The sequence below is a fragment of the Streptosporangium sp. NPDC001559 genome, from assembly GCF_042893955.1.
Classification (GTDB): Bacteria; Actinomycetota; Actinomycetes; order Streptosporangiales; family Streptosporangiaceae; genus Streptosporangium.
Window position 1 is genome coordinate 282,195 of record NZ_JBIAVG010000008.1, and the last position, 55,595, is coordinate 337,789.

Consider the following 55,595-nt stretch of genomic DNA (forward strand, 5'->3'; position numbering starts at 1 on the left):
GCGTAGACGTTGAGCACCGAGTTCTGGCCCGCGATGCCGCCCCCGTTGGTCATCACGTAGATCTGCGTGAAGATCTTGAAGTCCCAGATGATCGACTGGATGACGACGATCGTGATCAGCGGCCGCAGCATCGGCACGATGATCCGCCAGAAGGACTGCCAGACCGAGGCTCCGTCGAGCGAGGCCGCTTCGAGCACCGAGCCGGGGATGGCCTGGATGCCCGCGTAGAGGGTCACCATGACGAAGGGGAAGGAGTGCCAGACCACGGTGACGCCGACGACGCCGAAGGTGACCCACCGGTCGTAGAACCAGTTGAAGCCCTCGATGCCGAGGACCTGGTTGACCAGCCCCAGGTCGGCGTCGAACAGGAACATCCAGACGGTCGAGCCGGTCATCGCGGGCGCCGCCCACGCGGCCATCGCGGCCAGCGAGAGCAGCAGGCGGGGCACCCTGCCCGCCCTGGTGAGCACCACGGCCAGCGCCGCGCCGACCGCGAGCGTCGAGACCACCAGCGCCGCGGCGAACACCAGCGTCTGCCCGAGCACCGACCAGAAACGGCCGTCCGCGGCGAGGAGGGCGTAGTTGCCCAGCCCCACGAACCGGGTCGGCTGCCCACCGCTGACCTGGGCCTGCCGGTAGTCGAAGACCGACAGCAGGCCGAGCATGTAGAGCGGGTAGCCGAACAGCGGCACCAGCACCGCGGCGGACGGCAGCAGGTAGAGCCAAGGCCGCAGGCGGCCACCCCCGCGGGCCCGGAGTCCCGGGCCCGCGGGTGCCTTCGGCGTCTTGGACGCCCCCGGTGCCACGGTCGCGGTGGTCGCCGAGGTCATGACCGGCCGAAGGCGGTCTTCACCGCCGCGGCGGCCTCGTCGGTCGCCTGCTCGACGGTGGCCTGCTTGGTGGCGATCTTCTGGAGCATGGTCGGGATGACCTTCTGGTTGTCGATCTTCACCCAGGCCGGGTCGATCGGCACGAAGCGGGTGCCCGCGGCGACGGTGTCGAGGAACGGCTTGAGGAAGGAGTCCTTGGCCGCCAGCTCGTCACGCGCCGAGGTCAGGGTCGGCAGGTTGCCCATGGCCTCGTACATCTTGGTCTGGTAGGCCTTGCCGCCGAGCAACTGCAGGAACTTCACCGCCAGCGTGCGGTGCTGACTGTTCTTCATGACGCCGAGGTTGTTGCCGCCGGAGAAGGCCGGGGCGAGGGTGCCCGCCTTCGAACCGGGCAGCGGGATCACGGCATACTTGCCCGCCGCGGCGCCCGCGTCGACCGCCGCGCGGTTGAAGTTGCCGAGGATGCCCATGGCCGCCTTGCCGCTGGCGAACAGCTCGACGGTCTTGCCGCCGGTCAGGCTCGCACAGGCCTGCGGCGGGCAGACGTCGTCGCTGAGCAGGTCGGTGTAGGCCTTGACGCCCGCGCGGGACTCGGGGCCGGCGAGGTTCTCGATGTCGCCGCCGGCGTCCCAGACGAACGGCATGGCGCCGAAGGTGTACTCGCCGCCGACGGCGATGCCGTACAGGTCCGGCTTCTTCTTGCGGATCTCCCGGGCGGTCTCGGTCAGCTCGCCCAGGGTCGCCGGGGGCTTGAGGCCGAGCTCCTCGAAGACGTCGGTGCGGTAGTAGAGGGCGCGGATGCCGATGTACCACGGCAGCCCGTAGACCTTGCCGTCCACGGTCGCGGACTTCAGCAGGTCCGCGCCGACGTCCTTGCCCTCGGACCAGGCGGACAGGTCGGGGCCCAGGTCGGAGAAGCCGCCGGCGGCGGCGTACTCGGCCAGGTCGGTGTTGCCGTACTCGGCGACGTCGGGCGCGCTCGCCGGGTCGTTGAAGGCGCCCTTGAACTTCTCGTGTCTGGCGGGGGTCGTCGGGATGTAGGCGACCTCGACCTTCACACCCGCGTTGGCGGCGGTGAACTCCTTGATCGCCTCACCGACGACCTTCTCCTTGGGGGCGCGGTTGGGCTCGTCGAACAGCCACACCCGCAGGGTCCCGGACTTCTCGTCACCCCCGCTCGCGGCCGGGGCGGTCGACGGCGCGCACGCGGCCAGGGCCAGCAGGGCCACACCCGCGGCGGCCCAGTTCAGGATCTTCACAGGTCTCTCCTCCCGTTGGCGGCAGACCCTAAGAAGGGGGCGCCTGTCATCGGAAGAGGGGAATGTCCTTTGTTCTGCATTGCAGAACCTTGTGTCGCAAACTGGAAAGAAGACTTCCAATTCCCATAGTTTGTGGTTCGTGCCCGACTCAGCCTGATGACCACACGTGAGGGCGTGATGAACGAACCTGCGCCGGAACGCAACCAGTCAGCCTCGCTGCGGCGAGCCCTGGCGGTGCTGGAACACGTCCGTGACCACGCGGGGGCGGGCCAGGGACTCTCACTCACCCGGCTCGCCGAGGCCACCGGCCTGTCCAAGAGCACGGTGCTCCGGCTGACCCTCCCGCTCATCGAGACCAGGCTGCTCGACCGGGACCGCAAGACCGGCGCCTACCGGCTCGGGCACGGCTCGCTCCACCTGGGGCAGGCCTACCTGTCCACGCTCGACCTGCGGACCGTCGCCGCCGAGGAGTCGCACCGGCTGATGACCGAGGTCAAGGAGACCGTCCACCTCGTGGTCTACGACCCTCCCGAGGTGGTCTACATCGACAAGGTCGAGAACGAGGCCACCGTGCGGATGGCCTCACGGATCGGCAGCAGGGCGCCCGTCTACCGCACCGCCGTCGGCAAGGCCATCCTCGCCTGGCAGCAGGACGAGGACGTCGAACGGGTCGTGGCCGCCGGGATGCCGCGGATGACCCGCCACACCATCGTGGACGCCGACCGCCTGCGCACCGAACTCGGCCGCATCCGGCAGCGGGGCTACGCCGTCGACGACCGCGAGAACGAGCCCGAGGTGCGCTGCGTCGCGGCGCCGATCTTCAACCACGCCGACAGCGTGACCTCGGCCATCTCCATCTCCGGGCTCACCTCACGGATCACCGCCGTCCGGGTCCGCGATCTGGGACCGTTGGTCGCGGAGACGGCGCTGCGCATCTCCAGGAAGCTGGGATCCACCCGCTGACCGTTCACAGACCGGGCCCGGCGTCGGGGGGGACGCCGGGCCCGTGGAGGCAGGGGACCGCCTCCACCCGCATGTCCGACGAGACCAAAAGGACCAACCTTTGATGATCGACCTGGTGACGCTCGGGGAGAGCATGGCGCTGTTCACCGCACGCCGTACCGGGCTGCTCCGGCACGCCCGCGACTTCGGCCTCGGTGTGGGTGGCGCCGAGTCGAACCTGGCGATCGGCGTCAGCCGCATGGGCCGCCGCGCGGCCTGGTTCGGCCGGGTGGGAGCCGACGAGTTCGGGGAGCTGCTGCGCTCGACACTGGCCGGCGAGGGAGTGGACGTCCGGGGGATGACCGTCGACCCCGAGGCGCCGACGGGTCTGATGGTCAAGAGCAAGCGGACCGCCGAGCTGGTCGACGTGCGCTACTACCGCTCGGGCAGCGCCGGCTCCCGGCTCCGCCCGGACGACCTCGACCTGCCGACGTTGCGCTCCGCCCGGGTGCTGCACGTCACCGGCATCACCCTCGCGATCTCCGCCTCCGCCGCCGAGACCGTGCGCGCCGCGGTCTCCGAGGCCCGCGCCGCCGGGGTGACGGTCTCGCTCGACGTCAACTACCGCCGCGCCCTGTGGAGCCCCACCGAGGCCTCGGCCGCCCTGCGGGACGTCGTGGCCTCCACCGACGTCCTGTTCGCCACCGAGGCCGAGGGCGGCCTCCTCGCCGAGGGTGACGACCCGGTCCGCCTCGCCAAGTCCCTGTCCGCCCTCGGCCCCCGCCACGTGCTCGTCAAACGCGGCCCGCTCGGCGCCGTCGAACTGTCCGACGGGGTGCTGCGGCACGCCGAGCCGTACCGGGTGACCGAGCTCGACCCGGTCGGGGCGGGCGACGCCTTCGCCGCGGCCTGGCTCGCCGAGACCATGGAGGAGGCCGACCCGGAGCGGCGCCTGGCCACCGCCTGCGCGGCCGGGGCGTTCGCGGTCACCTCGGAGGGCGACTGGGAGAGTCTCCCCCGCCGCCGCGACCTCGCCCTGCTCTCTCCCTCTGACGCCGTCAGCCGCTGACCGTCCGAGGCGCCCGCCCCCTGACCCGCCGACGGTTCCGTGGGACGCTTGGCACGCGAACAAGATCCGATCTGGAGGACGTGAATGAGCGGCATCAGAGACGACTTCCTGTCCGCGGCGCGTTCCGCCGCCGCCCTGCTGCGTGACCCCGCGGTCACCGCGGCGTGGGACGAGCCGAGCGCGCTGCCGGAGTTCGGCGTCGGCGCCCTGGCCGGGCACATGGTCAACCAGATCCTGCTCGTCCCCCGGCTCCTTGAGGACCCCGTGCCCGAGGAGCCGGTCGTCTCCCTCGTCGATCACTACGGCCGCTCCCTGTGGGTGGACGCGGGCCTCGACGACGAGGTCAACGTCACCATCCGCCTGGGCGGTGAGCAGATCGCGGCCGAGGGCCCGCGGGCGCTGGCGGAGCACGTCGACTCGGTCGTCGAGGAGCTGGCCGTACGACTGCCCTCCGCCCCGGAGCGACCGGTGCGCTTCCCGTGGTGGGGGCCGTGGTCGCTGACGTTCGACGACGCGCTGGTCACCAGGACGGTCGAACTGGTCGTCCACTCCGACGACCTGGCGGTCAGCGTGGGCGTCCCGACGCCGTCGCTGCCGGAGAGCGTCGTGGACAGGGTGATCGTCCTGCTGTCCACGGTGGCCGCGCGACGGCACGGCCCGACCGCCGTCCTGCGCGCCCTCAGCCGCGCCGAACGCGCCCCGTCGAACATCACCGCCTTCTGACCCGCCTCCCGGGCCGTCCTGTCCAGGAGGGGCTTTCCAGGCTCTTCCCGGTGCCTTCTCAGGCCGCCTTCCCGGGCGTCTCCTGGCGCCTTCCTGGCGCGTCGTCCAGGTGACCGCCGACGTCTCCCCGGATGCCTTCCTGGCTCTTCCCGGACGCCTGTCCGGGAGCCTCCCAGGTGCCCTGTCCGGGCGCCGTCCCGGGTGCCCTCACCGGTGCCCGGGACGGCGCCGGTCACCGGGACGCGGGGAGCCTGCCGAGGGCACGGGCGAGGACGGTGGCGGTCTCGGCGACGACCTTCTCCTCGTACGGCGCCCCGGAGGCACGCCGGGTGGTGTAGACGGCCATGACCAGGGGCGCGGCCGACCCGGAGGGCCGGACGACGGCGATGTCGTCAGCGGCGCCGTAGGCGGAGCCGGAGCCGGTCTTGTCCCCGACGACCCAGCCCTTGGGCAGCCCGGCGCGGATGCGCGCCCCGCCGGTCCTGTTCGCCCGCAGCCAGCCCTCCAGCCTCGCCCTGTCCTCGGCGACGAGCGCGTCCCCGAGGACGACCGCCCGCAGGTCACCCGCCACGGCCGCCGGAGTGGTGGTGTCCCTTCTCTCGCCGGGACTCCAGTCGTTGAGCTCGCTCTCCCAGCGGTCCAGGCGGGAGACCGGGTCTCCCAGCGCGCGGAGATATCCCGTCAGCCCGGCGGGGCCGCCGATCTGCCTCAGCAGCAGGTTGCCCGCCGTGTTGTCGCTGCGGGTGACGGCCGCCTCGCACAGCCCGGCGACGGTCAGCCCGTCCTTCACGTGCTTCTCGGTGACCGGGGAGTTCGGCTTCAGGTCACCGCGCCGCCAGTGAACGACGCGCTCCATCAGCCCGGGACTCGTGGTGCGGGCCTTGTGCAGTACGGCCGCCGCCGCCAGCGCCTTGAAGGTGGACAGCAACGGGAAACGTTCGCCGGCCCGGTAGGCGATCGTCCTTCCGGTGCCCGTGTCGAGGGCGTAGGCGCCGATACGGCCTCCGAAGGACCTCTCCAGCGCGCGCAGTCTCCGATGGGCGTCGGCCTCGGCGGGCGGGCGTGCCACCGAGACGCGCGCCACGTGCCCGCCGGCGGCGGTGCCCTGGCCGTACGCGGTGCCGAGGCCGTACCCGGTGACCTGGGCCTGCGCGGTGCTCAGGCCGTACGGGAGGGTGCCGGCCAGGAACGCGAGCACGGGGGCGGTCGTCCTCAGGGCCGCGGTGAGGCGGCTGGAGCGGTTGCGCATTCCTCATTCTCACCCCCGCCCGGCGCCGGGGCCCGGCACGGGGCGGAGCCCCCCAGGTGACGACGGCGTGTCGCCCCCTGCGTCGCTCCCGGGCGAAGGACATGCCGTTCCGGGTCACCCCTCCGCGCGCCGCACGGCCTCCGCGGCGTTGATCAGACCGATGTGGCTGAAGGCCTGGGGGAAGTTGCCGATGGGCTCCCCGGTCACCGAGTCGACCTCCTCGGCGAGCAGGCCGACGTCGTTGGCGTACGACGCCGCGGTCTCGAACGTCCGCCTGGCCGGGCCGCTCCGGCCCGCCATGGCCTGGGCGTGGGCCAGCCAGAACGTGCACAGCAGGAACGTCCCCTCGTCCCCGGGCAGTCCGTCGGCCGCCTGGTAGCGGCGCACCAGACCGTGCCCGTCGGTCAGCCGGGTGGCGACGGCGTCGACGGTCGCGCACACCCTGGGGTCGTCGCCGGGCAGGAAGCCGACCATGGGCAGCATGAGCGCGGCGGCGTCCAGGTCCCGTGAGCCGAAGGCCTGGGTGAAGGCCCCCACCTCCGGGTTCCAGCCGTGCGTCAGGATCTCCTCGCGGATGCGCTCCCCGGTCTCCTTCCAGGCGGCGACGCGTTCGTCCGCCCCCAGGAGCGGGGCCAGGGACACGGCCCTGTCCATGGCGACCCAGCACATCAGCTTGGAGTGCAGGTAGTGCCGCTCGGGGCCGCGCACCTCCCACAGCCCCTGGTCGGGTTCCTGCCAGCGGCGGGCCGCCGTCTCCGCGACGCCGACGAGGAAGGCGCGGGTCAGCGGGTCGGGCCGGCGCGCGTTCCGGTGGAGCAGACCGGCCGCGTCGAGCAGTTCGCCGTAGACGTCGATCTGGCGCTGCCGCCAGGCGTCGTTGCCGACCCGCACCGGGGCGCTGCCGCGCCAGCCGGTCAGGTGGGGCAACGACCGTTCGCTCAGGTCGCGTTCGCCGCCGACGCCGTACATGATCTGCAGATCGGCGCCCTGGTCCAGCTGGGTGGCCGAGGCGCGGGCGAGGAAGGTGAAGAACTCCGCCTCCTCGACGTCGCACGTCGCGGTCGCGAGCGCCTGAAGGGTGAAGCTGGTGTCACGGACCCAGGTGTAGCGGTAGTCCCAGTTGCGCTCCCCACCGATGCTCTCCGGCAGGGAGGTGGTCGCCGCGGCGACGATGGCGCCGGTCGGGGCGAAGGTCAGGGCGCGCAGCACCCGCCCGCTCCGGTCGACCTCCCGCTCCCACGGCCCCCGGTAGCCCAGGTGCGTGTCCGACCAGGAGCGCCATCCGGCGACGGTGTCCGCGATACGGCGGTGGATCCGCTCCTGGCTCCTGCGCGGCGGGTCCGGCGCCCAGCCCGAACTGGCCTGCAACGCCATGCCCAGGCGCTCACCCGCCTCAAGCGTCACGGTGCCGTGCGCGGTCGAGCCGCTCACCCGCAACGGCACCGGGAGCGACAGCGTCAGGACGTTGGCGCCGCCCCGCGCGACCAGGCCGCCGGGCACGGACTCCATCAACGGCTGGACGAGCCCGAACTCGGGGCGGGGCGCGTACTCCACCTCAAGCGTCATCCGTCCCTCGACGCACGTCGCCTCGCGCAGCAGCAGGCCCGGCGACCCGGTGCCCAGCGCGTGCCCGCGCTCCCCCTGGCCGAGGGCGAGCGCGTCGCGCAGGACCACGGTCCCGTCCCGGCCGCGGAAGGTGGTCTCAAGCACCAGGCTGTGGTCCAGGTATCCGCGCTCGACCCCGACGGGGCAGGCGGGCCGTACGGACCAGTGTCCCGCGTCCTCGTCGAGGAGCCTGGCGAAGAGGGCCGGGCTGTCGAAACGGGGCAGGCACAGCCAGTCGATCGAGCCGTCCGAGGTGACGAGGGCCGCCGAACGGCAGTCGGACAGCATGGCGTGATCGCTGATCGGTCGTGTGCTCAAGGACGTGCACCTCGCCAACCGCCGGTGAGGATCATGGGTCACGCATCCCGGGCCCGGCACACCCCATTTGCCGCAAGCTCCCCTTTTTCTGGATATACCCCCAGGTGGAGAGGTCAAGCCGTACCGGCGGCCGGCAGGCCCCGTACGAACCGAGCCGGGTGCCCTGTCCGCTTCAGGACAGGAGGATGTCTGATTTACGACAACACACCTGGCGGTTCCCCTGCATCGTTGGCAGAGCCGAGGCCCCGCAGGAGGCTCCACAGGAGGTTCGCCATGGAGAAGTACGGCGCGCTGCTCACCGTCGACGCCGAGAAGTTCAGCAGGAACCGGGACGTCGACCTTCCCCACCTCCACATGGAGATCCGCCGCGCCCTCGCCTCCGCCTGTACGGCCTGCGGTCTGGCCGAGATCTGGGGGTCCGCCCGGTTCAAGGAGAGCACCGGGGACGGAATCCTCGCCGTCCTGCCCGGTGAGGCCCTTCCCGCGCTCGTCGATCCCTTCCCCGCCCGGCTTCAGGAGGCCCTGGCCGCCGCCGCGCCGGAGCTGCGGGCCAGAGGGCTGAGGTTACGGCTGCGCGCCGCCCTGCACGCGGGCCTCGTGGACGACGAACGGGAGGAGGCCCCCGGCGTCGCGGCCGCCACCGTCACCGTCTGCCGCCTCTGCGACAGCGAACCCCTCCGGGACGCCATCAAGGGGAGCGACCCCGACGTCACCTTCGCCGCGTTCCTGCTGTCGGACCGGGTCTTCCGCGACTACGTCGCCGGAGGCCGTACGGCGTTGCGAGAGAGCCAGTTCACGGAGGTCCGGGTCCGGATGGACGACAAGCAGTTCTCCGAGACCGCCTATCTGCGCGTTCCCGTACCGTCCGCCGTCGCCACACCGCTCCCCGAGACCGGTGCTCCCGCCCGGAGCGACGGAATCTCGGTCAACGGGGTGACGATCAACGGGCGGGGATCAAGAAACGCCTTCGGCAACACGGTGAACGGCGACTTCAGGATGGGCTGAACATGACCACGATCGAGGACGTCACGATCACCGGAGACGGCTCCCAGAACGTCTTCGGGAACACCGTCGCGCGGGACCTCATCCTCAACCAGCTCACCATCGTGCGCGGCCGTCCCGCGATGGTGCTGTCCGAGGACGAGGTCGCCGAACGGGTCAGGGCCTACATCCCCGCCTTCAACCACGGCCGGATCGTCGAGATCCTCGCGGCGGACCACGTCATCGCGCTGGCGGGCCCGGAGGGGGCGGGCGTGGTCACCACGGCCATCGCGGCGCTGCGGCGACTTGACCCGGCCCTGCGCATCCGGTTCTTCTCCACCGGGGAGGACGACGTCGAGGAGGCCGCCGCGGCGTCCACGCCCTGCGGATACCTGATCCGCGCCCGCGACGAGGAACCCTCGCGGCTGCGGTCCTTCCTGGCCGCGGTGCGCGCGTCGAACGGGTTCGCCGTCGTCGTCGGCACGGCGGCCGAACATCGGCACCTCACCGAGTTCCTGACCTCGGTCACCGTCGAACCGCCGCCCGCCAACGCCGTCTACCGCAGCCACCTCGCCCGCCGGGGCCTGTTCGACTCCCCCTGGCAGGACTGGTCCGGGGGAACCCGGCTGCTGTGGGGAGCCTCCCCCGGCGACGCCGCCCGGCTGGCCAAGATCGTTTATGAGGTGAGCCGCAGGGGCGGCGACGAGCACGAGGTCGAACGCGCCTACCTCGGCTGGGCCGAGGAGCTGCGCAAGTGGTTCGGCTCCCACCCCGGCCTGCTGGACCAGACCCTGATGATCGCCGCGGCGACGATCACCCCCGCCGACGAGACCCAGGTGTACGGCGCCGCCTCGTCCCTGGCCAGGCACCTGGAGATCACCCTGGCGGGAGGCGGCCTCGCCTGGACCCCGACCACCGGCCTGAGCGAACTGCTCGACGCCGAACGCGACGAGGACCAGATCGTCTTCCGCCGGTACGGCTACGCCGAGTCGCTCCTGCCCCACGTCTTCGCCGAGTACCCCCTGGCCAGGATGGAACTGCTCTCCTGGCTGGCCAAACTGCCGACCGACACCGTCCTCGCCCTCGAAAGAACGCTCGGCCACCGGCTCGTCAGGACGTTCGCCGACCTCGCGGCCAGATACAACAAGTACGAGAAGATCACCCAGATGGCGCGGGCCTGGGCCACCGGATCGGCCACCGACCTGGCCTACATCGCGCTCACCCAGACCTGCCTGCACCCCCTCGTCGGCGGCCGGGTGCGGACCAAGCTCTACGAGTGGTCACGGGAACGTCAGGCGCCCCAGAGCCTGAAACTCACCGTCGTGCAGGTCTGCGAGATCCTCGGCCAGACCCACCTGTCGATCGCCATGACCCGGCTCAAGCACCTGGCGACCCACGGCGACGAGCGGGTCAGGCTTGAGGTCCTCGACGTGGCCCGCGCCCTGGCCGACCTCGACCCGGCGGCGGTCTTCTCGACGGCGCTGAAGTGGGCCGCGAGCACGGCCCAGGGATCCGGCGCGGACATGATCGGCAGGCTCGACGTCGCCATGCGTCTCCTGCTCGACCTGCTCCCCTCCTTCGGAGGCCCCGAACTCCGTCAGGTCCTGGAGACCGTCGACCACCTGGTCACGAACGGCACCCCCCAGCTCCGCTCCCGCCTGCTGGGCTGGGCCAGGGAACTGGCCGCCGGCTACCCGGTCCACGTCCTCATCCTGGCGCTGTCCCTCACCAGGAACGACATCCCCTCCGTCCGGCAGCGGACGACCTTCGGCACCGATCTCTTCCTGACCCTGACCGTCTCCCTGGACTTCGAGGAGCACTCGTCGGTGCTGGAGATGTCCGGTCCCGTCGACCCGACGTCCTGCACCCTCGCCTGGCGTGCCGCCTTCGCCTCCACCCGGGAGTTCCCCCACTTCGGTGAGGCCCTGCGTGTCTGGCTGGATACCGCGGCCGCCCGCGAGGACCTGCGTACCGCGCTGGTCTCCGCCCTCACCGACGCCGCCCACCCCAGCCCGGCCTCCCGTCAGCTCCTGACGGACGTGGTCCGTTCCTGGGCCGCCGCGGGACCCGGCCGCCGTACGGTCAGGGAGGCGATCCTCACCCGCGTCCTGTTACCCGAGTGGCGACGCTGGCTCCTGCTCGCCTGGGTACGACTACGCCCCACGATCCTCTGACCGTCCTGTGCGGGTTGTCCCGCTGAGACCGTTTCACCGGGACGCCCTGTTCGTCAGGACCATTTCACCGGTGCTGCGCCGCCGGACCTTTTGTCGGGGGCGGCTGCCACACTGCGGGGATGGCGACATGGCAGCAGTTCGAGCGTGAGGCCGGTGAGCTGGCCTCGGTGGTGAGGGCCCGGTTCGAGGCGAGCAAGAGTCACGTCCTCGCGACCCTGCGCAGGGACGGCTCCCCCAGGGTGAGCGGCAGCGAGGTCGACTTCCAGGGGCCCGACCTGTCGTTCGGCTCGATGCTCGGCGCGGTCAAGGCCCTGGACCTGCGACGCGACGGCCGGTGCGCGATCCACGCCCACCCGCACGACGACGGCGACGCCAAAATCGCCGGGGTCGCGATCGAGATCACCGACCCCGGCGAGAAGCTCGCCTACACCACGGGCGACGAGCCTCCCGGCGACTTCCACGCTTTCCGCCTCGACCTCCACGAGGCCGTCCTCACCTCGGTCGAAGGCGACGAGATCGTCATCCGCCTCTGGCGCCCCGGCCAACCGGTACGAACCATCCGCCGCGGATGACCGAAAGGCGGCCAGGGCCTGTTTTATGGATCTTCACCACGGCGAGGATCCGCAGAGCAAGCCCAGTGGGGATCGGAGTGGTCTCGGCCTTCATCATTGGTGCAGGGCCGCCGCGTCATCAGGTGCTGAGAGAGCTCCAGCCGGTGATGCAGTCCTTTGCCCAGGCGGTGAGGCGTTCTGGAAAGCCTTCGGCGGGGAACGTGCCGTCCTGGGCAACGTCGTGGATGGTGACGCTGAAGGCTGTGGGCGGCGGGATGAGGGTGACCGGTGCGCCGAAGGCGGCTTCAGAGGGTTGGGCGTCGCGGTGGCTGTTGGCGCGGCGGGTGTGCTCGGTGAGCCGGGTGACGGCGGTGAGCCCTCCGTCGAGGTAGGTGTGCAGGATCGTCCAGGGACGGGTTGGAGCGGCCCCGAGCAGGCGGCTGGGATGTTGGAGCAGGAAACAGGACACCGTGACACCGTGCAGAGAGCCCCAGGGTGGGAGCCGAGAGTGGTCGAGTGCGAGCACGATCTCGAAGAGTTCCTGACACGGGTGAGGCCGAGTGGGTGCTCCGCATTCGGGGCAGCGGGTCACGGGTACCTCCTGTTCTCACCGGGTGAGCGTAGGTGTTCGGCGCACCTCTTGCCGGTCCTGGCCGAGGTCTGATCGATGAACGGCCGCCGACATCGGGCACATTGTTTGACTCTTGCGAACCCGTCGTCCAGGACCACCAGCTTCGCCAAAGTGAAAGCGGCTTGCGCCGGCACGCTTGAGGACTCGTAGCGCAGCCGCCAGCAGCCCTTTTCCGGGACCAGGACCGCGGACCCTTGGGCCAGGTGTTCGTTGAGAACCTCGGTCACGGCGTGCTCATCGGGGAGCAGGGCTACCAGTTCGCCAAGCGACGAGACGGCCAGCGCCCGCTCAGCGTTGATCAGGACGTGGCTCCAGGCTTCACATCGTCTGGCAGACATGCCCCTCCTGTATGACGAAGTCATCGATGTCAAGCAATGCGCTGCGAGGCTAGGGGCTCCCCTCGCCGGAAGGTCAAGCGAGCCGTCGGCGAGCAGAGGCTCTCAGCCGACCTCGGGGATGTCGAGCAGGAGTCCATGTCCAGACGAGAGCGGCCATAGGGCTGACGTGCGCCCCGAACAGGGGCTGAGACATGAACGGGATCAGCGATGAGCGGTCATTCGCATGGAGCTGATGTGGGGGACCAACCACCCTGTGAAACGACACCGGCACGCCCACGATCGGAATCGTGAACGTGCCGGTGATCTCGCTGTGCGCCGCCAGGGACTCGAACCCCGGACCCGCTGATTAAGAGTCAGCTGCTCTAACCAACTGAGCTAGCGGCGCTTGAAGCCCTTGAAGGATAGCGCACTTCGGCCACAGGCCCGTAATCCGGCGGGAGTCAGTTCATCCCGCGCGACAAGCGGGAAGTGCCGTTCGCGCTCTCACGGCTGACGGGGTGAAGCGTCAGTTCATCCTGCGCAGGACGCGGGCCGCGGTCCTGGCGAGCACCTCGACCTGATCCGCGTCGAGTTCCATGCGCGGCCCGGCCAGGATCCAGCGGGCGACCAGGCGCGGCTTGAGCAGGGTGAGCCCCTCGGCGCTGACCGTCCGCCTGAGTTCGCCGCCGTGTACGGCCAGCAGCGGCTCGATCGTCACGGGGATGTTCGCCTCGCGGGAGAGCACCTCGGCCAGGGAGTCGGCGGCCTTGACGAGCGCCTTGGCGACCGATGTGCCGTACTTCTCGCCGAGGAACAGCCGCTCGCCGTACTTGGCGATCTCGGTGTCCGGGGACCAAGCCTCGTTGTCGACCACCCAGACGCCGCCGGGGCCGATGACCAGGTGGTCGATCGAGGCCTCTCCCGGTACGGCGCGGCCGTCGAGGACGCGGTAGCCGCGCCTGCGGAGGCTGCGGCGCAGCCGCCTTCCCGTGATGGTCTCGCCTCGGCGCCTGCCCCGCCAGACCGCGGTCGCCTCGTAGGAGCGCCAGGCCCAGAACAGGTCGCCCGCGCCGACCAGCAGTCCGCACACGAGCCCGAAGAGGACGGGAGAGGGAATGGCGAACCGGTAGGCGATGACCAGCCCCGCGGCCAGCCCCGCGGCGGCCTTGAGCCCGCGCATTTTCCAGCGCTGGTCCGCCTCCTTGCGCCAGAACTGCTCGTACATGACCTGGGGGGACAACCCGTGGACCGGGTCATCGCTCGTCACGTAGATCGATCCGCCGGGCACAGCGAACTCCCGAGAGTCGAACGGTCAGGAAGACACGTGGATCTGCGGCGTTGAAGATCCTTGGTCATCAAATACCCGGCGGGGGGTTGGGGGCACCCCGGACCGTCCAAAGGTGATGGAACTAACACAAGCCGGATAGCTTCGGACCCCGCCAGGGGGAGGGCCGGGTCACGCCGTCTTCGCGGCGACGGGTGCGGAGGTCTCCGCGACCTTCCTGGTGACCAGCCGTCCGATCAGCGCGGAGAACCGGCGCGGGCGGTCGGGCACGATGTGGGCCATGAAGAAGTTTCCCACCCCCGGCACGACGTAGCCCCGGTCGCGGTCGAGCGCGCGCAGCGCGCTGCGGACCACCCGGTCCGGCGTCATCATCCGCGCTCCGATCGCCGCGGCCCTGGTGCCGATCACGTCGAAGAACGCGGTCTCGACCGGGCCCGGGGTGACGGCGAGCACCTTGACCCCCCGGCCCCTGTACTCGCTCCACAGCGCCAGGCTGAAGTTGAGCACGAACGACTTGGACGCGCCGTAGGTCGCGAAGTAGGGCGCGACGTGGAAGCCCGCGGTCGATCCCACGTTGACGACGGCGCCGCCACCGCGGGCGACCATGCCGGGGACGAACGCGTGGGTCAGGCCGACCAGGGACACGACGTTGACCATGAGTTCCTCGTGCTCGCGCTCGGCCGGGATCTCCTCGAAGCGGCCCGCGGTGCCGAAGCCCGCGTTGTTGACCAGCAGGTCGACGGTCATCCCCCTGGCGGCGACCTCCTCGGCGACCCGCGAGGAGGCGTCGGGTGCCGCGAGGTCCTGGACGACGACCTCGGCCCGCACGCCGTGCGCCCCGCGCAGTTCCCCGGCCAGGCTCTCCAGCTTCTCCGCCGAGCGGGCGACGAGCACGAGGTCGTGGCCGCGCGCGGCGAGCTGACGGGCGAACTCGGCGCCGATCCCTGAGGAGGCGCCGGTCACGAGAGCGGTGCTGTTCATCACGAAACTCCCTCGATTTGGTTTCCTGGATCATCAAGGTAGCAGCTATGGAGTTATCCGCAACATCAATGTTGCAGATAACTTTCGAAATGGTTCGTTGCTGTAGCCTCTGAGCATGGCAACGACAGGTCGACGGCTACGGGCGGACGCGGAGCGCAGCATCAGGACGATCCTGGAGGCGGCCGAGCGGCTGCTCAGCGAGAACCCCGGTGCCACCATGGAACAGATCGCCGAGGCCGCCGGAGTCGCCAGGACCACCGTCCACCGGCGCTTCTCCAGCCGCGAGGCCCTCGTCGAGACCATGGCGACCTCCGCCTGGCAGGAGATCAGCGACGCCGTCGACGCGGCCAGGCCGTACACCGCGCCGCCGCTGGTCGCCATGCACCAGGCGACCGCCAACGTGGTCCAGATCAAGTCCGGCTGGCGCTTCGCCCTCGGCGCCCTGCCCCCGCCCGGTGAGGAGGCCACCCGCATCCACAACGAGGTGATGGCCAAGTGCGACGCGGTGTTCGCGCGCGCGCTCGAAGCCGGGCTGCTGCGCCCCGGCACCGACCCGCTCTGGGCCCGGCAGGTCTACCTCGCGCTGATCAGCGAGGCGGTGCACTGCTCCCCTGCCGACGTGCGGGCTCAGGCCCCCGACGGCCCCGACGACCCCGACGCCCTCGCCGCCCTGATCATCGACACCCTCCTGTACGGACTGGCTCCCCGCAGGCCCGGTCCACCCGTCGCCCAGGACACGCAGGAAGTGGACCTTCCCGCAGGTCACGACCGGTCATAAGGTCGTCTCATGACCGCGACCATGCCGTCCCCCGTGACCCTCGAAGGTGAAGCCGTACGGCTCGAACCGCTGAGCGAGGCCCACGTCCCCGACCTGTTCCTCGCCGGAGGAGGCGACGACGAGGTCTGGCGCTGGCTCCCGGCCATCACCCCGCGCACCGAGCCGGAACTGGCCACGATCGTGACGCAGCTCATCCACGACCGGCGCCACGTGCCGTTCGCGGTGATCCTCAAGGCGACCGGCCGCGCGGTCGGCTGGACCTCCTACATCGACACCCAGGGCTTCGACGAGAGCATCGAGATCGGCTGGACCTGGTACGGCAGGGCCGTGTGGCGCTCCGAGGTGAACACCGCCTGCAAGGTCCTGCTGCTCGACCACGCCTTCGGAGAGCTCGGCCTGAACCGCGTCCAGCTCAAGACCGACATCCTCAACCTCCGTTCACAGGCGGCGATCCGCAGGCTCGGCGGCGTCCAGGAGGGGGTTCTGCGCCGCCATCGCCGCAGGCCCGACGGCTCCTGGCGTGACACCGCCTACTTCAGCATCCTGGACGACGAGTGGCCCGCGCACCGCAGCAGGTTGTGTTCCCTCGCGACGCCTGGCGGCGTCGCGAGGGCTTGAGCGCCCCAAGCCGAAACCCCTCACACACGGCACCGGTAAGGCACACGCCGATCCTGGTGCGGGTACCCTCACCCGCCCTCGCCGGGCAGCATTCCCCGTAGCAGTTCGGCGAGGCCGAGGCGGAGGTCGTCGAGGGTCGGATCGCTTCCCGCTCCGGCGACGGCGTCGAACATCACGCCCTCCCCGAACGCGACGACCTGGCGGCCGTGCCGTACGGGGTCGGGGGATCCGGCGGCGGCGAGGACCGCGACGGCCGGGGCTCGGAAGCGGCTGCCCGCCCGGTCGTAGACCTCACGCAACTCGGGACGCCGGGTGGCCTCAAGGGCGAGTTCGTATCGGGCGATCGTCCTGTGGCGGCCCGCGGTGAGCTGCTCCCACAGTGTCCTGGCGGCCAGCTCGACGAGCGCCTCGGGCGAGCCGGGACCGGCGTCGTCGAGGAGGGCGGCGAAGGTGACGGCCTCCAGCTCGGTGAGCCGTTCCAGGGTCAGTTCGAGCAGCGCGAGGCGGGTGCGGGCGAGGTTGGAGGTCGACCCCGGAGGCAGCCCCGCCTCCTCGTCGACCGCCCGGTGGGTCAGGCCCCGCATCCCGCGTTCGGCCAGCAGGGCGATGGCGGTCTCCGCGATCAGCTCGGCGCGTTGGGACTTCACCGTCCAATACTACGGTTGTAGTTGCCCCCGGAAGAGGAGTAACCTTCACTACGCCTGTAGTGACTACACCTGTAGTGAAGGAGTGCGACATGGCGCGCGCTGTGGTGATCGGAGCGGGGATCGGCGGCCTGACGGCGGCGGCGGCGCTCCAGCGGCAGGGCTGGGACGTGACGGTGTTCGAGCGCGCGCCCGCCCTCGAACCGGTCGGCTCCGGGCTCGCGGTCGCGGCGAACGCCCTGCGCGCGCTGGACACGATCGGCGTCGGCGACACGGTCCGCGACCTGTCGGCGGTCAGGGGCGAGCTGGGCCTGCGGCGCCCCGACGGGAGCTGGCTGGCGCGCACGACCGAGGAGGAGACCTCGGCGCGCTACGGCGACTCCGTGGTACTGCTGCGCCGCGCGGACCTCGTCGGCGCGCTGCACGCCGCCCTCGCCCCCGGCACCGTACGGCTGGGCACCACGGTCCTGGCGGCCGATCCCGGCGGCGAGGTGCGCACCGAGGCGGAGACCCTGCGCGCGGACCTGGTGGTCGCCGCGGACGGCGTCTCCTCCCCCGTCAGGGCCACGCTGTTCTCCGGCCACCCGGCACCGCGCTACGCCGGGGTCACCAGCTGGCGGGTGCTGGTGCCGGGCGGCGGGACCGGCCAGGCCTCGGAGACCTGGGGCGCGGGCAGAGTCTTCGGGGTGATGCCGCTGGCGGGCGGGCTGACCTACTGCTACGCGACCGACACGGTCCCCGCCGGCACCGGCGGCGGCGACCAGCGCGCCGAGTTGCTGCGCCTGTTCGGCCGCTGGCACTCCCCGATCCCCGAGCTGCTCGCCGCCGCCGAGCCCGGGGACGTGCTCAGGAACGACGTGTACCACCTGACGGCCCCGCTGCCCGCGATGCACCGGGGCAGGATCGCGCTGATCGGCGACGCCGCCCACCCGATGACCCCCAACCTCGGCCAGGGGGCCTGCCAGGCGATCGAGGACGCCGTCGTGCTGGCCCATGTCGTGGGCACGGACGGGGATCTGGCCGCCTACACCTCGGCGAGGCTGGCACGGACCGCGCGGATCACCGCCAGGTCCGCCTCGATCTGCCGGGCCACCCGGCTGCGCGGGCCGCTGGCCGTACGGCTGCGCGACACCGCGACGACGCTCACCTGGCGGTTCGCCTCCGGGCGGATGACCACCGCAATGGACGACGTCCTCGGCTGGCGGCCCCCGCACGACCAGGGCTAGGAGGAGACCGTCGCGGGTTCGCGCACGGCCGTACGGCTTCCGCCGTGGTCGGGGGAGAGCCGTCCCAGGGTGACGGTCCCCCAGATGAGCACCGCGGCGGCCAGCAGGGCGGGGATCACGTTGGCCACCCCGGTCGGCATGGGCTCCTTCAGCAGGATGGCCCCGGCGAGGATCGAGGTGATCGGGTCGACGACCTGGACCGCGGCGTAGGCGATGCCGAAGTAGCCCACCTCGTAGGACTTCTGCAGCAGCACCACGGCGCAGACGAGCAGCACCGGGATCGCCACGGTGAACCAGGTCAGCAACCTGCTCAGATCACCTTCGAGACCGCCGCCGACCACCCGCACGAAGGTGGAGACGCTGGCGGTGACCGCCCCCGCCCCGACCGAGAGCAGCAGCGCCTTGAGCGATCCGTTGGCCTTGCGCGCGGCCAGGTGGGTGACCAGCACGATCAGCCCGACGCAGGCGAGGAAGCCGAACGCCTGGCCGTTGGTCATGTGGGGCGTCCCGGCGTGCGCGGGGACCAGCAGCATCAGGCCGAGCAGTCCGACGGCGACCGCGATCGACCCGAGGATCTCCTGCCTGCGCGGGCGCCTGCCGTGCAGCACCGCCGCCAGCGGCACCGCGAAGACCAGCGTCGCCACGCTGATCGGCTGCACCACGACCAGCGGCGCGAGGCTCAACGCGACCGCGTGCAGGCACGCGCCGGTGAAACCGATCACTCCGCCGAGCCACCAGCGGGGCCGTTTCATCAGCTTCAGCGAGGCCCCTTCCGAGACCGCCTCGAACTGCTGGAGCGCCGCCCCGAGGGCGTAGCCGAGCGCGCCGATCAGAGCGATCGACATACCGACCCAGGTCATCGCCACCCACCGGAAGCGACCAGACATGAGTAAAGAAGCGATTCTCGGGTCATCCCGCAAGCTTAAAGCGCACCAAGGGCGGGTAAGGAGTCTCTCTCGTGCGACAAGAGCGATTTTGGCCACAAAAAGCCGCTCTAGTCAGCTTTTCTGCGGATTTTTTCGGCATGTCACCGTCTGCCCCTGCGGTGTGACCCCCACCTCGCCCGCTCCCCGGTACGGCGCCCGCCCCGGCCCCTCCCCCGCGAAGACTCCGGAGCGGACCGCCCCACCGGGTCTACTGCTGGGGCGGGCAGACGCAGAACAGGTGGCCCTCCGGGTCGGCCAGGACGACCCAGTGCCCTCCCGGCTGGAAGTCCGGCCTGGTCGCCCCGAGCTCCAGGTAGTCCTTGACGGCCTGTTCCACGTCGGGAACCCGTACGTCCAGATGGAACTGCTTGTCCGGGCCCGGCCAGGCGGCGGGCGTGCGGTCGGGGTTGCGCTGGAAGTAGATGGTCATCGTGCCGTCGCCGACGGCGGCGTAGTCATCCTCGGAGTACTGGACCTCGTAACCGAAGACCGCCGCGTAGAACTCCGCGAGCTTCCTGGGCTCCGCGCAGTCGATGTTCACGGCGATGAACTGAGCGATCGTTGTCATGCGACCCATCGTCACGCCCATACCTGTCAGCTCATGTCAGGATTGTGAAATCCTTTCCCGAACGCGCCGTTCCGCCCGCGGGCTACACGAAGATCCGTTCGGTCGGTACGGTGAGGCTCGTTGTGAACCTCGTTGGAACGTGAACCCGGGGACGGGCGTTGGAGGAGACGTGGCCTCGATAACTCAGCGCATCAGACGGCTCCTCGAACGTCCCGGGTCGATCGACCTGGCCCCCTTCGAGCGGATCGTCGCCGCGGCGGGAAAAAGGGAGGATCGGGTTCGCGAACTCGACGAACTGCCCGAGCCCTCGCTCGACGACCTGACCGAGTTCTGCGCCATCGTCCGGGAGGCCGCGCGGCGGACCCTGGGGCTGCGGCCCTACGACGTGCAGCTGGTCGGCATGCTCGCCATGCTCTCCGGCAACGTCGCCGAGATGGCCACCGGCGAGGGCAAGACCCTGTCGGGGGCGATGGCCGCCGCCGGATACGCCCTGCAGGGCAAACGCGTCCACGTGATCTCGGTAAACGACTACCTGGCCCAGCGCGACGCCGAGTGGATGGGCCCGCTGTACGAGACGCTGGGCGTCTCGGTCGGCTGGATCGGCCAGACCTCGACGCACGAGGAGCGCAGGGACGCCTACGCCAAGGACGTGACCTACGGACCGGTCAGTGAGATCGGCTTCGACGTGCTGCGCGACCGCACCCGCGTCGACGCGGCCGACCTGGTCATGCCCGAACCCGAGGTCGCGCTGGTCGACGAGGCCGACTCGGTGCTGGTCGACGAGGCCAGGGTGCCGCTGGTGCTCGCCGGGGCGACCGACCCGGGCAACACGGTCCCGGAGATGGCCGCGCTGGTCCGCCAGCTCGTCAGGGGCTACCACTACGAGCTCGACGACCAGGCGCGCAACGTGCACCTGACGAGCAAGGGCATCGACACCGTCGAGCAGGCGCTCGGGATCGACCTCTACGACACCCCGGCCACGCTGACCGAGGTCAACCTCGCCCTGCACGCGCACGCCCTGCTGGCCAAGGACGTCGACTACATCATCCGCGACGGCAAGGTGCACCTGATCAACCCGTCCCGGGGCCGGGTCGCGCTGCTGCAGCGCTGGCCGGACGGCCTGCAGGCGGCGGTCGAGGCCAAGGAGGCGCTGTCGCCCTCGGCGACCGGTGAGATCCTCGACTCGATCACCGTGCAGGGCCTGATCACCCGCTATCCGCAGCGGTGCGGCATGACCGGGACCGCGGTCGCGGTCGGCGACCAGCTCCGCGAGTTCTACGACCTCAAGGTCGCCGTGGTCCCCCCCAACCGGCCCTGCGTGCGGACCGACGCCCCCGACCGGCTCTTCGAGTACCGGATGGACAAGGACCGCGCCCTGGTCGAGGAGATCGTCGAGGTGCACGCGACCGGGCGGCCGATCCTGATCGGCACCCTGGACGTCGCCGAGTCCGAGCGTCTCTCACTGACCCTGAGCGGCCGTGGCCTGGAGTGCGTGGTCCTCAACGCGAAGAACGACGCCGAGGAGGCCTCGATCATCGCGAAGGCCGGTGAGCTCGGCTCCATCACGGTCTCCACCCAGATGGCCGGGCGCGGCACCGACATCCGCCTCGGTGAGGGAGTCGAGGAGCTCGGCGGGCTGTACGTCATCGGTTCCGGGCGGCAGACCAGCAGCCGCCTGGACGACCAGCTCCGCGGCCGGGCCGGGCGTCAGGGCGACCCCGGCGGCTCGGTCTTCTTCGTCAGCGGCGAGGACGACCTGATCACCCACTACGTGGCCGACGAGTACGCCAGGGGCGTGCCCGACCACGGTCTCGTCGGCCACGCCCAGCGGGTCGCCGAGGGGGTGGACATGGAGATCCACCGCAACACCTGGCGCTACACCCGGCTGCTCGAACAGCACCGGGGCCAGGTGCTCGAACTCCGCGGCAAGGTCCTGCACGGCGATTCCGCGAGCCAGGCGCTGGCCTCCGCCGCCGCCGAGCGGTGGTCCTCCCTTGAGGAGACGGTCGGGGAGGAGGTGCTGAAGGAGGCCGCCAGGCAGATCGTCCTCTTCCACCTCGACCGTTCGTGGGCCGACCACCTGGCCTACCTCGCCGAACTGCGCGAGGGCATCCACCTGCGCGCGCTCGGCCGTCTCAGCCCGATCGACGAGTTCAACAAGGAGGCCAAGCCCGCCTACGAGCGGATGCTCGCCGAGGTCGAGTCGCGTTCGATCGAGACGTTCGAGGCGGCCACGATCACCGCCGACGGTCTCGACCACGAGGAGGCGGGCATCAAACGGCCGACCGCCACCTGGACCTACCTCGTCCAGGAGAACCCCTTCGGCACCGAGTGGGAGCGCATCCTCAACCGTCTGGTCACCAAGGTCCGCCGCCGCTGACACGCCGCTCTCCCCGGGGGCAGTGGGTAATGGTTTTGCCAACTTGCCCCCGATATCGTGTTAATTGTGACCACCACCAGCGTGTCCCGCCCAGTCGGTGAACTGCTGCGCCAGTGGCGGGAACGACGACGGATGAGCCAGATGGACCTCGCCCTCCAGGCCGAGATCTCCACCAGGCACCTGAGCTTCGTGGAGACCGGCCGCTCGAAACCGAGCCGGGAGATGATCCTGCGCCTGGCCGAGGAGCTCGACCTGCCGCTGCGCGAGCGCAACCACCTGCTGCTGTCCGGGGGGTTCGCGCCGGTCTACTCGGAGACACCGCTCAGCTCTCCGGAGATGGCCTCGGTGCGCGAGGCCCTCGGCCAGGTGCTGAGCGGGCACGAGCCGTACCCCGCGGTGGTCGTCGACCAGCGCTGGAACGTGGTCGACCGCAACTCCGCGACCGGGCTGCTGCTGCGCGGCGTGGCCCCGGAGCTGCTCGTCCCGCCGGTCAACGTGCTGCGGCTGAGCCTGCACCCCAAGGGGATGTCCCAGCGGATCATCAACCTGGGCGAGTGGCGGGCCCACCTGCTGCACCGGTTACGCCGTCAGATCAGCCTCACCGCCGACCCGGAGCTCGGCGCCCTCTGGCGGGAGCTGGACGACTACCCCTGCGACCAGCCGGTCCCCGAGATCGACCGGCCGGGCCCCGGTCACATCGTGATCCCGCTCAGGATCCGCAGGGGCTACCGTGAACTCGCCTTCTTCAGCACGATGGCCACCTTCGGCACGCCGCTCGACATCACGGTCGCCGAGCTGGCCATCGAGGCCTACTTCCCCGCCAACCCGGAGACGGCCGCCTACCTGCAACACCAGCACCATCCGGACTGAACCCGCGACTTTCGTCACACGCGGCCGTACACTTTTGGCCGTATCTGCGACGACGGCCCCTTGGAAATCCTGTGGTCTCCAAGGAGGTCCAACACCATGCACCCGTTCTCCATGGCGAAGGCGGTCCTCGCTCTCGCCCTGGTCGTTCCCGGCGTCGTCAACGCGACGCCCGTCTCCACGCCCCCGCCGGTCCAGCCGGACCAGAAAATCACCGACCGGACGGGAACCGGTCGTCGGCCCCTCGCCGCCACGATCAGATACACCGAGTACGGCATCCCGCACATCACGGCCGACGACCTGGCCGGAGCGGGTTTCGGCCAGGGATACGCGCAGGCCCGCGACAACACCTGTGTGCTCGCCGACGCGTACCTGACCGTGCGAGGCGAGAGGTCACGCCACCTCGGTCCCGACGCCGCCCCGACCGGCCAGCTCTCCGGCGCCACGACCAACCTCTCCAGCGACGCCTTCTTCCGCGCCTTCGTCTCGGACGACACCCTCCGGCGCCTGCTCGCCAGGCCCGCGCCGTACGGCCCGCGGCCCGAGGTCCGTGAGCTCGTGCGCGGCTTCGTCGCCGGATACAACAAGCACCTGGCCGAGGGCCGGGTCACCGACCCCGCCTGCCGGGGCGCGTCCTGGGTCCGCCCGATCACCGAGATCGACGCCTACCGCCTGGCGTACGCCTTCTCGCTGGCTCTCGGCCACGCCGGTTTCTCCGAGACCCTCACCTCGGCGGAACCCCCGCCCGGTGCGGCCGTGGCCAAGCCCGCGGGGCCGGGGAAGGCCTCCGGGCGGCCCCGGGGGCGGAAGGCCGTCACCGCGCTCGCCTCACCGGCGCGGGCGACCGGCCTCGGCAGCAACGCGGTCGCGCTCGGCGGCGCGGCGACCGTCAACGGCAGGGGCATGCTGCTCGGTAACCCGCACTACCCCTGGCACGGCGGACGACGGATGTGGCAGTCGCAGCTCAGCGTGCCCGGCGTGTTCAACGTCTCCGGGGCCACCATCCTCGGCTTTCCCGTGGTCGCGCTCGGTCACACGGCGACGGTCGCCTGGAGCCACACGGTCTCGGCGGCGACCGGCACGTTCGGCCTGTTCGAACTGAAGCTCAAGCCCGGCGACCCCACCACCTACTTCGTCGAGGGCAGACCCGAGCGGATGACCCGCCGGGTGGTCGCCGTGGACGTCAAGGAGCCCGGCGGCAGGGTCTCCCGTGTCGAGCGGACGTTCTGGTCGACGCGGTACGGCCCGGTGACGACGCTGCTGCCGTGGACGGCGGGCACCGCCTACGCCATGCGCGACGCCAACGCCGACAACCTGCGGACCTTCAACACCTGGTTCGCCTTCGACCGGGCCCGCACAACCGGCGACCTGCTCACGGCGCTGCGCACCACGCAGGGACTGCCCTGGGTCAACACCGTCGCAGCCGACTCACGCGGCAGAACCCTGTTCGCCGGCATCCAGCCACTGGCGAACGTCCCCGACGACCTGGCCAGGCGGTGTGGCACCGAGGCCGGGCGGCGGCTGTTCGCCGAGAACGGCGTTCCCGTCCTGGACGGCTCCCGCCGCGAGTGTGTCTGGGGCGACGACCCGACCGCCCTGTCCCCCGGCACGTTCGGGCCCAACCGCCTGCCCGTGCTCCGGCGCGACGACTACGTCGCCAACTCCAACAACCCCCACTGGATGACCAACCCCGCCCAGCCTCTTGAGGGCTTCCCCAGGGTGGTCGGTCAGGAGCGTCACGAACAGGGCGCGCGGGCCAGGATGGGGGCCGTGGCGATCGGAGAACGGCTCAGGCGTGGCCGGTTCCGCATCGGCGACCTCCAGGAGCTGCTGACCTCCAACCGGGTCCACGCCGCCGAGCTCGCCCTGCGCGACACGGTGCGGATGTGCCGGGCGCTGCCCGGCGGCCGGGCCCCTGCCGCGGAAGGACCGGTGGACGTGCGCGAGGCCTGCCGGGTCCTGGCCCGCTGGGACGGCCGCGCCGACGTGACCAGCCGCGGCGCGCTGCTGTTCGCCCGCTACTGGCTCAGAGTGCCCGACAGGGACCTGTGGAAGGTGCCCTTCGACCCCTCCGACCCGGTGCGGACCCCGCGGGTCCTCAACGTCGGCAACGCCGGGGTCCGCCGGGCACTCGGCGACGCGGTGGCCGAGCTGCGCCGGGCGAGGATCCCGCTGGACGCGCCGTACGGCGAGCACCACCATGTCACCCGCAACGGCGAGCGCATCCCCCTGCCCGGGGCCGGTGGACGCGACAACATCGGCGTCTACAACTTCATGGAGATGGCCTGGGATCCCGTCAGGGGGGAGAACGAGGTCGTCTCCGGGTCGAGCTACGTCCAGGCGGTCGCCTTCGACGGCACCTCCTGTCCGGACGCCCGCACGCTCGTCACCTACTCCCAGTCGGCCGACCCCACCTCACCGCACTTCAGCGATCAGACGAGGCTGTTCTCCGAGAAACGCTGGGTGCGCTCCCGCTTCTGCGAACCTGACGTGCTGGCCGCTCCAAGTCTGAAGACCCTGCGCATAACCGGCTGATCCGAGCGTCTCCGGCGCCCGTACGTCCGGTCCGTTGTCGCCCTTCCCCTTCTCACCCGCTTCCACCGCCGGAGGTCGGCGTTTTCCGTCCGCCTCACCGGGCACAAAACCACCATGGGTCACAAAACGGACTATCCCGCCATAATCACCACGTGTGAGGACGGGCCACTGCTGCTCCGGGGGACGTTCACGCTGACGACTCAGGACGGGGAGGTCATCGATCCCGGCCGGGCAACGGTGGCGTTGTGCCGCTGCGGGCGTTCCTCGGCCAAGCCGTTCTGCGACGGCTCGCACAAGTCCACCGGGTTCCGGGCCACGAGCGAACCCGACCTCTGAGCGCGTTCCGCGAGCCCGCGAACCGGATGCGCGGCGGTCAGCACCCGGTGCCCCGCGTAGGGGATCCCGCCGCAGAGGAACCGGGCCACCAGAGCGGGCCAGCTGCAGACGGCCCGCTCCAGCACCCACACCGGGGCGAACAACGAGGCGGTGAAGGGGAAGACCCGTCGGCCACCCGCCCGGCGACGGCCGATCTCCGCCACCCCCACGCAGACGGCGGCGCCGGCCAGCACCGCCCCGTACCTGCGTCGCAGCAGGGCGGCGGCCGACACCGGCAGCACGGCCAGGAAGAACAGCATCCGGGGCGGCTGCGCCAGGTCGTCGTAGGCCTGCCGTACACGCTGGGACCAGAATCTCCCGGCGGAGGGCGGGAGACGGCGGACGTAGAGGTCGTGCGCGCGGCGTTCGCGCCCGCCGTTGGCGCGGACCGTGCGGATGAGCTCCAGATTCTCGAACAGCACGTCCCCGTCGTAGCCGCCCATCTTCAGGAAGGCCGACCGGCGCACCCCGAACGTGCCCGGGTAGTCGGCGCCGAAGCCACGGTTGAGCAGCATGCGAGCGGTGTCCCAGCGGGCGTGCCAGGGCAGCGGGTCGAAGTGGTTCTGCGGCCTGACCAGGTCGGCCGTCTCCAGCAGGGCGTCCATCCTGGCCAGTTCGGCCGCGCCGTAACGGACGTCGTCGTCGGCGATGACCACGTGCTCGGCGCGGGCCAGGCGCATCCCGGTGATCACCCCGTTGACCTTGCCGTTGGCGAAGCCGAGGTCGGCGTCAGGCCGCACGTGCAGAAGGAGGCCGTCCCAGAGGGCGGCGTGCCGGTCGAAGAGCGCGGGCGGGGAGCCGTCGACGACGATGACGCGGACCCGGCGCCCCAGCCACCGCAGGTAGCCGGTCAGCTCCGTCAGGCCCGAGTCGTCCTCCCAGCGTAGCGGCAGCACGTAGTCCAGGTCCGTCACGGGCTCCCCACCGCCAGGCTCGCCTCGCGCAGCGACGTGGTCCCCCTGGTCCAGCGGTCCAGGACGTGCTCGGCGAAGAGGCGGTCGAGGGTCAGGGCACAGGCGGCGCCGTACAGTATGTCGCCGGTCAGGGCCGGGGCGGTGGCGGCCAGCCCGCCGCACATGTCGTGCACGGCGATCTGCTCGTGTACGGCGTCGGCCAGCACGTGCTCGTCGTAGAAGCGGCAGGCCGTCGCGTCGCCGCCCAGTCTCCTCAGGCCCCGGCCGTACCTGAGGTTGGGCAGCGAGGAGGTCATCTCGAAGACCGCCAGGTGCCCGAGCAGGGCGCCCCGGCGCGCGCGGTGCAGGCCGAACAGGGACATGAGGTTGACGGTCGCCAGCGTGATCGCCGGCACCCGGTCGAGGTAGGCGCCGTAGGAGTCGTCCAGGTCCAGCCCGCGCATCGTGGCCCGGAACAGCTCCGAGTGCATCCGCTCCCGGCGGCCTCCGCCGTACTCGTCGGCCTGGATCTCCGCCAGGGCCGCCTTGGCGCGGCCACACAGCCGGGGCAGTGCCCAGGTGTGCGGGTCGGCCTCCTTCAGGTGGTAGATCGAGCGGTGGACGACGAACTCCCTGAACTGGTCCGGACCGGCCTTCCTCTCCAGGAACGCCGCGAGCGGCGGCCCCTCCGCCTCGGCGACCAGATCGGTCAGGACACGGCAGACCCGCTCCGGCTCCCCGGTCGTGGGAGGCGGTACGGCCCGCGCGAGCCACTCCTCGAAGCGCCGTTCCAGCGTCCGCCTGACCGCCAGCAGCGACGGCTCCCACTCCCAGGCGTCGTCGACCTCCTCGAACCCCTGGTAGTGCAGCTCGTAACAGATGAAGAGCGCGAGCTGGAGGTCCTCGTCGTCCTCCACACCGAGGGACGGCGGATCGAACGCGTGGGGCGGACAGGTGAGCCGTTCGAGGAGCACCGTGGTGACCGGCCCTCGTGGCGCGGGCAGGCGCATCACGGCCTCCCTGGGGCCGAGCGGTAGACCGAAACGTGCGAGTGGCTGTCGTCGGTGTAGGGAGAGCCGTCCCAGCCGGCCCAGCGGTGCTCACGTTCCATGCCTGCGAGCAGTCCCATCAGGTCGAGCTCGGCGGGCCAGGCGTAGCGGTGGTTGGCGGGCAGCAACCTCAGCCCGTCCGAGGTCAGGTTGACCTTCGTCGTGTACATCATCTGGTCGGCGGCCGACAGCCGCGCCGCCTCGACCAGCACCCTCTCCTCGCTCAGCGACAGCAGACGCAGCGCCGTACCGTCCCTGAACGCCCCGGGATCGGGGACCCACGCCTCGACCACGAACCGGCCCCCCGGGCGCAGGTGGGCGGCCGCGTTGCGGAAACAGGCGACCTGGGCCTCCTGCGAGGGCAACGCGAAGATCGTGTTGATCGCCAGGACGGCCAGGCCGAACTCGCCCTCGACCCGGGTCGTGGCGAAGTCTCCCAGCGTCACCGGGACACGGTCGCCGCCGGGCTTGGCACGTAGCCGCCGCACCATCTCCGCGGAGCCGTCCACGCCCGCGACGACCAGTCCCCGTGCCGCGAGCGGCAGCGCCAGCCGTCCCGTGCCGATGCCGAACTCCAGGACCGGTCCCCCGTCGGCGAGTTCCGCCAGCCGGTTCACCGCGGCCTCGGTGTCGGCGTCGGGAATGGTCGTCCCGTAGACGCCGTCGTAGACGTCGGCGACGGCACGGCCGTACGCGGACGGGTCGAACATCTGCGCCATGGGAGCCCCCGTTCCCTCGATTAGAGGCTGCCCCCTCTTTGACCTGCGAAAACAGTGGTGTCGCGGATCAGACGGGTTCGACCGGGACGGGGAAGCGTTCCCAGACCCGGTGCCCGCCCAGCAGGCGGACGACCTCCGCCAGCACCGCCTCTCCGCCGTCCCCGACGACCACGCCGGGCGCCGCCGGATCGATCCCGGCGGCGGTGAGCGCCTGTACGGCGTCCGCCCAGCCGCCGATCGGCTTGGCGTGGCGGAACGCCTCACCGAGCATGAGCAGCACCCTCGGGTCGGTGCGCGCCGCCGTGACGTCTCCTCTGGTGGCGTTGCCCGCCTTGGCGTCCCTGGCACCGTTGGCGTCCCTGCCCGGCCCCGGGGTGCCCGCGAGCAGCAGGGCGTCGAACTCGACGGACCTGGCGGTGACGAACGTGCGCTGCACCGTGATGGGGCCGTCGCCGTCCGCGCCGAGCACGCCACCGGCCGGGGCGATGACCAGCGGCACCATGCCGCCGTCCAGGACCGCCCTGCGGACGGCCTCGACCGCCGCCAGGTCGCCGTCGCCGTCGGCGACGATGCCGATGATCCGGCCGGTGGTCGGCCAGGTCCTGCCCACCTGGGACAGGGCCGGGCTCGGCTCGGCGGACGGCAGGGAGTTGACCGGCTTGGGAACCGGCAGGCCGAGGCCCTGCGCCACCTGCTCGCACAGGTACGGGTCGATCTCGGCGAGAACACGCAGGTTGCGCTCCTTGATCGCCTGCTCGTAGACCTTGCCGAGCTCGAAGGTGTAGGCGGCGACGACGTGCTCGCGTTCGACCGGGCTCAGGCTCAGCCAGAACAGGCGCGGCTGGCTGAAGTGGTCGGCGAACGACGCCGGAGCCTCACGGACCTTCCGCGCCGCGGCCACCCGCACGGGCGTCTCCACGTATCCCCCCTCGTGCGCCCCCGCGAAGAAGGGGCAGCCGCCGTCCAGCGAGTTCGGCTTGTACGGCGCCACGCCCGCGTGCACGGCGTCCTGGTGGAAGCCGTCGCGCAGCATGTCGTTGACGGGGGCGTGCGTGCGGTTGATCGGGATCTGCCCGAAGTTGGGACCGCCCAGGCGGGTGATCTGCGTGTCCAGGTAGGAGAACAACCGCCCGGCGAGCAGCGGGTCGTCGGTGACGTCGATGCCGGGCACCAGGTGGCCGACGTGGAAGGCGACCTGTTCGGTCTCGGCGAAGTAGTTCACCGGGTTGGCGTTGAGGGTGAGCAGGCCGATCGGCTGGACCGGCGCCAGTTCCTCAGGGACGATCTTCGTCGGGTCCAGCAGGTCGATGCCCTCGAACGTCTGCTCCGGGGTGTCGGGGAAGACCTGGATGCCCAGCTCCCACTGCGGGTGGGCACCGGCCTCGATCGCGTCGGCGAGGTCACGCCGGTGGAAGTCCGGGTCGGCGCCGCCGATCAGCTGCGCCTCCTCCCACACCAGGGAGTGCACGCCGGCCTTGGGCTTCCAGTGGAACTTCACCAGCGTCGTCGCCCCCGCCGCGTCGACCAGCCGGAAGGTGTGGACGCCGAAACCCTCCATGGTCCGGTAGGAGCGGGGAATGCCGCGGTCGGACATGTTCCACAGCGTGTGGTGGGTGGCCTCGGTGTGCAGGGAGACGAAGTCCCAGAACGTGTCGTGCGCGCTCTGCGCCTGGGGGATCTCCCGGTCCGGATGCGGCTTGGCCGCGTGGATGACGTCGGGGAACTTGATCGCGTCCTGGATGAAGAACACCGGGATGTTGTTGCCGACCAGGTCGAAGACGCCCTCGTCGGTGTAGAACTTCGTGGCGAAGCCCCGGGTGTCGCGTACCGTGTCGGCCGACCCCCGCGACCCGAGGACCGTGGAGAACCGCACGAAGACCGGCGTCTCGACGTCCTTGGCGAGGAAGGCGGCCCTGGTCACCGAGGCCGCGGTGCCGTACGCCAGGAAGACGCCGTGCGCGGCGGCACCGCGGGCGTGCACGACGCGCTCGGGGATGCGCTCGTGGTCGAAGTGCATGACCTTCTCGCGCAGGTGGTGGTCCTGCAGCAGCACCGGCCCTCGGGGACCGGCCTTGAGCGAGTGGTCGGTGTCGGCCAGGCGCAGCCCCTGGGCCGTGGTGAGGCGTTCACCGCCCTGTGCCCGCTCCTCGGGCGTCACGTCCTCTTCCTGCCCGGTGGGGCTGTACGGGTCGGGGCCGCGCTGGTCGGGCTTGGGCCTGAGCGGCCCTCTGGGCTCGGTCGGCTCGTCGACCGACGGCGGTTCACTTCCCGGACGGCCGGGAATCTCGGCCGAGTGATCTGACAGTTTGTCAGTGATCTTGTCAATGACACCCTTGACCGGGTTGGACTTCTCCATCGTTCTCCCTTGAGCTGCGGCGGCGGTTCCCTCGGGTGAGGACCGGGCGCCGGTCGGGCCGTGGAGACCCGGTGGCGGTACGCCATACCCCCGTTCGGGTGCTCAAAGCGACGACACTCAGGAAGACGGAAAAATCCTGACAGAACCATTCAGCGGAAGGCCCCTCCGGGTTCTCGAAGGGGCCTTCCCACGGCTGTCACCGGAGCAGCTTGGCGATCTCCGGGTCGACGGCGTCCGCGACGGTGATCTTCCGGTCGATGAGGCCGCTGGCGTGGAAGAGGTCGGCGGCGCGCTGCTGCTCGGCGACGAACTCCTCGGTCACCGGGTGCAGCCCGAAGGGACGCTTGCGCAGGGCGTTCTCCCAGTGGTCGAGGTCACCGCCGTCGTCGGCGGCGAACAGCCCGGCCGCCTCGCGGTAGTTCTCGGTGATCCACGCGTCGGACTCCTGCAGGGCCGCGACGATCGCGGCGAGCTGCTCGGGGTGCTTCTCGGCGAAGTCACGCCGGGTGAACCAGAGCGAACGGTGGCTGAACAGCCCGTCGGTGGCGACCAGTTCACGGACCGGCGCCTGCGCCTCGACCTTGCTGAGCGAGGGGTAGGAGCCGACCCAGGCGTCGACCTCCCCGTTGAGGAACAACTCGCCCGCGTCCACCCCGGCGTCGACGGGGACGATGTCCTTCCAGGTCAGCCCGGCCTTGTCGAGGGCGAACAGCAGCAGCGTCGTCTGCCAGGAGCCGTGCCCGAGCGCGACCCTCTTACCCTTCAGGTCCTCCAGGGAGGTGATCGGGGAGTCCTCCTTCACCACCAGCCTGCCGTTCTCGTGGCGGGAGCCGGAGACGGCCACGTAGACCACGTCGTGGCCCTTGCCCTGGGCGGTGACCGGCGGCGTCGAACCGGTGCCGATGAAGTCGTAGCCGCCGTCGAAGAGATGGTCGCCGTGGACCGAGGGCAGGCCCTTGGTCGGGTCCGTCCTGTCACCGGCCGGGAGGTCGCGCAGGTCGACCCACTCGACGTCGGGGATCGCGCGCTCCAGGATGCCCCGGTGACGCAGGACCCACAGCGAGTTGTTGTGCGGGAAGTAGCCGACGCGGACGCTCATGAGGGTGTTCCTTCCAGTAGGGGTGATGCGACGCGGAGGTCGTGGCCACGCAGCAGCGGCAGAACGTTCTCGCCGACGCGGTAGGCCTCCTCCAGATGGGGCACGCCGGCGAGGATGAACGCGCCGACGCCAAGGTTGATCAGTTCGTCGAGCCGTTCCGCGACCTGCTCGTAGCTGCCGACGAGCCCGAAGGCGGGCCCGCCCCGCAGCAGGTGGAAGCCGCCCCACACGTTGGGGGTGACCTCAAGGTCGCGGTGACCGTTGACCGCGCCGGTGACGAACGACTGGCTGCGCTGCCAGCCGATGGAGTCGCCGGTCGCGCCGCGGAGCACGGACGGGTCGATGTTGTCCCAGCCTCTGCGGATCTCCTCCCAGGCCTCCTCCTCGGTCTCACGGGCGACCACGTCGATACGGACGGCGAACTTGGGTGTGCGGTCGCTGTTGGCCCTGACCTGGTCGAACTTCTCGCTCAACGCGTGGAAGGGCTCCAGCCACGACAGGTAGTAGTCCGCGTGCCGCCCGGCGGCGTCGATGGCCGCCTTCGACGACCCGGAGAAGTAGATCTCCGGGAACGGCTGCCCGGTCAGCTCCTCGGGCAGCCCGGCGCCCCTGACCCGGTAGAAACGCCCCTCGAAGTCGTACGGCCCGCCGTCCCAGACGCCCCTGAGCACGTCGAGGAACTCCGAGGTCCGCGCGTAGCGGTCGTCATGGGCGACCTTGTCGCCCCACCAGAGCTGGTCGGGGCCGCCGCCACCGGAGATGACGTTGTAGACGACCCGCCCGCCCGTCGCGCGCTGGAGGCTCGCCGACATGCGCGCGGCCTGCACCGGGTGGAGGAAACCCGGCTGGAAGGCGATCATGAACCGGTAGGTCGTCGTCTCCCTGGCCAGCGTCGCCGCCGTCGCCCACGGGTCGTCGGTGTTGGGGAAGGAGGGCAGCAGGCCGCCGACGAAGCCGGAGACCTCGGAGGCCCTGGCGACGTCCCCCATGTGCTCGACGTAGCTGTAGCCGTCACGCCGCCCGTCCCGCACTCCCGGGGCCAGGCTGCCCGGCACGACCGGGGCCCACTCCCCCCGGCTGGCGACCCTCCTGCGCAGCGAGGGCTGGTCTCCGTGCGTGCCGATCCGCCAGTAGATGTCAACGGACATGGGCGTTCTCCTTGACCAGCAGCGGCAGCAGCCGCTCCCCGAGCCGATAGGTCTCCTCGACGTACGGCGTCGCCTCAAGGACGAAGGCGCCGATCCCCCGGTCCACGTAGTCCCTGATCCCGGCCGCCACGCTCTCGTAGGAGCCGACGAGACCGAGGCCGGGGAAACCGTTCCACAGCCGGGTCTCCGGGTCGGGTTCCGGCAGGGTGTCCTCGGTCCCGCCGCCCCGCAGCCACAGGCGGCGTGCCGCCCGCCAGGCCTCGGCGTCGTCGTCGCGGGCCAGCACCGGAAGACGCAGACCGTAGGTGACGCCCTGGAGGCCGGAGGCCTCGAAGTCGTCGCCGGGGTCGAAGACGTGCACGTCGGCGTGGCGCGCGGACAGTTCGAGGGCCTGCGGAGAGGTCCCCGACAGGTGGACCCTGGGGAAGGCCCTGCCGGCGAGCGGCGACAGGAAGCCTCCGGCGAGCACCTGGTAGAAGCGTCCCTCGTAGCCGTAGCCCTCCTGCGTCCAGACCCCCTTGGCGACGGTGAGGAACTCCTCGGCCCGCGCGTAGCGGTCCTCCCCTTCGAGGAAGTCGCCCTGCGCCCTGGCGACCTCGGGGTCGAGGTCGACGACGACCCGCCAGTCGAGCCGGTCATTGGAGAAACGCTGCAGCGAGGCCGAGACCTTGGCCGCGTAGACGGGGGTCGCGACGCCGGGGTGGAACCCGGCGGCGACCCGCAGCCAGCGGCTCTGCCTGAGCAGGCTTCCCGCGGCGACCAGCGACTCCTCACCCCGGGGGTCGAAGGGCAGCAGCGCGCCGTCGAAGGCCGCGAGTTCGGCGGCCCTGCCCGCCTGCAGCAGGTGGTCGAACGGGCCGAAGGGCGCCCTGGGATCGGTGACGAAGCCCGGCAGGTCCGCCCTGGCCCCGCGCCCGCCGTTGTCGCGGGTCGGCAGTGTGATCAGGAACGTGGTCACCGGACCGCCAGCCGTTCCCCGATGAACGCGCCGCCGAACCGGGCCGTCACCTCGCCGGGCGCGTCCGTCCAGCGGCCGTCCGCGCGCCGCCCGGCGAGCAGTTCCCGCGCCGCGGCCAGTGGCTCGTGGGCCGTCCAGGCGTCGAGGTCGACGTCGGCGGCGAGGAAGCCGTGCAGCAGCAGGAAGTCCTTCTGCCGTCCCAGCAGCGTGAGCCGCTCCGGTGACAGGTCCGGGTGGAGGCCGCGGTGGAAGTCACCCCGGTAGGCGGTGGCGACACCGTCCGCCTCCGAGCGGGTCTCCGCGGCCAGGATGCCGCGTACGGCCTCCAGGTTGTCCGCCGCCCAGTCCGCGGCCCGCAGCGTCTGGGCCAGGAAGGCGACGACCAGGTCCGGGTGCTCGGCGAGCAGGTCCTCGTGCACGGTGATGGGCCTGGGGGTGCCGTTGTTGACGCGGGTACGGCGGTCCTCCGCGGCGTCCAGGTCGACGGCGACGACGGCGCCGATCTCCCTGGCCTGGTCGGCGGAGCGGGCTCCCTTGACGTAGACGGCGTCGACCTCGCCCGCGGCCAGTTCCTCGATGCCCGGCCAGGACCAGGCCCGCTCCGCGGCACCTCGCCCGACGTCGGATCTCGGCTGACCGACCTCGACGAACGTCACGTCGTCGAAGCCGAGTCCGGCCTGGGACAGCGCCCCCTTGAACCCGTGCAGCGCCATCGCCCTGGGGAAACTCCTGGCGCGCGTCTCGGCCCACCTCGGCAGCGCGACGCGGGCACCGCGCAGCCCGGCCGCGTCGGTGATCCCCGAGTCGGGACGGACCAGGATCGACTGCCACTCCTCGATCCAGGTCAGCCCGATCAGGCGGGTCGGGGCCCCCTCGGAGCGGGCGGCCAGCGCGGGAACGTTCCCGCCCTCCCGGAACAGTCCGAGGAGCCGGTGGTCGAAGTGGTGTTCCGACAGTTCGGGGCCCGCGTCCTGCAGGACGCCGACCTCGCCGAACTCCTCGTCGAGCCAGCCCAGGTTGTAGGCCAGCCCGCTCGCGGTGGGAACCGGGCAACGGGTGAACCAGATCTTGTCGATCGCGGACATGCGAGTCCTCCGTACTGTTCTTCTTCGAGTAGTCGGTGCGCGTCAGTGCGAGGTGACGGCGACGCCGAGATGGGACAGGAACAGCCGCCGGTGGGCGATGAACGCCGGGTCGTTGCGGTCGCGCGGATGGGGCAGGTCGATCGGCTGCTCGACCGCGAAGGCGCCGTCCCGCAGCACCACGACCCGGTCCGCCAGCCGTACGGCCTCGTCGACGTCGTGGGTGACGAGCACGACGGCGGGCCGGTGCCGTTCGCACAGCTCGGCGACCAGTTCCTGCATCTGCAGGCGGGTCAGCGCGTCGAGCGCGGCGAACGGCTCGTCGAGCAGCAGCAGCTCCGGGTCGCGGACCAGGGCCCTGGCCAGGGCGACCCGCTGCGCCTCCCCTCCGGACAGGGTCGCGGGCCACGCCTCGCCGTACCCGGCGAGGCCGACCTCCTCAAGCGCGGCGCGCCCGGCCTCGCGCGCCGACCTGGGCAGCCCGAGGACGACGTTGGCGAGCACCCTGCGGGCCTGGACCAGGCGTGGCTCCTGGTAGACGGTCGTACGGCGCCGCGGCGCCAGGACGGTTCCCGAGTCGGGGAGTTCGAGACCGGCCAGGATGCGCAGCAGCGTGGTCTTGCCGGTGCCGCTCGGCCCGAGCAGGACGAAGAACTCCCCCCGCCCGATCTCCAGGTCGATCCCGTTCAGGACGGTCTTGGCGCCGAAGGCCTTGCGCAGTCCCCTGATGTCCACGGCGGTGCCGCTCATCGGGCCGTCACCTGCCCGCGCCAGGGCATGGCGACCCGTTCGACGGCCCGGATGACCAGGTCGATCAGCAGGCCCAGCACGGCGTAGATCACGACGCACAGGACCATGTAGTCGGTGCGGTAGTACTGCTGGGCGAGCGTGACGAGGTAGCCGATCCCCTCGGTCGCGCCGATCTGCTCGGCCGCGATCAGGCCGGTGAGCGAGACCGAGAGGCAGATGCGCAGGGCCATCAGGACGCTGGGCAGCGCGGTCGGGATGATCACGCCGAAGGCGAGCCCGGCTCCGGTGAGCCCGAAGCCCCTGGCGGCCTCGACGATCTTCCGGTCCACACCGCGGACGCCGAGATAGGTGTAGGCGTACATGGGGCTGGCCGCGGCGACCGCGATCAGGACCACCTTGAACGTCTCCTCGACGCCGAACCAGGAGATGAACAGCGGGACCAGGGCCAGGAACGGCACGGCCCGCTTCATCTGCATGGTCGGATCGACCAGTTCCTCCCCCAGGGCGGACAGGCCCGCGACCACACCGAGCAGGAGGCCGACACCTCCGCCGGCCAGCACGCCGAGCCCGGCCCGTCGCGCGGAGGCGAGCAGGTAGTCGCCGAGCTGCCCGGTGGCGGCCAGTTCGCCGAGCGCCCCGACGACGGCTCCCGGCCCGGCGAGGATCTCCGGGGAGATGAGGCCACTGGCCGTGCCGTACCACCAGGCGGCCAGCAGCACCAGCGGGACCAGCAGTCGCAGCGGGACGGACAGTCCGGGGGCGCGTCTGCGGGAGCCCAGGTAGCGGGGCGGTTCGAGCGGGGACAGCCGTGTGGCCGTGGGGATCTTCTCCAGCGTCATGACGCGGGCTTGAGGTCGAAGATCACCGCTTTGGGGTCGATCGCGCCGGGCAGCACGCCGTACTTCTGGAAGACCGAGGCGACGTCGGTCACGTAGGAGGCGTCGGCGGGGGTGGCGAAGCGCGGCACGTTGGCGTACCTGGACTTGGCGTTCTCCTCCTCGAGGCGGGCGCCGGACAGGGCGGTCGGGCCCTGGGTGAGGAAGACGTTCTGGAATTTGCCCGGGTCGCGCCTGGCCTCCTCGGTGAGCTCCTGCAGGACCTTGAGGTAGACCCGGACGACCTCGGGGTGCTCGGTGAGCAGTTCGGTCCGGGCGGCCTGCATGTTCAGGTCCTTGTCCGGCAGGTCACGGCCGTGGACGACGACCCGCGCCCCCTTGGCGACCGCCTCGGGGTAGGCCCGCACGATCGCCCACCAGGCGTCGACCTTGCCGGTGGCGAAGGCGGAGGCGCCCTGGTCGGGGTTGAGGTAGACCCGTTTAACCTGGTCGGCGGGGATACCGGCCTCCTGGAGGGCGAGCAGCAGGAGATACTCCCCGCGTCCGCCCTTGTTGACGGCGACCTGCTTGCCGACCAGGTCCTTGACGGTCTTGACGGGGCTGTCCGGCCTGACGACGAGGCCGTCGGTCTGCGGCGCGGCGGCGTCGGTCTCCGGGTCGGTGAACGCGAAGATCTTGATGTCCTTGCTGCTGACGAGGTAGCCGAGGACCGGGGAGATCGCCCCTTCGAGCACGTTGATCGAGCCGGAGCGGACGGCGTCCACGGTGGCCGTGAAGGAGGCGTAGGAGCCACCCCACTCCACCTTCGCCCCGACCTCGGCCAGCCGCCTCTCCAGGATCCCCTCCTTCTTGGCCACCGCCAGCGGTCCGGCGTTGCCCGGGTCCTTGATCCTGAGTACGGCCCCGCCGTTCTTGCCCGCCGGGTTCCCGGCGGCCGCGACCGCCGTGCCTCCCGAGCCGGTTCCCCCGCAGGCGGCGGTGAGGGCGGTGAGTGACAGCGCCGTGAGCACGAGCGCGGCGCGCGTCCGTGGAGGAGATGTCCGCATGATGGCTGGCCCCTTTGGAAGGTCGAGAAGGCGAGAAGGGTCGGGATGTGGGGAGACACACGTGTCCGGCGCACGGGAACGGCGGCCCTCAGACATACGGGCGTGGGCGCACGGAGACGGGAGGAGGAGAGGTCGACAGGCTCAACGTGGAGGACGGAGCGCGTCACGGACAGAGGCTGCTGTCCAGGCGCATGAGATCGACGACCCGCCGGAGGGTCAGGGGTACTCGCGACACATTTCCTATATTTCAGGTAGGTTTAATCCCCGTCAACCCGTATCCCACATCATGGGATTGGAAATGTCATGACTTCCGGCCTCCCGATGCCAGTATCTGGATCATCCAGGCGTGGAGGCCACATCATGGGAAGCCCCGCTCCCGCCGGGCCGGAGGCATCGGCCGAGGTCAGCGGAGAGCCCGTAGAGTTACGGGCCCATGGGAGCAGGAGGATCACGACCGTGCGACGTTCCACCGACGACCTCGCCGACCACCGGAGCCGCGTGCGGGGCAGCCTGCTCGGCGGCGCCCTGGGTGACGCGCTCGGCGCGCCCGTCGAGTTCGACTCGATCACCGACATCCGAGGCCGGCACGGCTTCGCGGGGGTGACCGGCCTGGCCCCCGACCACCGCGGCAGGATCGGCCTGGTCACCGACGACACGCAGATGACGCTGTTCACCGTCGAGGGCCTGATCCGCGGCGGAGACGTCCCCGCCGTGCGGCACGCCTACCTGCGCTGGCTGGACACCCAGCGGGACCCGGCGCCCCAGCGGGACCGGCCGCACGGAACGGGCTGGCTGCGGGAGCAGGGCTGGCTCTACGCGCGGCGGGCCCCGGGCAACGCGTGCCTGTCCGGCCTCGTGTACGGCCCCGCGACCCCGGCGCCGTTCGGCGAGCCGGGGCCGGTCAACCCCGGCTCGAAGGGCTGCGGCACGGTCATGCGCTCGGCCCCCTTCGGGTACGGCGCGCCGGACGCCCGGCACGCCTTCGAACTCGCGGCCCGGTGCGCGCAGATCACCCACGGCCATCCGACCGGCTATCTCGCGGCGGGCGCCTTCGCCGCCATGATCCATCTCGTGCTGGCGGGTGAGCCGCTGGCCCAGGCCGTACGGGGAGCCGCCGAACTGCTGGCGGGCCACCCCTCCCACGAGGAGACGAGCCAGGCCCTGCGCGCCGCCGTCCGTCTCGCCGCCCAGGGCGACCCGAGCCCGGAACGGGTCGAGTCGCTCGGCGGGGCCTGGGTCGCCGAGGAGGCGCTGGCCATCGCGGTCTACTGCGCGCTGGCCCACCCCTGGCCGGGCGAACTGCGGCAGGCGCTGCTGCTCGCGGTCAACCACTCCGGCGACAGCGACTCGACCGGCGCCGTCTGCGGCAACCTCCTGGGCGCCCTGCACGGGCAGCGGGCCCTGCCCGCCGACTGGCTCACCGACCTTGAGGGCCGCCGGACCATCACCGAACTCGCCGACGACTTCGCGGCCTGGACGGCCGGGGAGTCTCCGGTGAACGGCTCCTGGGCGGAGCGGTATCCCCTCGATTGACACCGCCGTCCGGACCGTCGGAGGAAGTCGTCAGCCGAGGCGCTCCCCCGCCCTGACGGCGCCGGAGCATCCGGCACGAAGGACACAACTCGTCATTCCGGCGATTCTCCGTGTCACCGTAACGATCACGCCTTTCTTCCTTTGACAGATCCGCCGTATGCCGAAATGATCACGCCTTTCGGCGGCGTGCACCGGGTCCATCGGACCGGCGGGCGGCGCCCAGCGTCATCGAGGAGGGGACGTCGAGTGTCCGTGACGGACCAGGAGCTTGCCGCCGAGCTTCGCGAGCTTGCCGATCACCCCCACCTGGCGGCCCGCCAGGACCAGCTGTACGACCTCGCCGAAGCGGTCGTCGACCCCGGCGAGGCGGAACGCTGGTGTGAGATCGACCTGTTCGCCGCCTTCTCTCCTGAGGACACCATCCTCACCGACGCCGGACAGGAGCGCGGGCGGCGGTTCGGGCTGGGCGCGGCGATCGGCCCCGCCCTGGTCTTCGTGCCGATCTTCATCACCTGGCTCGGACTGATGATGGCCACGGGGGCCTACGGCGACGTCCTCGACGAGGGAGGCCCGGAGGCGGCCCGCCGTCCCTTCCTTGAGATGTGGCAGCAGGGCTTCGACGGCAGGCTGCCCGAGTTCTTCAAGTTCGACAACATCGCGCTGTGCACCCTCGCGGCGATCTTCTGCCTCATCCTCTGGACGGTCCTGGAGAACGTCACGAAGAACAGGAAGGAGGAGAACGCGGAACACGACCTGGCCGCCCTGCGCGTACGGCTGCGCGCCGCGCTGACCCGGGCGAGCCTCCTGCTCGGCGCCGTACGGCTGTCCTCCCCCGCCCGCTTCGGCGCCGAGCTGAGCAGGACGGCGGCCGACATCGGCTCCGTCGGCACGATGGCGCGCAAGGTGCACACCGAACTGATCGAGGCGCTCACCCTGACCCTGGAGGCCACCAGGAAGACCACCGACGCGCTGACCGCGAGCGCGCTCGACGTGCGCGACGGCGTCGAACTCCTCGGCAGGCAGCTGGCGGCCGTCAACAGCACCTGCGACGACCTCACCACGGTCGTGGCGCGGGCTTCGGCCATGATCGACAGTGCGGGCACCAAGACCGGCCAGGCCGTGGCCAAGGCGGGCAACCAGCTCTCGACGACCATCTCGCAGACCACCCTCGACATGCGGCGCTCGTTCAACGACGAGCTCGTCCGCTCCATGCGCTCGGTGCAGGGAACCGTCTCGGGCCTGGACAGCCGGATCGACAAGCTGGTCGACGCCACCAAGAGCATCGGCTACGCGGTCGACCGCGCCGCCCTGTCGATCGACGCGGTCGGCTCCTCGACGGAGAAGGCCGTCGACCTCCTCGGGGAGCGGGTCAACGACACCCTCCTGGGCACGACCGAGGAGTTCCGCCGCACCTTCGGCGGCACCGGCGCCGAGATCAAGGAGGCCATCGAAGGCTGGTCGGCCACCACCGAGGCCCGCCTGTCCCGTGTCGAACGCCTGGCCGCCCGCGTGGGCGCTCGTTCGGACGACGACTACCGCGACGGCTCCCGTGGGGGCGGTACCGAGAGCTCTCGCCTGGGCGGGGCCGACGGCTCTCGCGTGGGCGGGGCCGAGGGCGACCAGGACGTACGGCGGGTCCGGTGACCCCTCGCCGCAGGACCTCGACCTCGACCCTGCTGGCGGGCTGGCTCTTCGCCGACCTGCTGCTCGGCGTCACGATCATCATGCTGGGCGCCCAGTCCCCCGCCGCTCCGTCCCAGGCCGCCGCGGAGACCCGCCCCACGGCAGGGACTCAGGCACCGGCGGACACTCGGGCATCGGCGGCCTCCCAGAGCGCCGGGAAGCCCGAGACCGCCGGACCCCAGGACACCGGTCCTCAAAGCACCGGTTCTCAGGACAACGAGACGCCTCAGGCCACCACGGAGCCCCAGCCCACCACGGAATCACAGCCCTCCACGGGGGCTCCGTCCTTCACGGGGGCTCCGTCCTCCTCGGCGCCTCGGCCCTCCGAGGGGGCGAGTCCCACGGCCACGGGCACCGCCCGTCCGCTGCGGGACACCGTCCGGGCCCTGCCGACCCCCTCCCCCACGCCCGACCGGCCCTCGCCGGACGCCACCGCGCCCACCACCAAGCCGCGTTCCCCCCGCAAGCCCACTCCGTCCCCCTGTGTCAGCCGCCTCGGGGACGTCCAGGCGAAGCCGATCACGATCTCCTTCCAGCTCTCCCCGGGCATGGGTGACGAGGCGCTCGCCGTACAGGTCAGGCAGGAGCTGCTGCGGCACCGCGACCAGCTGGCCGGACGGCACGCCGGCATGGTGCTGACCTTCGGTGCCGACGGCGGCGCGGACAACGGCGTCCGTCTGGCCACCCGGGTCAACACGGCCATCCGCGAGACCTACCCGCGCATCTTCGGAGCCGCCGTGACCCGCAACTTCCACGACCTCGCCGCCCCACCCGGCTCGATCTCCATGGAGATCTACCTCATGACCTACAGCTGCTCTCCGGTGTCCGGCTCCTAGATGGACCGGGACGAACTGGAGTCTCTGTCGGCGAGCCTGATCGAACAAGGCGCCGGAGAAAGAGGACCGGCCGATCTGATCGCCGCACTCAAGAGAGACGGCCGCTCGATGGTGGAGTCCGTATATCTCGTCTCCAAAGTGCTCTCCCTTTCCCTCGCGGACGCCAAAACGTCGGTCGTGACCAGCCCGTCCTGGTCGAAGGAGAGCAGGGAACACGAGAGGTTCCACGAAAAGCTGATCGAGGTGTTCGAGGGTGAAGGACAGCCCCACGCCGACCGCTGATCCGCTCACGTCTCGACCGGGGCGACCTCTGGGATCACGCGACGCATGAGAAAGGGAGCCCCTGACGTGGACGACGTCCTGGACCGAGGACCGATCGGCCGATGGCGTACGGCCTGCGGCACGGCGGCCGTACTGGTCGGCGAGGAGGTGGTGTTCGCCCCGGACGGCACGGGCGCGCTCCACACCCACTCGGTGTCCTTCGGCGCGGAGACTCTGGAGTTCCGCTGGCGCATGCTGGACCGGGCGCGTCTGTGGATCGAGTCCGAGGACGCCGGCGAGGGCGTGCTGGTCCACCTGGAGTTCCGCTCTCACGAGACGGACACCGGTCGGCGGACGGTCCTGGCGGAAGCCGGCCAGGACGGTTTCTGGACTCTCCTCGACCCCCTGGAACGGGTCGGCGACGCCTGAGGCGGGCCGTCCGCCGTACGGGCCTGACGCGCGTTCGGCCGTCCGCTACCTGCCGTGCGGGTCGGAGGCGTTGAGCGTCTCGACGACCTGGTCGTAGTCTCCGCGCGCCTCGCCGTAGCGCAGGAACTTCACCCGCTCGACCTGGATCTCCCTGGCGTCCGGCTGGTCCCTGAACAGGGTGACGACCTCCGTCACGAACTCGTCGAGCGGCATCGCGAAGTCGCTGTCCTCCTGGCCGGGCAGCAGGGCCGTACGGACGGCCGGCGGTTCGAGCTCCACGACCTTCACGTTCGTGTCGGCCAACTGCAGCCGGATCGACTCGCTGAGCATGTGGATCGCGGCCTTCGAGGCGTTGTAGCTGGGCGTGGCCCGAAGCGGCGCGAACGCCAGGCCCGAGGAGACGGTGACGATGGTGGCGTCCGGCTGCTCCCGCAGGTGCTCGACGAAGGCGGCGATGAGACGGATCGGGCCGAGCACGTTGGTGGTGACGACCTCCTCCGCCGAGGCCAGGAACGTCTCCGGCCGGTGCCAGTCCTCGACCCGCATGATCCCGGCCATGGTGATCAGGACGTTGAGATCCGGGTGCCCGGCCAGCACCTCCTTGGCGGCGGACTCGACGCTCGCGGGGTCGGCCGTGTCGATCCGTACGGTGTCGACGCCCGGATGCTCGGCGGCGATCCGTTCGAGCAGGTCCGCGCGCCTGCCGCCGACGATGACCTTGTTCCCCCTGGCCTCCAGTTCGAGGGCGAGAGCCAGTCCGATGCCGCTCGTCGAGCCCGGGATGAAGACGGTGTTCCCTGAGATGTTCATACGTCCAGCCTGCTCCGGGACCTCCCGCGGGTGCAGGGAACCCCCCATCGGGGGATCGGCGATCCCTGGTTCACGGCCCTCGGCTCGGGATCGCGAGGCGGATACTGAACCCATGGATCGCAGCGCACTCGCCGACTTCCTGCGCCGCCGTCGTGAGGCGCTCCAGCCGCAGGACGTGGGCCTGCCGACCGGCGCGCGCCGCCGGGCCCCGGGGCTACGGCGTGAGGAGGTGGCGGCCCTCGCCGCGATGTCGGCCGACTACTACACGCGGCTCGAACAGCGGCGCGGCCCGCAACCGAGTGAGCAGATGCTCGCCTCGCTCGCCCGCGCGCTACGACTGACGGCCGACGAGCGTGACTACCTGTTCCAGATGGCGGGGCACAACCCTCCGGCGCCGGTCTCGGTCGCGGCGCACGTCGCCCCGGCCCTGCTGCGGGTGCTCGACCGTCTCGACGACACCCCGGCGCTCATCATGTCCAACCTGGCCGAACCGCTGGTGCAGAACCGGATGGCCGACGCCCTGCTCGGCGACAGGTCCCACCACACGGGCCTGGCCCGCAGCGAGACCTACCGCTGGTTCACCGACCCCTCGGCGCGGTCGCGCTACCCCGAGGAGGACCACGACAGGCACAGCCGTACCCAGGTCGCGAACCTGCGGGCCGCCTACGGATCGATGGGTCCCCGCTCCAGGGCGGGCGAGCTGGTCCGGGCGCTGCGGAAGGAGAGCTCCGAGTTCACCGAGCTGTGGGACCGGCACGAGGTCGCCAGGCGCTTCGAGGATCACAAGACCTTGATCCACCCCGAGCTCGGCCCGATCGAGCTGGACTGTCAGGTCCTGTTCACCGAGGACCAGTCCCAGGCCCTGCTCGTGCTCACCGCTCCCCCGCACACCGAGGCCCACGAGAAGCTCCGCCTCCTGGCGGTCCTGGGTCACCAACACTTCCCCATCTCCGAGAAAACGTCCTTCGCGTAGGGCCGCGAAGCCGTCCCCACGGGGGATGTGGCACCGTGGACGCACATGTCGGGTGATCAAGAACTGGAGAGATCATGTCGAAGCCGCCACTTCCCGAAGAGGCCGTCGCCGTACTGAGGAAGGCGAACCCCGCCGTCATCGCCACGCTCCAGCCCGACGGCCAGCCGGTCTCCACGGCCACCTGGTACCTCTGGGACGACGGCCGGATCCTGGTCAACATGGACGAGGGCCGCAAACGTCTCGACCATCTCCGCAACGACCCCCGCGTCACCCTCACCGTGCTCGACGAGGGCGACTGGTACACCCACATCAGCATCATCGGCCGGGTCACCGAGATCCGCGACGACAAGGACCTGACCGACATCGACCGGATCTCCAAGCACTACCTCGGCAAGGAATACCCCGGCCGAGACCGCGGCCGGGTCAGCGCCTGGATAGAAATAGACCGCTGGCACGGCTGGGGCACCCTGAAGGACAACACCCAGGCCTGACCCCAACGCGCCGCCCCCTGACCTCGAACAGCAGGTCAGGGGCGGACTTTTGCCCCTCTGCCCGGCCGCTGACGGCGGGCCGACCATGCTTCATGTTCCTGACCGTTTCCCCCGCCCGCTCCATCGGTGATCCGGCTCATCGCGATCAAGGGTGCAGGTGGGGCCCGAATCCGCCGGCTTCCAGCGGCGACCCGGCGCGTTCATGTCGCTCTCTCAGGTTTCCTCGTCGTCCCCGCGCCGGCGGAGCACTCGCCCGGCGATCCCGATGGAGAGCCTGCCCGTCACCGATCTGGCTCGGTCGAGGGTCTCGTTACCGAGTCGTCTGGCGGCATCGACGCCCTCTGCTCCCGTCTCGAGCACCTTGTCCCTCGCCTCCGCTGCCGCGTCCCCCCATCGTCTCGCGTCCAATGACTGCCGACCGCGCTCGATCCCAAGCCGCTCGTGGAAGTCGACGACGGCGGTCACGACATGGTTGCCCGAATGCACCACGGCCGGGGACGCGGTCGGGTGCAGCAGCACCTTCGTGTTGGCCGTGCCGACAGCCGCGACGACGCGGGCCATCAGACGCTCGGTGCTCCGTGAGATGAGTTCCATCCGGTTCCGCCTGGCGACTCGAAGCGCGAGGCGATGCCGGTCCAGTTCGTCCGGAGACGCGTCCAGCACTCGGTCGAGTTCGAGCACGGCGACCGCATCGTGCAGTTGGAAACAACGGGCCAGAACGGCGAGCCACTCCCGAACCGCGCGCTCCACGTCCTTGGACGCCTTGGCGAGATCACCGATCTTGGTCTTGTTCTCCATCTTCTCAGCGAGCGCGTCGAGTTGACGCAGCGCGTAGGCCTGGGTTCGCGCGATCGTCATCGGCGTGGCCTGAACTTTCGACCACGTGACCTCGGATACCCGGCCCACCTGCTCTCGGACGGTCATGGCTTCCTCGATGACGAAACCCGCTCCGATCATGTCCGCCACCACCGCGTCCTTCTGGGCGCGGAGCACATCGTCGACCTTCTCGTCGATCGCGGCGAGATAGTCGGTGATCTCGTCCATGGTCTGCTGCATCGCGAGCTGCGCCATGAGCCCTGCGGCACCGGCCAGAATCGCCGGGTTGGTCAGGAGCGATCCGGGTGTCCTCGCCAGTTGGAGGATTCCCTTGATCTTGCCCTTCTCCGTCAGGACAGCACGACTGGCATCCGCAGTCGAACCTTTCATCAGCTCGTACTTCTTGAGAGCTCGTGCGGACTCCTTGGTCAACTTCACCCAGCGGCCCGAGTTGGCCGCGACCTCGGAACCCAGCTGCGCGGCCCCGGCCACGGCGCCGAGGGTGGAGCCGAGCCTTGGCAGTCCGAGGTCCTTCGACGGCAGCCCTTCAGAAACGAGGAAGCGTTCGACAGCAGTCGGACTTCCGATGACCGCCAGACCATCGCCGTCGCTGATCAGCTGAATGTCGTCATCCATCGTCGGCTCCTGAAGTGGTTCTTCGCAGTTGAAGGTGTGGGCGGTGCGCGCGGCGGCCTGGCAGGGGTCGAGGCTTTCGGTAAAAAACTCTCAAACCGTCTGTCTCGAAGACCTCGACGTGCCTGACGTTACCTTCGTCTGCCCTGATCTGATCACGTTTTTTCACCTTGATGAGCTTGGCCATCATCGGGACGACATCGAGGTTTTCCCTCGCTTCTGCGAGGACGCCGCCCTCTATCGCAGGCTGCGTGGAGGAAGTCCGAAAGCGGATCGTCGCCACACGTTCTCAGCTGCGGAGACTTGAGGAAGAGCTCGCCCGGCTGGGCGAGTAGCGGAGTCGGGGGCCGTCTCATGACGCCGTAGGGCGGGTCTACCTCTCCCGGGAGAGCCCGCCATGCCGCGTTTGGGACAGCGAATCCCGATAGGAGCACCTAATAAACCGGTAAATGTCCCCATGTCACACAGATTCTCATATTCAGCGCTTGATATCCCTACTGCATGACTAGAGTGAAATAACTACATATAGGACGAAAGGATGCGGTGGAGCCGATGACGTCGGGAGCGGAGCCTCTGTCACCGGACTTCAGCGGGATCGATCCCGACCTCATGCGGAGCTTCATCTCCGGGCTGGAGCGCGGCCGTGACGTGATCGGCGAGCAGTCCGAGCGGATCCGGCAGCTACTGGCGACGGCCCAGGTGTCAGCGGTGGGGCTACGGCCGATCAAGGAGATCGAGGGCTGGATCGACGGCGAGCTTCCGGGGCTGCGTAAGCGCCTGCAGACGATCAACCAGGATCTCCCCATGCTGGGAGGATCGTCGGGGCTTCCGGGGCCGATCTCGGCATGGACCGACGGACAGCCCCGGAACCCGGTCGAGTGGGGGCTGTTGTCATACAACGAGAAAACGGGGAAGTCCTCAGCGGGCGAAAGCGCCAAGAAGGGTACCGAGTTGGCCTTCCAACTCGGGCAGCTTCCCCCGTCTTCCCTCGGCCTGCCGGACACCGCCTACGACCGGATTCTCGACAAGCTCACCGACGGGCAGAAGGACCCCTACCTCGCCGCCGGGTTCTTCCGGGTCATCGGCCCCAAGGGCGTACAGGACATGATCCACCGCCTGGAACGGTACGACAGGAAGACGGCCGAGAAACACCGGCGGACCATCGGCGACGCCCTGGGCACGGCGATCGGGGCACAGCCGGGCCTGCTCGGCTCGGCGTGGAAGACGGCCAGCCTCAAGAAGGCCTCGGACGGCGAGTTGGCGTCCCTGCTGCAGTACGGAACGTTCCCCGCCGCGTGGCTCACCGCCCTGGTGAAGGACAAGGTGGGGAAGGCTGACGGCGAAGGCGACGGCACCCGCCCTCGGCGGTGGAAGACCGACCTTGTCCCGTTCCTGCCCGCCCTGGCGAACAACCCCGACGTCGCCAGAGACCTGTTCAACGCCATGCCGCGCGCGGACCTCAGAGACCTGTTCACCGAGCTCAACCGCACGGAGACCCCGCTGCCCTTCAAGCGCCCCGGGGGGATGGACTTCGACGTCAGCGCGGAGTTCGGCCGGATGCTCGCCGCCGCGGGCGGATCCTACGAGAAGGGTCCACACAGCCCCGAGGCCGCGAAATTCGCCTTCAACACCATGCTCATCATGGGAGACCTCAGGGACACCGACGGCACCGAGGAAACTCCGGGCAAACCCATGGAGGTCGCGCCGAAGGCCAGGGTCTTCCTGTCGGAGCTGGCCGGCGCGTATGCCGCCGAGCTCACCGAGGGCGCCAACATCGGCGACGCCAACATGACCGAGAAGAGCACGCTGAAGTCTTTCACCTCGGCCTTCGGCATGACATCGGCGTTCACCCTGAGCCCCAAGGACACCTATCGCTTCCTGAAGACCTTCGCCGACTCCGACAGGAACCTCGCCCCGTTCGAGAAGGGGATGGGCTCCCTCAGCATGAAACTGATCGCCGACGCCTCGACGGCGGCACGGAGCAGCGGTGACGTCAAACGGATGGACCAGGTGTTCACCGCCCTGGGCAACCTGCGCGGCTTCGAACTGGCCGCCGTCGAGAAGGTCCAAGGCAACCTGGACAAGATCGACAAGAAGCAGGCGGACGCGTTCAAGTATCTGCGCGACACCGCCATCGGAATGGCGGGCCTCTACCTCTCTTCGACCGTCGCGGCTTCGTATTTCTGGACCCTGGTGGGCTTTTCCGTCTCGACCTACGACACCGCCAACGACATCTTCGGCGAAGAGGACGAGACCCGGGTGGACCGGGCCGACAGGAAGGACGCCATCGAGACCCTCGGCCGCCAGCACACGTACGCACAGATCCTCATGGCCAACGGCTTCGCCCCCAAGGTGACACCCGTCGAGTGGCAGGCCAACTGCCCTCCGGGTGTGTCCCTCACCGACGCCAAGGGCAACCTCAGGCCGTTCTCAGAGTTGATCAAGCAGGGCAACAAGGGGTTGGAGAGCTTCGAGAGATGGATGGCCGCCAATGGGATGGGCGGTGAGAACGAGCTCTCGGTGGGAGAACTGTCTGGCAGAACGGCAAACCGCTTCGACGGTGGCAACAAGCGTGCCAAAGAACGTGCCCTGGTATTCGACAGCTAGATTACGAGATCGGAAGGCATTCGGTTTCTCCCCGAACCGCATACTGCCCGTTGGCTGGGGACTCAAAGATGATCACTGTCTTGTATTCTTCGTTGGCAAGCCGAATCGGGGCGTTACCAGGATCGTCAACGATCCGATAGGGAGCAACCGAGGAGAGCGCACCCACCATGAAGGTGTTAAGTCCATCAGGATCACTCTGCGGCGCGGAGTCCCTGGCAGTAGCCGCGAAGGTCCTCTTGGCCCTGCCCTCGGCACAGGGAATGTCGCGCCCACCAGGATCGGTGACCTTGACATCCAAGACATGGCTCTCCTTCATCAGCTCGGTGATGTGAGCCTTCAGTGTCTCCCCCGCCTCGGCCGCCGTAGGACCGCTGTCGCCGCATCCGGCCACCGTCAGCAACGTCACCGCGCAGACCGCGACGCCGAGCCGTACAGAACGTCCCATGAAATTCCTCCGGGGCTGGCCGATGTGTTGTAGATCCAATAATGTCCAATAGATCCGTCCGGTGTATCGGCATCCGAAGAGGGATACATGACAGATCTGGTGCCCAACCCGCGGCGTCAGGTGTTGGAACAGACATTGGTTGAGGTCAGGGCACGGATCGCCATTCTGGAGGCCGCGCTCGACCCCGCTCACGGGCAGTTCACCGGTCAGCAGGTATGGACGGGACCGAAGGCCCGGACGTTCGCCGAGGACCTCATCGCCCGCCGCACACGGCTCCGCCAGGCCGCCAGGGCACTCCTCGACACGCTCGAAGAAGAACTCCGTTCCGTCCCGGAGAAAGTCCCGTCACCCGCCGGCAGGTATTGACCCCCACCACTCCGAGATTTCGGAAAGCCCGCGATCTACGCCTTTGAGAGGCCGGGGCGTCCTCACGATCACCGCCGCACCCGCCCGAGTACCGGGTACGGCAGTGGGATGCGGTGACGCGATCACGCTGGCCGGGTCAGGGCTCTGGCCGATGTGGGGAGCGTCGGAATCCAGGCGACTTCGACAGGTTCACGTCGATGCCGGAGCCTACGGCTTCGCAGACCCGGCGCTGGAAAGCCAATCGGGCGTTCATCCCGGTTTGACGACCGAAGGAGAGCAACCCGAACGATTCGCGGTGCCATACAGGCTGACAGCGGCAGAGGGAGCCGTGTCCTGCCGTGGCGTTCCCAATATCGGTATGACTGTTAGATGCACCAGTAGTGACTGTTCACGCTTGAGCTGTCCGCGTGCGAGGTTCCCAACCTCGAAACGACGGTGAGAGTGGCTTCGGTACGGTAGGCGAACTGCCTGGACGGATAATACCTGCATCTGTAGTGCGCTTCCGATCGGGAGGCTGATCCCGTGTTGCAGCTATGCTTTGTGGGGCCTGTACCGACCCGAGTCAACGACCCGTCCGCGTTGATCCTATAGAGCCATGCCGTAAGGACGCAGCGGGTAGGCCTCTCGGGTGTGCATCCGATTATTTCGGCTGAGCCGATGATGTCCTTGCTTGTCGGTGTAAGGGTTATCGGTTTGTCGGTTCTAAACCAGCACCCGATACGATCGGCGGCTTGCTCGGCATCATCGCCCTCTGTGGTCCCCACGAACACGGGAGGCGAAGGAACCGGGACCTCGCCCTCAGGGTCGGCGATTATTCTCGGAGAGATTTCCGGTTTTGGTGACGCCTCGTCCGCTGCGACCGGCGAGGTGAAACCGGCCAGCGTAGAGGCTGTCACCATGGCCGGCAATGCCAAGGTGAGAAGTTTTTTACAGATCTTCAAGGGGATTCCTTTCCGGTGGACAGCACCTTCCAGCAAAGGAGGTTTCTGGGAAACTTTGACGAATTAGCGAGGTGAAAGTAATCACACCCGCCTTTCGATTGCATCCCCCTCGCGAAAAGATTGTTACGGACTCCGGCAACCCTCTTTACGGCCTCCGCCAAATAAACGTACCCCAATGGAAGTCAAAAGCTTCCCGCCAACAGGGTAAGTATTTCGTGCTGTTCGTTTGAAGCTTTCAGTCCGGCGCAGGGATTGTATCTATCCGCATAAGATGCTCTACAGGCAGGGATGCATTAGCCTGGCCGGTATGAGTTTGAGCTTGCGCTACCTGATCTTCAACTGCGTTGATCCCTACAGGCTGGCCCGGTTCTGGAGCGCCGTTCTCGCCCTTCCGATAGACGGTGGCGCGGAATCCTGCTGGATCGAACTACCCGAAGGCAATCAACCGTCACAGATACTGTTTATGCATGCATCATCTGAAATAAAGGGGAAAACCCAGCCACATGTTCATCTCAACCCTGGTGGCGGGACCCTCGCAGAAGAGGTGGAGCGGCTTGTCGGCCTAGGAGCCGTCGTCGTCAGTGAGCAGGCACGGGGACGTGGGCTCGGATGGGTGGTAATGGCCGACCCTGAAGGCAACGAGTTCTGTGTTGACTCAAGTGACGCGGAAGTGGCAGCCGCCCAGGCGTAGATCCGGGAGCAGGTTGAGGACGTGCCGGAAATCAACCCGTATTCTTCGAGCCACTGTCCTGCACCGGCGCCCGCCTGCCCAAACAGCCGCCGCAGGGGGCCGCCTCCGTCTTCACCGCGTTCCATGGACGTCCGGGCGCCGGCACCGCGAGCGGTGAGGCGGGATGGATCAACACTGACGAGCCACGCCCGGCCCGCCCCCTCCCTCACCGCACCGGATCACATCTCGCGGCGCCCGACCGGCTCGTCGAAGCCACCCCCCTTGATGGCACCGAGGAAGCCGGCCCATTCGGAAGGGGTGAAGGTCAGCACCGGACCGTCGGAGTCTTTGGAGTCACGCACCAGGAAGAGCCGGTCGGCGTCTGCCCTGACCTCGGCCTGGGCGCCGTCGACGGTCGCGACCTCGACACACTGTCCGCCGTTGGCATTGCTGAGGGAACTTCTGCGCCAGACGCCAACCTCGACACAACTACCGCCGTTTCCACCACTAAGGGTGCTCTTCCGCCGGACAACTTCAGGTAGCTCTTCGTAGGACACCCGAACCCTCTCTCGGCCCCTAGAAATCCTCTTTGGCGAGCTTCGCGATCACGTCAATGGAATCTCTTGGATCAAGCGCTGAAGCACGCAGATGGTCATATGTCAGCGTATATGCCCGAAGCTCTTCGGGCTTCTCCAGATAAAGGCTGCCGGTCATGTACTCCAGATAGGCAACCTCGCCCGCCCCTTCGGAGAAGGCCAAGATGGCGAAAGATCCGAGCATCGCCGCGTGTGCACCGATCGCATAGGGCAAGACCTGGATGGTCACATTGGGCTGAGCCGAGATGTCCGTCAAGTGCCGAAGCTGCTCTTTCATGACGCGAGCGCCACCGACACGACGGCGTAGAGACGCCTCGTTCATGATTGTCCAAAGGTGCATGGGCCGCCCCGAGCGAGTGATCACGCCTTGACGAGCCATGCGCAGGCTGACATGCCGCTCTATCTCGTCGGGCGCATCGGTCATTCGGGCCGCCTGATAGACAGCGCGAGCATATTCCTCAGTCTGCAAAAGCCCGTGGACAAGCTCAGGTTCGTAGTTGCGGAGGGAAGACGCCTCCGCCTCCAAGCCCACGTAGACCTGGAACCACTGCGGGATAACGTCGCTGTAGGCATGCCACCAGCCTTGCTCCTTCGCCTGTTTCGCCAGTTGGACGAGCGCTTCGTACTTGGCTCCTTCGCGCAGCCCGTAGAGCTGGAGCATGGCCCGGACGTCGTCTCACGTCGCCGCCCCACGCTCCCACTGCGAGGCATTGGCCTGGAACGCTCCAGGACTACGAAGATGGGAGCGAGTCAGGGTCGTCCGGCGGACCTGCGACTGCGAGACGGTCTTCTACGAGCTGTGCCAGGCGGGCAGTCTGCGCTTCATCCGCCGCACGATGCGAACAGCCGGAGCTCCTCAGGTCGAGGAGAGCGACCGTTGGCTAGCCGCCGAGGCGGACGCCATGTGGACCGCCCTCCTGTTCGGCCTGGTCCGCTGAGTAGTTTCTCCGTAGAGGCCGATCTCGTCCTTCAGGCGGAATGTGAGATGGATTCGGCGATTCGCTCGACACCGCCGAGCAGTCGCGCGGGCGACAGGGTCAGGTCGATGGAGTGCTGCACGATCTCGACCCCCGCCCCACGCACCACGTGCAAATACGGCTCCGCGTCTCCCTCGGCGTACACCAGGTGACCGCGGCCGAGCCCGAGCACCGTGCAGTACGCCAGCATCTGGTAAAGGTCGGCACCGTGGCCGCCGGGACCGGTCGAGATCTTGTATTTACTGTCGGCCACCGCCACGGGCATCTCCCTGCCGGTGGGGTCGATCACGTAGCGTACGAGGTCGGGTCTGAGCGGGACCCGTTGGCCGTGGTCCAGGTGGTGGCGTCTGTCCTGCAGGTCGCTGCGCCCGCCGTACGGCCGCAGTGCCTCCGACAGGGCCACGGTGACGAAGTCCTCGAAAGCCCGCCACATCTCCACGAGCATGCCGTCCACCCGGACGGTCGTGCCGTCGTCGAGCTCGTACGAGGCACCCCGCAGGACGAGCTCCGCCAACCTGAGCGCCGTGTGATAGCGCGTGTTGAGCCGGCTCGGACGCCACACCGGAAGCGGCCGTCCAGGCACCAGAGGAGTGACTCCCGCCAGCCTGGCGATGAGGTGTCTCAACGTCTTTCTGGTCTGTACGGCGAGGCCGGGCAGGCGCAGCAGCCGCACTGACGCGGCCAGCAACAACCGATTCTCCGGAACGTCGACGGTGTAGTCGTCGAAGCGCACCTCGACCGGGAGCGGCAGGCCGTACCGGCGGCGAATCTGGTCCGCCTCACGAATCCGGCCCCGGACGACCGGCAGCGCCTCCTGCACCTCCCGGTAACCCTGAAGAACCCCCTGCCGGAGGGCGCGGTCGGCGGCCCTGGCGTAGGCATAGGCGAGCGCGGGAAGCAGCTCGGGATGTTCGCCCGCGTCCACCTCCTCCTGCCGCCATCCACGCTGCGCCCGCGCGTATCCGAGGAGGAACAGCACCCGGCCGACCGGAGTCTTCGGAGTGATCCGCACCTCGACATCGCCGATGACCGCCGCACCGACGTACCCGTTGTCTCTCACCCTCCACAGGCCGGCTCTCGGCCCGGGGCTCACCCGCACGACCTTCGCCGCAGTCAGAGCCGCCGCCTGAGCGGCCGTCAGCTCGCACTCGACCGGTGGGGCGCCCTCGGTCAGACTGATCACAGAGTGGGCTCCTGGTTGAGGCCCAGCCGTTGCCGCAGTGTGGGCAGGCCGTATCTCTGGGAGACGTCGACACTGTCGCCGTAGTGGTGCTCCTCAAGCAGCGGGAGGATCTGTGTCCGCCAGACCGGCTCGAACCCCTTCCCCTTCTCGTAGATGCCCGATCTCATCAGATACGAGGGACCGATCTTGAAGTCGCGGTCCTCGATAAGGGTGTTGAGTTCGCCTAGCAGGAGGGCGGCGTCAGGCGGCAGCCCCTCCCTCTCAAGCCAGCGTCCCAGCACCTCCCGGGTCGGCGTCTCGTCCGGGTGCAGCTCCACGAACGCGAAACGGCGCCGCATGGCGGCGTCCACCAGCGCGATCGACCGGTCGGCGGTGTTCATCGTGCCCAGGATTATGAGGTTCTTGGGCAGTGTGAACGCCTGGCCGCTCCCCTCCGCCGAGGAGTACAGCAGGTCGACCGCCCTGTCTCGGTACTCCAGCAGGAAGTACAACTCGCCGAAGATCTTGGCCAGGTTGCCCCGGTTGATCTCGTCGATGATCAGCACATGCGGTTCCTCGGGATACTGTCGCGCGGCGTCGACCAGCTGCAGCAGCGGCCCGGGAAGCAGCTTGAACGCCACACCCTGCCCGTCTGGGCTCTGCGTGGGCCGGAAGCCCTCGAAGAAGTCCTCGTAGGAGTAGGCGGGGTGGAACTGCACGAGTTTGACGTTCTCCGGCTTGCCACCGGCCAGGAACTGGGCGAGATGATGGGCGATGTAGGTCTTCCCGGTCCCCGGTGGTCCGTAGAAGATCAGCTGTGGACGGTCGCGCAGCAGCTCCACGCACTCCTGCAGCCAGTCTTGGTCGACGAGTAACTTCTCGGCCAGCTCGGCACCGGCGTCAGGCAAGGCCATGTCCCGGGCGACCGGAGGCTTCACCGGCTCTGGCCCGACCAGCGCCTCCAACTCTTCGGCAAACTCCGTCAGGTCGAGCACGTCGTGCTGGGTGGCCAGCTTGGCCGAGATCTCGTCCGGCAGGTCGGCGGCGAAGTCGAGTGGGGCCTTCGGATTCAACCATTCGACCGGACGCTGCAAATTGGCACGATTGTTCACGCTGGCCCGGAAGGCCGGGCCTCCCCTGACGTGCCCGACGTAAACCTTGCCTCCGTCGTTGCTGAGCACCAGGTCTCCCTCCCGCATCCGTGAGAGGAAGGCGTGGAACTCGGCCGTCTTCTTCAAACGATCGTTGTAGGAACCGTGGGCGTAGTCCTCGTCCACGGCCGCCCGGATCGTATCCTGCGTCGTCTCGGCAGGCAGCTCGCGCAATTTGGAGGCAGGAAGGGAACAGTAGCCCTCCACCAGCCAGTCACCCACCAGGTTGAACCCCTGCACGTTGGACCCACGCACCAGCCAGGCTCGCCGTGGACGTTCCGTGCCGCCGTCGTCGTCCAGCGGATCGACCAGCAGCCTGTGCAGATCGGTGGCGGAGATTCGCCGCTCCTGGGGCACCATGCCCAGCATGGCGTCCAGGCCGTCCGCAGTAAGCAGTTCCTGCCACTCGTGTCGCAGCCGCTCGTCAGCGTGCGCGTCATCGGGGAG

General features: G+C 69.7%; 53 protein-coding genes, 1 tRNA gene and 1 pseudogene (2 of these 55 cut by a window edge). 25 read left to right on the forward strand and 30 right to left on the reverse strand.

Annotated features, from left to right (window positions below; genetic code table 11):
- Both ACFYY8_RS20185 and ACFYY8_RS20190 read right to left on the reverse strand, forming a co-directional pair.
- Positions 1 to 830, reverse strand: partial view of a carbohydrate ABC transporter permease gene (locus ACFYY8_RS20185; RefSeq protein ID WP_390042932.1) — the 5' portion only. 130 nt of this gene lie to the left of the window's left edge; 830 of the gene's 960 nt are visible here — the first part of the coding sequence; its start codon is at positions 828 to 830; its stop codon lies beyond the left edge, outside the window.
- Entirely contained in the window at positions 827 to 2,089 is a 1,263-nt protein-coding gene (locus tag ACFYY8_RS20190; RefSeq protein WP_390042934.1) for an extracellular solute-binding protein, read from the reverse strand. The genes ACFYY8_RS20185 and ACFYY8_RS20190 overlap by 4 nt, the downstream gene beginning before the upstream one ends.
- Before the next feature lie 156 nt (positions 2,090 to 2,245).
- Between ACFYY8_RS20190 and ACFYY8_RS20195 the strand changes: the two genes are divergently transcribed.
- From ACFYY8_RS20195 to ACFYY8_RS20205, 3 genes are all read left to right on the forward strand, one after another.
- Positions 2,246 to 3,052: an IclR family transcriptional regulator gene (locus tag ACFYY8_RS20195; protein ID WP_352010476.1), complete on the forward strand. Its 807-nt coding sequence runs from the start codon at positions 2,246 to 2,248 to the stop codon at positions 3,050 to 3,052.
- Between the two features lie 103 nt (positions 3,053 to 3,155).
- Positions 3,156 to 4,100, forward strand: coding sequence for a sugar kinase (locus ACFYY8_RS20200; protein WP_390042937.1), 945 nt, complete (start codon positions 3,156 to 3,158; stop codon positions 4,098 to 4,100).
- A gap of 84 nt (positions 4,101 to 4,184) precedes the next feature.
- Complete coding sequence (locus ACFYY8_RS20205) at positions 4,185 to 4,823, forward strand: maleylpyruvate isomerase N-terminal domain-containing protein (RefSeq protein ID WP_390042939.1); 639 nt, start codon at positions 4,185 to 4,187, stop codon at positions 4,821 to 4,823.
- Between the two features lie 232 nt (positions 4,824 to 5,055).
- Here the strand turns inward: ACFYY8_RS20205 and bla are convergent, their stop codons facing one another.
- Together bla and ACFYY8_RS20215 are read right to left on the reverse strand one after the other, a co-directional pair.
- Positions 5,056 to 6,072: a class A beta-lactamase gene (bla, locus tag ACFYY8_RS20210; RefSeq protein ID WP_390042942.1), complete on the reverse strand. Its 1,017-nt coding sequence runs from the start codon at positions 6,070 to 6,072 to the stop codon at positions 5,056 to 5,058.
- Between the two features lie 114 nt (positions 6,073 to 6,186).
- Positions 6,187 to 7,995 (reverse strand): glycoside hydrolase family 15 protein, encoded by a 1,809-nt coding sequence (locus ACFYY8_RS20215; protein WP_390042944.1) that lies wholly within the window; start codon positions 7,993 to 7,995, stop codon positions 6,187 to 6,189.
- A gap of 273 nt (positions 7,996 to 8,268) precedes the next feature.
- Between ACFYY8_RS20215 and ACFYY8_RS20220 the strand changes: the two genes are divergently transcribed.
- From ACFYY8_RS20220 to ACFYY8_RS20230, 3 genes are all read left to right on the forward strand, one after another.
- The gene (locus tag ACFYY8_RS20220) at positions 8,269 to 9,000 is read left to right on the forward strand and encodes a hypothetical protein (protein WP_390042946.1); all 732 of its coding nucleotides are present in this window, start codon (positions 8,269 to 8,271) and stop codon (positions 8,998 to 9,000) included.
- A gap of 2 nt (positions 9,001 to 9,002) precedes the next feature.
- A complete protein-coding gene (locus ACFYY8_RS20225) occupies positions 9,003 to 11,150 on the forward strand; it encodes a hypothetical protein (RefSeq protein WP_390042949.1) in 2,148 nt (715 codons plus the stop codon).
- Positions 11,151 to 11,269: 119 nt separating this feature from the next.
- The gene (locus tag ACFYY8_RS20230; RefSeq protein WP_390042951.1) at positions 11,270 to 11,722 is read left to right on the forward strand and encodes a pyridoxamine 5'-phosphate oxidase family protein; all 453 of its coding nucleotides are present in this window, start codon (positions 11,270 to 11,272) and stop codon (positions 11,720 to 11,722) included.
- 118 nt (positions 11,723 to 11,840) lie between these two features.
- Here the strand turns inward: ACFYY8_RS20230 and ACFYY8_RS20235 are convergent, their stop codons facing one another.
- From ACFYY8_RS20235 to ACFYY8_RS20255, 5 genes are all read right to left on the reverse strand, one after another.
- Positions 11,841 to 12,293, reverse strand: coding sequence for a DUF5946 family protein (locus ACFYY8_RS20235; protein ID WP_390042953.1), 453 nt, complete (start codon positions 12,291 to 12,293; stop codon positions 11,841 to 11,843).
- On the reverse strand, positions 12,290 to 12,670 hold the full coding sequence (locus ACFYY8_RS20240) for a hypothetical protein (RefSeq protein WP_390042955.1): 381 nt from the start codon (positions 12,668 to 12,670) through the stop codon (positions 12,290 to 12,292). The genes ACFYY8_RS20235 and ACFYY8_RS20240 overlap by 4 nt, the downstream gene beginning before the upstream one ends.
- 311 nt (positions 12,671 to 12,981) lie before the next feature.
- Positions 12,982 to 13,055 (reverse strand) — tRNA-Lys (locus tag ACFYY8_RS20245).
- A gap of 120 nt (positions 13,056 to 13,175) precedes the next feature.
- Positions 13,176 to 13,937: a nuclease-related domain-containing protein gene (locus ACFYY8_RS20250; protein WP_390042957.1), complete on the reverse strand. Its 762-nt coding sequence runs from the start codon at positions 13,935 to 13,937 to the stop codon at positions 13,176 to 13,178.
- Between the two features lie 168 nt (positions 13,938 to 14,105).
- Positions 14,106 to 14,915: an SDR family NAD(P)-dependent oxidoreductase gene (locus ACFYY8_RS20255; protein ID WP_390042959.1), complete on the reverse strand. Its 810-nt coding sequence runs from the start codon at positions 14,913 to 14,915 to the stop codon at positions 14,106 to 14,108.
- Positions 14,916 to 15,030: 115 nt separating this feature from the next.
- Here ACFYY8_RS20255 and ACFYY8_RS20260 point away from each other — a divergent pair, with 115 nt between their 5' ends.
- A complete protein-coding gene (locus tag ACFYY8_RS20260) occupies positions 15,031 to 15,693 on the forward strand; it encodes a TetR/AcrR family transcriptional regulator (RefSeq protein WP_390042962.1) in 663 nt (220 codons plus the stop codon).
- Positions 15,694 to 15,702: 9 nt separating this feature from the next.
- Positions 15,703 to 16,311, forward strand: coding sequence for a GNAT family N-acetyltransferase (locus tag ACFYY8_RS20265; RefSeq protein ID WP_390042965.1), 609 nt, complete (start codon positions 15,703 to 15,705; stop codon positions 16,309 to 16,311).
- Between the two features lie 68 nt (positions 16,312 to 16,379).
- On the opposite strand, the gene ACFYY8_RS20270 is transcribed toward ACFYY8_RS20265, so the two are convergent.
- Positions 16,380 to 16,958 carry a TetR/AcrR family transcriptional regulator gene (locus ACFYY8_RS20270; RefSeq protein WP_390042968.1) on the reverse strand — a complete coding sequence of 193 codons (579 nt, stop codon included), beginning with the start codon at positions 16,956 to 16,958 and terminating at the stop codon, positions 16,380 to 16,382.
- An 89-nt stretch (positions 16,959 to 17,047) separates the two neighbouring features.
- Between ACFYY8_RS20270 and ACFYY8_RS20275 the strand changes: the two genes are divergently transcribed.
- Entirely contained in the window at positions 17,048 to 18,181 is a 1,134-nt protein-coding gene (locus tag ACFYY8_RS20275; protein ID WP_390042970.1) for an FAD-dependent oxidoreductase, read from the forward strand.
- Here the strand turns inward: ACFYY8_RS20275 and ACFYY8_RS20280 are convergent.
- A complete protein-coding gene (locus ACFYY8_RS20280) occupies positions 18,178 to 19,041 on the reverse strand; it encodes a DMT family transporter (protein ID WP_390042972.1) in 864 nt (287 codons plus the stop codon). The two genes, ACFYY8_RS20275 and ACFYY8_RS20280, sit on opposite strands and share 4 nt — an antisense overlap.
- A 274-nt stretch (positions 19,042 to 19,315) precedes the next feature.
- Entirely contained in the window at positions 19,316 to 19,675 is a 360-nt protein-coding gene (locus ACFYY8_RS20285) for a VOC family protein (RefSeq protein WP_390042974.1), read from the reverse strand.
- 169 nt (positions 19,676 to 19,844) lie between these two features.
- Here ACFYY8_RS20285 and secA2 point away from each other — a divergent pair, with 169 nt between their 5' ends.
- The 4 genes and pseudogenes from secA2 to ACFYY8_RS20305 all read left to right on the forward strand — a co-directional run.
- Positions 19,845 to 22,055: an accessory Sec system translocase SecA2 gene (gene secA2 / locus ACFYY8_RS20290; protein ID WP_390042976.1), complete on the forward strand. Its 2,211-nt coding sequence runs from the start codon at positions 19,845 to 19,847 to the stop codon at positions 22,053 to 22,055.
- Positions 22,056 to 22,121: 66 nt separating this feature from the next.
- On the forward strand, positions 22,122 to 22,925 hold the full coding sequence (locus ACFYY8_RS20295) for a helix-turn-helix transcriptional regulator (RefSeq protein ID WP_352010458.1): 804 nt from the start codon (positions 22,122 to 22,124) through the stop codon (positions 22,923 to 22,925).
- Between the two features lie 96 nt (positions 22,926 to 23,021).
- The gene (locus ACFYY8_RS20300) at positions 23,022 to 25,457 is read left to right on the forward strand and encodes a penicillin acylase family protein (RefSeq protein ID WP_390042979.1); all 2,436 of its coding nucleotides are present in this window, start codon (positions 23,022 to 23,024) and stop codon (positions 25,455 to 25,457) included.
- Between the two features lie 114 nt (positions 25,458 to 25,571).
- Positions 25,572 to 25,694, forward strand: a pseudogene (locus ACFYY8_RS20305) (hypothetical protein); the annotation flags it as partial.
- On the opposite strand, the gene ACFYY8_RS20310 reads toward ACFYY8_RS20305, so the two are convergent.
- The 11 genes from ACFYY8_RS20310 to ACFYY8_RS20360 all read right to left on the reverse strand — a co-directional run bounded on the left by ACFYY8_RS20310 (position 25,658) and on the right by ACFYY8_RS20360 (position 37,768).
- Complete coding sequence (locus ACFYY8_RS20310) at positions 25,658 to 26,746, reverse strand: glycosyltransferase (protein WP_390042981.1); 1,089 nt, start codon at positions 26,744 to 26,746, stop codon at positions 25,658 to 25,660. The pseudogene ACFYY8_RS20305 and the gene ACFYY8_RS20310 sit on opposite strands and share 37 nt — an antisense overlap.
- Positions 26,743 to 27,735, reverse strand: coding sequence for an iron-containing redox enzyme family protein (locus tag ACFYY8_RS20315; RefSeq protein ID WP_390042983.1), 993 nt, complete (start codon positions 27,733 to 27,735; stop codon positions 26,743 to 26,745). Before ACFYY8_RS20315 ends, ACFYY8_RS20310 begins: the two co-directional genes overlap by 4 nt.
- Positions 27,735 to 28,493: a class I SAM-dependent DNA methyltransferase gene (locus ACFYY8_RS20320; RefSeq protein WP_390042984.1), complete on the reverse strand. Its 759-nt coding sequence runs from the start codon at positions 28,491 to 28,493 to the stop codon at positions 27,735 to 27,737. The genes ACFYY8_RS20315 and ACFYY8_RS20320 overlap by 1 nt, the downstream gene beginning before the upstream one ends.
- Positions 28,494 to 28,560: 67 nt before the next feature.
- Positions 28,561 to 30,849 (reverse strand): catalase, encoded by a 2,289-nt coding sequence (locus tag ACFYY8_RS20325; RefSeq protein WP_390042985.1) that lies wholly within the window; start codon positions 30,847 to 30,849, stop codon positions 28,561 to 28,563.
- Positions 30,850 to 31,045: 196 nt separating this feature from the next.
- Positions 31,046 to 31,948, reverse strand: coding sequence for an aliphatic sulfonate ABC transporter substrate-binding protein (locus ACFYY8_RS20330; protein WP_390042987.1), 903 nt, complete (start codon positions 31,946 to 31,948; stop codon positions 31,046 to 31,048).
- Positions 31,945 to 33,096, reverse strand: a complete 1,152-nt coding sequence (locus ACFYY8_RS20335; protein WP_390042989.1) for an LLM class flavin-dependent oxidoreductase — start codon at positions 33,094 to 33,096, stop codon at positions 31,945 to 31,947. Before ACFYY8_RS20335 ends, ACFYY8_RS20330 begins: the two co-directional genes overlap by 4 nt.
- The gene (locus tag ACFYY8_RS20340; protein ID WP_390042991.1) at positions 33,086 to 34,054 is read right to left on the reverse strand and encodes an LLM class flavin-dependent oxidoreductase; all 969 of its coding nucleotides are present in this window, start codon (positions 34,052 to 34,054) and stop codon (positions 33,086 to 33,088) included. The genes ACFYY8_RS20335 and ACFYY8_RS20340 overlap by 11 nt, the downstream gene beginning before the upstream one ends.
- Complete coding sequence (locus ACFYY8_RS20345) at positions 34,051 to 35,139, reverse strand: ABC transporter substrate-binding protein (protein WP_390042993.1); 1,089 nt, start codon at positions 35,137 to 35,139, stop codon at positions 34,051 to 34,053. The genes ACFYY8_RS20340 and ACFYY8_RS20345 overlap by 4 nt, the downstream gene beginning before the upstream one ends.
- 42 nt (positions 35,140 to 35,181) lie before the next feature.
- Positions 35,182 to 35,886 carry an ABC transporter ATP-binding protein gene (locus ACFYY8_RS20350; RefSeq protein WP_390042995.1) on the reverse strand — a complete coding sequence of 235 codons (705 nt, stop codon included), beginning with the start codon at positions 35,884 to 35,886 and terminating at the stop codon, positions 35,182 to 35,184.
- Positions 35,883 to 36,725 carry an ABC transporter permease gene (locus ACFYY8_RS20355; RefSeq protein WP_390042997.1) on the reverse strand — a complete coding sequence of 281 codons (843 nt, stop codon included), beginning with the start codon at positions 36,723 to 36,725 and terminating at the stop codon, positions 35,883 to 35,885. The genes ACFYY8_RS20350 and ACFYY8_RS20355 overlap by 4 nt, the downstream gene beginning before the upstream one ends.
- Positions 36,722 to 37,768, reverse strand: a complete 1,047-nt coding sequence (locus tag ACFYY8_RS20360; protein ID WP_390042999.1) for an ABC transporter substrate-binding protein — start codon at positions 37,766 to 37,768, stop codon at positions 36,722 to 36,724. Before ACFYY8_RS20360 ends, ACFYY8_RS20355 begins: the two co-directional genes overlap by 4 nt.
- Positions 37,769 to 38,224: 456 nt before the next feature.
- Between ACFYY8_RS20360 and ACFYY8_RS20365 the strand changes: the two genes are divergently transcribed.
- The 5 genes from ACFYY8_RS20365 (at position 38,225) to ACFYY8_RS20385 (ending at position 42,510) form a co-directional block, all read left to right on the forward strand.
- A complete protein-coding gene (locus ACFYY8_RS20365; protein WP_390043001.1) occupies positions 38,225 to 39,301 on the forward strand; it encodes an ADP-ribosylglycohydrolase family protein in 1,077 nt (358 codons plus the stop codon).
- Positions 39,302 to 39,547: 246 nt separating this feature from the next.
- A complete protein-coding gene (locus ACFYY8_RS20370; RefSeq protein WP_390043004.1) occupies positions 39,548 to 40,945 on the forward strand; it encodes a hypothetical protein in 1,398 nt (465 codons plus the stop codon).
- A complete protein-coding gene (locus tag ACFYY8_RS20375; protein ID WP_390043008.1) occupies positions 40,942 to 41,820 on the forward strand; it encodes a hypothetical protein in 879 nt (292 codons plus the stop codon). The genes ACFYY8_RS20370 and ACFYY8_RS20375 overlap by 4 nt, the downstream gene beginning before the upstream one ends.
- Positions 41,821 to 42,102, forward strand: a complete 282-nt coding sequence (locus ACFYY8_RS20380) for a hypothetical protein (RefSeq protein WP_390043010.1) — start codon at positions 41,821 to 41,823, stop codon at positions 42,100 to 42,102.
- A 66-nt stretch (positions 42,103 to 42,168) separates the two neighbouring features.
- Complete coding sequence (locus ACFYY8_RS20385; RefSeq protein ID WP_390043012.1) at positions 42,169 to 42,510, forward strand: hypothetical protein; 342 nt, start codon at positions 42,169 to 42,171, stop codon at positions 42,508 to 42,510.
- A 45-nt stretch (positions 42,511 to 42,555) separates the two neighbouring features.
- Here ACFYY8_RS20385 and ACFYY8_RS20390 read toward each other — a convergent pair whose 3' ends face one another.
- Positions 42,556 to 43,320: an SDR family oxidoreductase gene (locus ACFYY8_RS20390; RefSeq protein WP_390043014.1), complete on the reverse strand. Its 765-nt coding sequence runs from the start codon at positions 43,318 to 43,320 to the stop codon at positions 42,556 to 42,558.
- Positions 43,321 to 43,432: 112 nt separating this feature from the next.
- On the opposite strand from ACFYY8_RS20390, the gene ACFYY8_RS20395 reads away from it, so the two are divergent.
- On the forward strand, positions 43,433 to 44,293 hold the full coding sequence (locus ACFYY8_RS20395; RefSeq protein ID WP_390043016.1) for a helix-turn-helix transcriptional regulator: 861 nt from the start codon (positions 43,433 to 43,435) through the stop codon (positions 44,291 to 44,293).
- A 74-nt stretch (positions 44,294 to 44,367) separates the two neighbouring features.
- Complete coding sequence (locus ACFYY8_RS20400) at positions 44,368 to 44,784, forward strand: PPOX class F420-dependent oxidoreductase (protein WP_390043018.1); 417 nt, start codon at positions 44,368 to 44,370, stop codon at positions 44,782 to 44,784.
- A 213-nt stretch (positions 44,785 to 44,997) separates the two neighbouring features.
- Here the strand turns inward: ACFYY8_RS20400 and ACFYY8_RS20405 are convergent, their stop codons facing one another.
- The gene (locus ACFYY8_RS20405; RefSeq protein WP_390043020.1) at positions 44,998 to 46,236 is read right to left on the reverse strand and encodes a hypothetical protein; all 1,239 of its coding nucleotides are present in this window, start codon (positions 46,234 to 46,236) and stop codon (positions 44,998 to 45,000) included.
- Between the two features lie 43 nt (positions 46,237 to 46,279).
- On the opposite strand from ACFYY8_RS20405, the gene ACFYY8_RS20410 reads away from it, so the two are divergent.
- Both ACFYY8_RS20410 and ACFYY8_RS20415 read left to right on the forward strand, forming a co-directional pair.
- Positions 46,280 to 46,540 carry a hypothetical protein gene (locus ACFYY8_RS20410; RefSeq protein WP_390043022.1) on the forward strand — a complete coding sequence of 87 codons (261 nt, stop codon included), beginning with the start codon at positions 46,280 to 46,282 and terminating at the stop codon, positions 46,538 to 46,540.
- A gap of 245 nt (positions 46,541 to 46,785) precedes the next feature.
- A complete protein-coding gene (locus tag ACFYY8_RS20415; protein WP_390043024.1) occupies positions 46,786 to 48,840 on the forward strand; it encodes a hypothetical protein in 2,055 nt (684 codons plus the stop codon).
- Position 48,841: 1 nt separating this feature from the next.
- Here the strand turns inward: ACFYY8_RS20415 and ACFYY8_RS20420 are convergent, their stop codons facing one another.
- Positions 48,842 to 49,285 (reverse strand): hypothetical protein, encoded by a 444-nt coding sequence (locus ACFYY8_RS20420; protein WP_390043026.1) that lies wholly within the window; start codon positions 49,283 to 49,285, stop codon positions 48,842 to 48,844.
- Between the two features lie 87 nt (positions 49,286 to 49,372).
- Here ACFYY8_RS20420 and ACFYY8_RS20425 point away from each other — a divergent pair, with 87 nt between their 5' ends.
- Together ACFYY8_RS20425 and ACFYY8_RS20430 are read left to right on the forward strand one after the other, a co-directional pair.
- Positions 49,373 to 49,651, forward strand: coding sequence for a hypothetical protein (locus ACFYY8_RS20425; protein ID WP_390043028.1), 279 nt, complete (start codon positions 49,373 to 49,375; stop codon positions 49,649 to 49,651).
- A 1,248-nt stretch (positions 49,652 to 50,899) separates the two neighbouring features.
- Positions 50,900 to 51,283, forward strand: coding sequence for a VOC family protein (locus ACFYY8_RS20430; RefSeq protein ID WP_390043030.1), 384 nt, complete (start codon positions 50,900 to 50,902; stop codon positions 51,281 to 51,283).
- Between the two features lie 218 nt (positions 51,284 to 51,501).
- Here ACFYY8_RS20430 and ACFYY8_RS20435 read toward each other — a convergent pair whose 3' ends face one another.
- Together ACFYY8_RS20435 and ACFYY8_RS20440 are read right to left on the reverse strand one after the other, a co-directional pair.
- On the reverse strand, positions 51,502 to 51,819 hold the full coding sequence (locus ACFYY8_RS20435) for a DUF397 domain-containing protein (protein WP_390043032.1): 318 nt from the start codon (positions 51,817 to 51,819) through the stop codon (positions 51,502 to 51,504).
- A gap of 19 nt (positions 51,820 to 51,838) precedes the next feature.
- Positions 51,839 to 52,519, reverse strand: a complete 681-nt coding sequence (locus tag ACFYY8_RS20440) for a DUF5753 domain-containing protein (protein WP_390043034.1) — start codon at positions 52,517 to 52,519, stop codon at positions 51,839 to 51,841.
- Here ACFYY8_RS20440 and ACFYY8_RS20445 point away from each other — a divergent pair.
- Positions 52,518 to 52,796, forward strand: a complete 279-nt coding sequence (locus tag ACFYY8_RS20445) for a hypothetical protein (RefSeq protein ID WP_390043037.1) — start codon at positions 52,518 to 52,520, stop codon at positions 52,794 to 52,796. The two genes, ACFYY8_RS20440 and ACFYY8_RS20445, sit on opposite strands and share 2 nt — an antisense overlap.
- Before the next feature lie 31 nt (positions 52,797 to 52,827).
- On the opposite strand, the gene ACFYY8_RS20450 is transcribed toward ACFYY8_RS20445, so the two are convergent.
- Together ACFYY8_RS20450 and ACFYY8_RS20455 are read right to left on the reverse strand one after the other, a co-directional pair.
- The gene (locus tag ACFYY8_RS20450) at positions 52,828 to 54,018 is read right to left on the reverse strand and encodes an McrC family protein (RefSeq protein ID WP_390043039.1); all 1,191 of its coding nucleotides are present in this window, start codon (positions 54,016 to 54,018) and stop codon (positions 52,828 to 52,830) included.
- Positions 54,015 to 55,595, reverse strand: partial view of an AAA family ATPase gene (locus tag ACFYY8_RS20455; RefSeq protein ID WP_390043041.1) — the 3' portion only. The gene runs 471 nt beyond the window's last position; 1,581 of the gene's 2,052 nt are visible here — the last part of the coding sequence; its start codon lies off the right edge, out of view — the gene reads right to left on this strand; the stop codon is at positions 54,015 to 54,017. The genes ACFYY8_RS20450 and ACFYY8_RS20455 overlap by 4 nt, the downstream gene beginning before the upstream one ends.

Coding starts and splice junctions, on each gene's coding strand:
- ACFYY8_RS20395 (WP_390043016.1), top strand. CDS start 43,433: ATGGATCGCAGCGCACTCGCCGACTTCCTGCGCCGCCGTCGTGAGGCG.
- ACFYY8_RS20240 (WP_390042955.1), bottom strand. CDS start 12,670: ATGTCTGCCAGACGATGTGAAGCCTGGAGCCACGTCCTGATCAACGCT.
- ACFYY8_RS20315 (WP_390042983.1), bottom strand. CDS start 27,735: ATGCGCCTGCCCGCGCCACGAGGGCCGGTCACCACGGTGCTCCTCGAA.
- ACFYY8_RS20320 (WP_390042984.1), bottom strand. CDS start 28,493: ATGGCGCAGATGTTCGACCCGTCCGCGTACGGCCGTGCCGTCGCCGAC.
- ACFYY8_RS20225 (WP_390042949.1), top strand. CDS start 9,003: ATGACCACGATCGAGGACGTCACGATCACCGGAGACGGCTCCCAGAAC.
- ACFYY8_RS20415 (WP_390043024.1), top strand. CDS start 46,786: ATGACGTCGGGAGCGGAGCCTCTGTCACCGGACTTCAGCGGGATCGAT.
- ACFYY8_RS20330 (WP_390042987.1), bottom strand. CDS start 31,948: ATGAGCGTCCGCGTCGGCTACTTCCCGCACAACAACTCGCTGTGGGTC.
- ACFYY8_RS20220 (WP_390042946.1), top strand. CDS start 8,269: ATGGAGAAGTACGGCGCGCTGCTCACCGTCGACGCCGAGAAGTTCAGC.
- ACFYY8_RS20380 (WP_390043010.1), top strand. CDS start 41,821: ATGGACCGGGACGAACTGGAGTCTCTGTCGGCGAGCCTGATCGAACAA.
- ACFYY8_RS20420 (WP_390043026.1), bottom strand. CDS start 49,285: ATGGGACGTTCTGTACGGCTCGGCGTCGCGGTCTGCGCGGTGACGTTG.
- ACFYY8_RS20390 (WP_390043014.1), bottom strand. CDS start 43,320: ATGAACATCTCAGGGAACACCGTCTTCATCCCGGGCTCGACGAGCGGC.
- ACFYY8_RS20230 (WP_390042951.1), top strand. CDS start 11,270: ATGGCGACATGGCAGCAGTTCGAGCGTGAGGCCGGTGAGCTGGCCTCG.
- ACFYY8_RS20205 (WP_390042939.1), top strand. CDS start 4,185: ATGAGCGGCATCAGAGACGACTTCCTGTCCGCGGCGCGTTCCGCCGCC.
- ACFYY8_RS20275 (WP_390042970.1), top strand. CDS start 17,048: ATGGCGCGCGCTGTGGTGATCGGAGCGGGGATCGGCGGCCTGACGGCG.
- ACFYY8_RS20280 (WP_390042972.1), bottom strand. CDS start 19,041: ATGACCTGGGTCGGTATGTCGATCGCTCTGATCGGCGCGCTCGGCTAC.
- ACFYY8_RS20300 (WP_390042979.1), top strand. CDS start 23,022: ATGCACCCGTTCTCCATGGCGAAGGCGGTCCTCGCTCTCGCCCTGGTC.
- ACFYY8_RS20195 (WP_352010476.1), top strand. CDS start 2,246: ATGACCACACGTGAGGGCGTGATGAACGAACCTGCGCCGGAACGCAAC.
- ACFYY8_RS20335 (WP_390042989.1), bottom strand. CDS start 33,096: ATGTCCGTTGACATCTACTGGCGGATCGGCACGCACGGAGACCAGCCC.
- ACFYY8_RS20400 (WP_390043018.1), top strand. CDS start 44,368: ATGTCGAAGCCGCCACTTCCCGAAGAGGCCGTCGCCGTACTGAGGAAG.
- ACFYY8_RS20345 (WP_390042993.1), bottom strand. CDS start 35,139: ATGTCCGCGATCGACAAGATCTGGTTCACCCGTTGCCCGGTTCCCACC.
- ACFYY8_RS20350 (WP_390042995.1), bottom strand. CDS start 35,886: ATGAGCGGCACCGCCGTGGACATCAGGGGACTGCGCAAGGCCTTCGGC.
- ACFYY8_RS20440 (WP_390043034.1), bottom strand. CDS start 52,519: ATGCTCCAGCTCTACGGGCTGCGCGAAGGAGCCAAGTACGAAGCGCTC.
- ACFYY8_RS20405 (WP_390043020.1), bottom strand. CDS start 46,236: ATGGATGACGACATTCAGCTGATCAGCGACGGCGATGGTCTGGCGGTC.
- ACFYY8_RS20425 (WP_390043028.1), top strand. CDS start 49,373: ATGACAGATCTGGTGCCCAACCCGCGGCGTCAGGTGTTGGAACAGACA.
- ACFYY8_RS20360 (WP_390042999.1), bottom strand. CDS start 37,768: ATGCGGACATCTCCTCCACGGACGCGCGCCGCGCTCGTGCTCACGGCG.
- ACFYY8_RS20285 (WP_390042974.1), bottom strand. CDS start 19,675: ATGACAACGATCGCTCAGTTCATCGCCGTGAACATCGACTGCGCGGAG.
- ACFYY8_RS20260 (WP_390042962.1), top strand. CDS start 15,031: ATGGCAACGACAGGTCGACGGCTACGGGCGGACGCGGAGCGCAGCATC.
- ACFYY8_RS20265 (WP_390042965.1), top strand. CDS start 15,703: ATGACCGCGACCATGCCGTCCCCCGTGACCCTCGAAGGTGAAGCCGTA.
- ACFYY8_RS20430 (WP_390043030.1), top strand. CDS start 50,900: ATGAGTTTGAGCTTGCGCTACCTGATCTTCAACTGCGTTGATCCCTAC.
- ACFYY8_RS20445 (WP_390043037.1), top strand. CDS start 52,518: ATGGCCCGGACGTCGTCTCACGTCGCCGCCCCACGCTCCCACTGCGAG.
- ACFYY8_RS20255 (WP_390042959.1), bottom strand. CDS start 14,915: ATGAACAGCACCGCTCTCGTGACCGGCGCCTCCTCAGGGATCGGCGCC.
- bla (WP_390042942.1), bottom strand. CDS start 6,072: ATGCGCAACCGCTCCAGCCGCCTCACCGCGGCCCTGAGGACGACCGCC.
- ACFYY8_RS20355 (WP_390042997.1), bottom strand. CDS start 36,725: ATGACGCTGGAGAAGATCCCCACGGCCACACGGCTGTCCCCGCTCGAA.
- ACFYY8_RS20325 (WP_390042985.1), bottom strand. CDS start 30,849: ATGGAGAAGTCCAACCCGGTCAAGGGTGTCATTGACAAGATCACTGAC.
- ACFYY8_RS20200 (WP_390042937.1), top strand. CDS start 3,156: ATGATCGACCTGGTGACGCTCGGGGAGAGCATGGCGCTGTTCACCGCA.